The 56447-nt window shown below is 64.5% G+C and carries 52 protein-coding genes and 1 tRNA gene (2 of these 53 only partly in view); 19 read left to right on the top strand and 34 right to left on the bottom strand.

The genetic code is table 11. The annotated features are described in order from the left end of the window. Nucleotides 1–988, bottom strand: the beginning of a protein-coding gene (locus ASG57_RS31860; protein ID WP_156402878.1) for an autotransporter outer membrane beta-barrel domain-containing protein. It extends 1598 nt beyond the left edge of the window; the window shows 988 of its 2586 coding nt (coding positions 1–988); the start codon lies at nt 986–988; its stop codon lies off the left edge, out of view. 209 nt (nt 989–1197) lie between these two features. On the opposite strand from ASG57_RS31860, the gene ASG57_RS31855 reads away from it, so the two are divergent. After that, on the top strand, nt 1198–2208 hold the full coding sequence (locus tag ASG57_RS31855) for a helix-turn-helix domain-containing protein (RefSeq protein ID WP_024341147.1): 1011 nt from the start codon (nt 1198–1200) through the stop codon (nt 2206–2208). 171 nt (nt 2209–2379) lie between these two features. Here the strand turns inward: ASG57_RS31855 and ldtR are convergent, their stop codons facing one another. Both ldtR and ASG57_RS31845 read right to left on the bottom strand, forming a co-directional pair. Further along, entirely contained in the window at nt 2380–2898 is a 519-nt protein-coding gene (gene ldtR, locus ASG57_RS31850) for a transcriptional regulator LdtR (RefSeq protein WP_024341146.1), read from the bottom strand. A 391-nt stretch (nt 2899–3289) separates the two neighbouring features. Beyond that, nucleotides 3290–3790 (bottom strand): DUF6163 family protein, encoded by a 501-nt coding sequence (locus ASG57_RS31845; protein ID WP_024341145.1) that lies wholly within the window; start codon nt 3788–3790, stop codon nt 3290–3292. Between the two features lie 122 nt (nt 3791–3912). On the opposite strand from ASG57_RS31845, the gene hemB reads away from it, so the two are divergent. The 3 genes from hemB to ASG57_RS31830 all read left to right on the top strand — a co-directional run bounded on the left by hemB (nt 3913) and on the right by ASG57_RS31830 (nt 6624). Then, a complete protein-coding gene (gene hemB, locus ASG57_RS31840) occupies nt 3913–4974 on the top strand; it encodes a porphobilinogen synthase (RefSeq protein WP_024341144.1) in 1062 nt (353 codons plus the stop codon). Nucleotides 4975–5236: 262 nt separating this feature from the next. Then, nucleotides 5237–5779: an RDD family protein gene (locus tag ASG57_RS31835; protein ID WP_057198864.1), complete on the top strand. Its 543-nt coding sequence runs from the start codon at nt 5237–5239 to the stop codon at nt 5777–5779. A 68-nt stretch (nt 5780–5847) separates the two neighbouring features. Beyond that, nucleotides 5848–6624 carry an arginyltransferase gene (locus ASG57_RS31830; RefSeq protein ID WP_024341142.1) on the top strand — a complete coding sequence of 259 codons (777 nt, stop codon included), beginning with the start codon at nt 5848–5850 and terminating at the stop codon, nt 6622–6624. 222 nt (nt 6625–6846) lie between these two features. On the opposite strand, the gene ASG57_RS31825 is transcribed toward ASG57_RS31830, so the two are convergent. Beyond that, nucleotides 6847–8211, bottom strand: a complete 1365-nt coding sequence (locus ASG57_RS31825) for an Nramp family divalent metal transporter (RefSeq protein WP_024341141.1) — start codon at nt 8209–8211, stop codon at nt 6847–6849. 162 nt (nt 8212–8373) lie between these two features. On the opposite strand from ASG57_RS31825, the gene ASG57_RS31820 reads away from it, so the two are divergent. Next, nucleotides 8374–9618 (top strand): MFS transporter, encoded by a 1245-nt coding sequence (locus ASG57_RS31820; RefSeq protein WP_057198863.1) that lies wholly within the window; start codon nt 8374–8376, stop codon nt 9616–9618. A 112-nt stretch (nt 9619–9730) separates the two neighbouring features. Here ASG57_RS31820 and ASG57_RS31815 read toward each other — a convergent pair whose 3' ends face one another. Then, a complete protein-coding gene (locus ASG57_RS31815; protein ID WP_057198862.1) occupies nt 9731–10990 on the bottom strand; it encodes an adenylate/guanylate cyclase domain-containing protein in 1260 nt (419 codons plus the stop codon). Nucleotides 10991–11149: 159 nt separating this feature from the next. Between ASG57_RS31815 and ASG57_RS31810 the strand changes: the two genes are divergently transcribed. Then, a complete protein-coding gene (locus ASG57_RS31810) occupies nt 11150–12307 on the top strand; it encodes an MFS transporter (RefSeq protein ID WP_057198953.1) in 1158 nt (385 codons plus the stop codon). A 42-nt stretch (nt 12308–12349) separates the two neighbouring features. Here ASG57_RS31810 and dmeF read toward each other — a convergent pair whose 3' ends face one another. Further along, a complete protein-coding gene (gene dmeF / locus ASG57_RS31805) occupies nt 12350–13315 on the bottom strand; it encodes a CDF family Co(II)/Ni(II) efflux transporter DmeF (RefSeq protein ID WP_057198861.1) in 966 nt (321 codons plus the stop codon). Between the two features lie 196 nt (nt 13316–13511). Here dmeF and ASG57_RS31800 point away from each other — a divergent pair, with 196 nt between their 5' ends. Both ASG57_RS31800 and chrA read left to right on the top strand, forming a co-directional pair. Continuing rightward, nucleotides 13512–14330 carry a chromate resistance protein ChrB domain-containing protein gene (locus tag ASG57_RS31800; RefSeq protein ID WP_057198860.1) on the top strand — a complete coding sequence of 273 codons (819 nt, stop codon included), beginning with the start codon at nt 13512–13514 and terminating at the stop codon, nt 14328–14330. Continuing rightward, complete coding sequence (gene chrA, locus ASG57_RS31795; protein ID WP_057198859.1) at nt 14330–15715, top strand: chromate efflux transporter; 1386 nt, start codon at nt 14330–14332, stop codon at nt 15713–15715. Before ASG57_RS31800 ends, chrA begins: the two co-directional genes overlap by 1 nt. Here the strand turns inward: chrA and ASG57_RS31790 are convergent. Continuing rightward, nucleotides 15712–16665: an AraC family transcriptional regulator gene (locus tag ASG57_RS31790; protein ID WP_063997033.1), complete on the bottom strand. Its 954-nt coding sequence runs from the start codon at nt 16663–16665 to the stop codon at nt 15712–15714. The genes chrA and ASG57_RS31790 overlap by 4 nt on opposite strands. A gap of 213 nt (nt 16666–16878) precedes the next feature. Here ASG57_RS31790 and ASG57_RS31785 point away from each other — a divergent pair, with 213 nt between their 5' ends. Beyond that, nucleotides 16879–17634 (top strand): SDR family NAD(P)-dependent oxidoreductase, encoded by a 756-nt coding sequence (locus ASG57_RS31785; protein ID WP_057198858.1) that lies wholly within the window; start codon nt 16879–16881, stop codon nt 17632–17634. A 183-nt stretch (nt 17635–17817) separates the two neighbouring features. Beyond that, a complete protein-coding gene (locus tag ASG57_RS31780; protein WP_057198857.1) occupies nt 17818–19032 on the top strand; it encodes a YeeE/YedE family protein in 1215 nt (404 codons plus the stop codon). 41 nt (nt 19033–19073) lie between these two features. On the opposite strand, the gene ASG57_RS31775 is transcribed toward ASG57_RS31780, so the two are convergent. From ASG57_RS31775 to rpoZ, 12 genes are all read right to left on the bottom strand, one after another. Continuing rightward, nucleotides 19074–20618 carry a GMC family oxidoreductase gene (locus tag ASG57_RS31775; RefSeq protein WP_057198856.1) on the bottom strand — a complete coding sequence of 515 codons (1545 nt, stop codon included), beginning with the start codon at nt 20616–20618 and terminating at the stop codon, nt 19074–19076. A 4-nt stretch (nt 20619–20622) separates the two neighbouring features. Next, on the bottom strand, nt 20623–22170 hold the full coding sequence (locus ASG57_RS31770) for an ABC transporter substrate-binding protein (protein WP_057198952.1): 1548 nt from the start codon (nt 22168–22170) through the stop codon (nt 20623–20625). Between the two features lie 277 nt (nt 22171–22447). Beyond that, entirely contained in the window at nt 22448–24706 is a 2259-nt protein-coding gene (parC, locus tag ASG57_RS31765) for a DNA topoisomerase IV subunit A (protein ID WP_057198855.1), read from the bottom strand. 111 nt (nt 24707–24817) lie between these two features. Continuing rightward, nucleotides 24818–25570 carry a DNA repair protein RecO gene (recO, locus tag ASG57_RS31760; RefSeq protein WP_057198854.1) on the bottom strand — a complete coding sequence of 251 codons (753 nt, stop codon included), beginning with the start codon at nt 25568–25570 and terminating at the stop codon, nt 24818–24820. Nucleotides 25571–25649: 79 nt separating this feature from the next. Continuing rightward, nucleotides 25650–26030, bottom strand: coding sequence for a hypothetical protein (locus ASG57_RS31755; protein WP_024341128.1), 381 nt, complete (start codon nt 26028–26030; stop codon nt 25650–25652). Between the two features lie 21 nt (nt 26031–26051). Then, nucleotides 26052–26978, bottom strand: a complete 927-nt coding sequence (gene era, locus ASG57_RS31750) for a GTPase Era (protein ID WP_057198853.1) — start codon at nt 26976–26978, stop codon at nt 26052–26054. Next, a complete protein-coding gene (rnc, locus tag ASG57_RS31745) occupies nt 26968–27804 on the bottom strand; it encodes a ribonuclease III (RefSeq protein ID WP_024341126.1) in 837 nt (278 codons plus the stop codon). The genes era and rnc overlap by 11 nt, the downstream gene beginning before the upstream one ends. Next, nucleotides 27801–28565: a signal peptidase I gene (gene lepB / locus ASG57_RS31740; protein ID WP_024341125.1), complete on the bottom strand. Its 765-nt coding sequence runs from the start codon at nt 28563–28565 to the stop codon at nt 27801–27803. Before lepB ends, rnc begins: the two co-directional genes overlap by 4 nt. Before the next feature lie 249 nt (nt 28566–28814). Beyond that, nucleotides 28815–29234 (bottom strand): holo-ACP synthase, encoded by a 420-nt coding sequence (gene acpS / locus ASG57_RS31735; protein ID WP_024341124.1) that lies wholly within the window; start codon nt 29232–29234, stop codon nt 28815–28817. After that, the gene (locus ASG57_RS31730) at nt 29231–29983 is read right to left on the bottom strand and encodes a pyridoxine 5'-phosphate synthase (RefSeq protein WP_057198852.1); all 753 of its coding nucleotides are present in this window, start codon (nt 29981–29983) and stop codon (nt 29231–29233) included. The genes acpS and ASG57_RS31730 overlap by 4 nt, the downstream gene beginning before the upstream one ends. Nucleotides 29984–30067: 84 nt before the next feature. Continuing rightward, complete coding sequence (locus ASG57_RS31725; protein ID WP_057198851.1) at nt 30068–32350, bottom strand: RelA/SpoT family protein; 2283 nt, start codon at nt 32348–32350, stop codon at nt 30068–30070. Nucleotides 32351–32556: 206 nt separating this feature from the next. Further along, nucleotides 32557–32949, bottom strand: coding sequence for a DNA-directed RNA polymerase subunit omega (gene rpoZ, locus ASG57_RS31720; protein WP_024341121.1), 393 nt, complete (start codon nt 32947–32949; stop codon nt 32557–32559). A 329-nt stretch (nt 32950–33278) separates the two neighbouring features. Between rpoZ and ASG57_RS31715 the strand changes: the two genes are divergently transcribed. Together ASG57_RS31715 and ASG57_RS31710 are read left to right on the top strand one after the other, a co-directional pair. Beyond that, the gene (locus ASG57_RS31715; RefSeq protein ID WP_024341120.1) at nt 33279–33923 is read left to right on the top strand and encodes a LabA-like NYN domain-containing protein; all 645 of its coding nucleotides are present in this window, start codon (nt 33279–33281) and stop codon (nt 33921–33923) included. Then, entirely contained in the window at nt 33904–34578 is a 675-nt protein-coding gene (locus ASG57_RS31710; RefSeq protein ID WP_024341119.1) for a uracil-DNA glycosylase, read from the top strand. Before ASG57_RS31715 ends, ASG57_RS31710 begins: the two co-directional genes overlap by 20 nt. Here the strand turns inward: ASG57_RS31710 and ASG57_RS31705 are convergent. From ASG57_RS31705 to dapA, 4 genes are read right to left on the bottom strand one after another with little or no spacing between them, the layout of a single operon-like run. Then, entirely contained in the window at nt 34575–35165 is a 591-nt protein-coding gene (locus ASG57_RS31705; protein WP_057198850.1) for a peroxiredoxin, read from the bottom strand. The genes ASG57_RS31710 and ASG57_RS31705 overlap by 4 nt on opposite strands. 4 nt (nt 35166–35169) lie before the next feature. Then, complete coding sequence (gene smpB / locus ASG57_RS31700; protein WP_024341117.1) at nt 35170–35643, bottom strand: SsrA-binding protein SmpB; 474 nt, start codon at nt 35641–35643, stop codon at nt 35170–35172. Nucleotides 35644–35702: 59 nt separating this feature from the next. Further along, nucleotides 35703–36116 carry a large conductance mechanosensitive channel protein MscL gene (gene mscL, locus ASG57_RS31695; protein WP_057198951.1) on the bottom strand — a complete coding sequence of 138 codons (414 nt, stop codon included), beginning with the start codon at nt 36114–36116 and terminating at the stop codon, nt 35703–35705. Nucleotides 36117–36173: 57 nt separating this feature from the next. Next, nucleotides 36174–37064: a 4-hydroxy-tetrahydrodipicolinate synthase gene (gene dapA, locus ASG57_RS31690; protein WP_057198849.1), complete on the bottom strand. Its 891-nt coding sequence runs from the start codon at nt 37062–37064 to the stop codon at nt 36174–36176. A gap of 232 nt (nt 37065–37296) precedes the next feature. Here dapA and ASG57_RS31685 point away from each other — a divergent pair, with 232 nt between their 5' ends. Next, complete coding sequence (locus tag ASG57_RS31685) at nt 37297–39759, top strand: transglycosylase SLT domain-containing protein (protein ID WP_156402875.1); 2463 nt, start codon at nt 37297–37299, stop codon at nt 39757–39759. Between the two features lie 450 nt (nt 39760–40209). On the opposite strand, the gene ASG57_RS31680 is transcribed toward ASG57_RS31685, so the two are convergent. Next, a complete protein-coding gene (locus ASG57_RS31680; RefSeq protein WP_024341113.1) occupies nt 40210–41727 on the bottom strand; it encodes a porin in 1518 nt (505 codons plus the stop codon). An 820-nt stretch (nt 41728–42547) separates the two neighbouring features. Here ASG57_RS31680 and ASG57_RS31675 point away from each other — a divergent pair. After that, a tRNA-Ser gene (locus ASG57_RS31675) sits at nt 42548–42640 on the top strand. Nucleotides 42641–43026: 386 nt separating this feature from the next. On the opposite strand, the gene ASG57_RS31665 is transcribed toward ASG57_RS31675, so the two are convergent. After that, nucleotides 43027–43293, bottom strand: coding sequence for a hypothetical protein (locus ASG57_RS31665; protein ID WP_024341111.1), 267 nt, complete (start codon nt 43291–43293; stop codon nt 43027–43029). A gap of 1149 nt (nt 43294–44442) precedes the next feature. Between ASG57_RS31665 and ASG57_RS38245 the strand changes: the two genes are divergently transcribed. Then, entirely contained in the window at nt 44443–44640 is a 198-nt protein-coding gene (locus ASG57_RS38245) for a hypothetical protein (RefSeq protein WP_155248605.1), read from the top strand. A 128-nt stretch (nt 44641–44768) separates the two neighbouring features. Here the strand turns inward: ASG57_RS38245 and gatB are convergent, their stop codons facing one another. From gatB to ASG57_RS31630, 7 genes are all read right to left on the bottom strand, one after another. Next, a complete protein-coding gene (gatB, locus tag ASG57_RS31660) occupies nt 44769–46247 on the bottom strand; it encodes an Asp-tRNA(Asn)/Glu-tRNA(Gln) amidotransferase subunit GatB (RefSeq protein WP_024341110.1) in 1479 nt (492 codons plus the stop codon). Continuing rightward, a complete protein-coding gene (locus ASG57_RS31655; RefSeq protein WP_024341109.1) occupies nt 46244–46546 on the bottom strand; it encodes a hypothetical protein in 303 nt (100 codons plus the stop codon). The genes gatB and ASG57_RS31655 overlap by 4 nt, the downstream gene beginning before the upstream one ends. Next, nucleotides 46537–48012 (bottom strand): Asp-tRNA(Asn)/Glu-tRNA(Gln) amidotransferase subunit GatA, encoded by a 1476-nt coding sequence (gene gatA / locus ASG57_RS31650; RefSeq protein WP_024341108.1) that lies wholly within the window; start codon nt 48010–48012, stop codon nt 46537–46539. Before gatA ends, ASG57_RS31655 begins: the two co-directional genes overlap by 10 nt. After that, nucleotides 48009–48221: a hypothetical protein gene (locus ASG57_RS31645; RefSeq protein WP_008548392.1), complete on the bottom strand. Its 213-nt coding sequence runs from the start codon at nt 48219–48221 to the stop codon at nt 48009–48011. Before ASG57_RS31645 ends, gatA begins: the two co-directional genes overlap by 4 nt. A 78-nt stretch (nt 48222–48299) precedes the next feature. Continuing rightward, complete coding sequence (gatC, locus tag ASG57_RS31640; protein WP_024341107.1) at nt 48300–48587, bottom strand: Asp-tRNA(Asn)/Glu-tRNA(Gln) amidotransferase subunit GatC; 288 nt, start codon at nt 48585–48587, stop codon at nt 48300–48302. 139 nt (nt 48588–48726) lie between these two features. Then, a complete protein-coding gene (locus ASG57_RS31635; protein WP_024341106.1) occupies nt 48727–49803 on the bottom strand; it encodes an NAD(P)H-dependent flavin oxidoreductase in 1077 nt (358 codons plus the stop codon). A 135-nt stretch (nt 49804–49938) separates the two neighbouring features. Continuing rightward, a complete protein-coding gene (locus tag ASG57_RS31630; protein WP_024341105.1) occupies nt 49939–50964 on the bottom strand; it encodes an NAD(P)H-dependent flavin oxidoreductase in 1026 nt (341 codons plus the stop codon). A gap of 97 nt (nt 50965–51061) precedes the next feature. On the opposite strand from ASG57_RS31630, the gene ASG57_RS31625 reads away from it, so the two are divergent. Further along, the gene (locus ASG57_RS31625) at nt 51062–51952 is read left to right on the top strand and encodes a LysR family transcriptional regulator (RefSeq protein ID WP_024341104.1); all 891 of its coding nucleotides are present in this window, start codon (nt 51062–51064) and stop codon (nt 51950–51952) included. 189 nt (nt 51953–52141) lie between these two features. Next, nucleotides 52142–53077 (top strand): cyclase family protein, encoded by a 936-nt coding sequence (locus ASG57_RS31620; protein ID WP_024341103.1) that lies wholly within the window; start codon nt 52142–52144, stop codon nt 53075–53077. A gap of 85 nt (nt 53078–53162) precedes the next feature. Here ASG57_RS31620 and ASG57_RS31615 read toward each other — a convergent pair whose 3' ends face one another. After that, nucleotides 53163–55379 carry a DNA/RNA non-specific endonuclease gene (locus ASG57_RS31615; protein ID WP_024341102.1) on the bottom strand — a complete coding sequence of 739 codons (2217 nt, stop codon included), beginning with the start codon at nt 55377–55379 and terminating at the stop codon, nt 53163–53165. Between the two features lie 298 nt (nt 55380–55677). Further along, nucleotides 55678–55812, bottom strand: a complete 135-nt coding sequence (locus ASG57_RS39765; RefSeq protein WP_283805281.1) for a hypothetical protein — start codon at nt 55810–55812, stop codon at nt 55678–55680. Between the two features lie 53 nt (nt 55813–55865). Here ASG57_RS39765 and ruvX point away from each other — a divergent pair, with 53 nt between their 5' ends. Together ruvX and ASG57_RS31605 are read left to right on the top strand one after the other, a co-directional pair. Further along, nucleotides 55866–56351 (top strand): Holliday junction resolvase RuvX, encoded by a 486-nt coding sequence (ruvX, locus tag ASG57_RS31610; protein ID WP_024341101.1) that lies wholly within the window; start codon nt 55866–55868, stop codon nt 56349–56351. A 3-nt stretch (nt 56352–56354) separates the two neighbouring features. Next, a protein-coding gene (locus tag ASG57_RS31605) for an AEC family transporter (RefSeq protein WP_024341100.1) crosses the window boundary here: on the top strand, nt 56355–56447 show its 5' portion. Its footprint extends 831 nt past the window's final position; the window shows 93 of its 924 coding nt (coding positions 1–93); the start codon lies at nt 56355–56357; its stop codon lies off the right edge, out of view.

The following is a 56447-nucleotide window of genomic DNA, read 5'->3' as shown; positions in this document are numbered from 1 at the left end:
TCGAGGCGCTGACCGCCGCGCCATCAACGGCGATGATGATGCCGGAATTCGTCACCTTCGCAACCGTGCCGGAAATGGCCGGGCCGAATCCATTGTTGAGAATGGACCCTGAATTCGTCACGTCGATCGTGCCGCTGGAAGAAGGTCCCACCGACGTCGAAGTGACGATCCCCGAATTGATCAGCGTCAGGTTCGTCAGCGCATACATGACGCTGCCGAATGTATCGGTCATCGCGATGGTGCCTGAATTGACCACGGTTGCGCTGCCGTTCGGCGCATAGATGGCGCCGCCCACCGAGGCAATCGAGCCGGAATTGTCGACGCTGATATCGGCAAGGGCATAGACGCCGTGCGAGTTTCCGGTGATGCTGCCCGAATTGACGACCGTGCTCGTGCCGATGGCAAAGACGCCGTCATAGGCCGCCGTGATCGTCCCGGAATTCACGACGGTGATGGTAGTGCCGCGGACGCCATCGCTCGTGGTGCCGGAGATGGCTCCAAAATTCGTCACGACGCCGTTTCCACCCGTATCCACCCCGAGATAGCCGCTGATCGTCCCGAAATTGGTCACGTTCGCGCTGGTCGCGCCGAAGATACCGCGGTCGTTGATCCCAGTGATCGTGCCCGAGTTCACGACCGTTCCGGTGTTGAACCTGATGCCGTAGCTCGTCCCGGTCACGGACGCCCCCTGGACGACGGTGACGCTGAGATTGTCGATCGCGCCGGAGCCGTAACCGTTCGTTCCATTCTGATCCGTGGTGACCCCGGTGCAGGTCGCCGAGGCATCGTTGGCAGCAACGGGCGTGCAGGTCGCCTGAGCCGGCGCCGAGAGCAGCGTCATGGCGGCAGAAGCTGCGGCGACCATGGCGAGGCAGCGAACCGGAGATATCCAGCCGCGCGATCCGAAGCCGGCCGGCAGCGCGCTACGGATCCCGAACGCACGCGACGACAGACGGGAAGCTACGCGCGACAAGTCGGAAGTGGGCATTGCATGGGCCTTGAGCGTCAAATCACTTGCGATCAATAAATTGCCGGCACCTCATCGTACAATGGATTCGGGGTCTACGAAGCGCGCCAGATTGATTTTGAGTTCAACGGTCAACTCTCTTGGTCCGGGAAGTCAAAATAGTCTTCGGCACAGGCGAGGCGCCGTTTTATAACCAGCTTCGAAAGCGTTTGGGACTTCGCAGAAAGATCATGTCCACCCCCATTCCGGTGCTGCATTTCGACACCAGCAATTTCCCCGAGACCGAGAGATTCGACATTTGGCGCTCGGGCATCGCCACGCACCAGATCACCCGAGCCGGCCCGGCCGACGGCCCCTTCGAGGCCGTCGTGGATGCCTGGACTCTCGGCGACATGGTCGTGACGCATTCCCGTTTCGGCCCGGTCAGGATGGTGCGAACCGCGGAGATGGCGCGGGCCGATGGCATCGACATGATCCAGGTCGTTTTCGTCAAGGCCGGAGCGGTGACCTTCACCACCGAGGACGAGCCCTCCCCGCGCACGATGCGACAAGGCGAGCTGGCCGCCTTCGATACGCGCCGGACCCTGGTGACCGAGGGGACGGCGCTGGATTGCATCACCTGCACCATAGCGCGACGCGCCTTCGAGCGAGCGGGATATGATCCCTCCACCCACGGCGTCATCATCGACGGTGCATGGGGCCGCCTCGTCGCCGACTTCCTGTTGTCGTTCGTGCAACAACTCGAGGAGATGACCGTCCAGGACGCCGCCAGCCTGTCGGCGGCCTTTGTCGGGCTGCTGGCGACGGTGCTGGGCGCACGGCCGCCAGGCAGCGAGCCCGCGTCCCGCAGCCCGGTGGCCACGCTGCGCGAGCGCGCGGAAGCCTATATCGACCAGAACCTTTCGTCCGACCGGCTCGACATCGCGGCCATGAGCCGGGCTCTGGCAACCTCGAAATCCAATCTCTATCGTGCCTTCGCCAATGCAGGCGGCGTCACGGCCTATGTTCGAAAGCGGCGGCTGGAGACGATCCACGCCCGCCTCAATGCCGGCGAAGGCCTCGCAATCGGCGACGTTGCGCGCGAATACGGTTTTCCGAGCGCTGCGCATTTCAGCCGGGCCTTTCGCAAGCAATTCGGATTCAGTCCGCGGCGTGCGCGCCTCGGCGGCCTGTCAGACCCGGTCGTTGTGGCCGACGATGAGGTCGCCCTGTTTCGCCACTGGGAGGAGCGCTTGCGCTGAGACCCGAGCCGGGCGGAGGAAAACGACCGCGCTGCGCGGCGCTTCTGCAAACGCGCGAACGGCGCACCGGTCCGGAGCAACTCCGGGCCGGCGCGCTTGGGGAAGTCAGGCACGTTCGGGAGGGCTGCCGGTCTTGTCAGGGGCCGGCTTGGCCCTGATCCATTTAGAAACTCAGAGGCGATAGAGGATCTGGTCGGTCCAGAACCGCTCGAGGCGGTGCAGCGACTTGTTGAGGGTCGCAAACTCGTCGCCGGAGATGCCACCGACCTGCTCCACCGTCTTGACGTGCTTCTGGTAGAGCGCATCGACGATGCGGCGGACTTCCTGACCTTGCGGAGTCAGGCGGATGCGCACCGAACGGCGATCAACGCGCGAACGCTGATGATCGAGGAAGCCGAGTTCGACGAGCTTCTTCAGGTTGTAGGAGACGTTGGACCCGAGATAGTAACCGCGCGTGCGCAGCTCGCCCGCAGTCAGCTCCTTGTCGCCGATGTTGTAGAGCAGGAGAGCCTGCACCGAATTGATGTCCGCACGGCCGCGGCGATCGAACTCATCCTTGATCACGTCGAGGAGCCGGCGATGCAGCCGCTCCACCAGAGTCAAAGCTTCCAGATAGAGCGCCTGCACCGAACCCTGCTGGCCGGAGACGCGCTCTGCGGTATCTGCCGCAGTTGCGACGGCTTTCATCATGACACTTCCCCTGTTGTCGTTTTTATCGACACTTATTCGACGAAACTTGTGTCCCGCCTGATAGGTGCAACTTAAGGGGCGCGTTTGAAGATCGGCTTAAATAAGAGAATAAAGAGATCATGAATTTAAGACAGTGAATTGCGGATTAAGCCTGTGCCACAAGCACTTTTTGAAAGCCTCTGTTGACCTTCGCAAGGTCCTGTTCACCCTCCGTCCGCGGCGATTGTCGCATTCCAGAACAGCCCCGCCCCGTTTCGAAACGGGCGCGTAACGGCTGTGGCGGAACGGCTGGTCAACGAAAACTTATCGCGAATTTTAGGCAACCAACGGTCAACCAAGAGCGAACAACTGCGCGCTCGCGTCCGGGATGGGCGTGCGCCGTTGTGACCGGCTACGGCGGCCGTTCGCGCGCGGCCATCCAGGCGAGCGCGAGATAGGCGGCAAGCATGAAGACCTCGACGCCGACCACGACGAGGCTGCCGCCGTAGATGCCGGGGAACATCAACTCGATCACCGCCATCGACACGACGGTCGTCAGCCACACGACCGCGCCCCAAGGCGTTGCCAGCCAGAGGCCGACGGCCGCGACGAGCTCGATCACGGCGAAGTAGACGGTGGCGGCCTGCCAGGCCATCGACTGGTTCTCGAACGCTTCGTCCTCACCGCCGACGAAACCCGTCACTTGCGCCCAGTGATAGAGACCTTTCAGGATCGACAGCAGCGCCATCACCCGCAGGAACAGCACCAGCCGGCGCGTCCAGACACTGTCGTCGGACTCGGCGCGCTCCGACGAGATCGCCGCCACCGAGAGTGCGCTCTCTCTGGCATTGTCTCGGGCGTCCCTGGCATGGGCGCTGTCGCGGGCCGCGTCGCGGGTGGAGATCTCGGACATGGCCCCTTCTGGCTGCTTCGCCCGGCAAAATCAATCGGCTGCCATCCTTTGCGGCAGGTCAAGCCGCGGTGACGGGAACCGTGCGAGCTGGTATAAGAATAATTCCAGCCGGAGGAAGAATGATGGCGATCAAATACGGACGTCCGATCGAACTGCGGGAAGTGTCGCGCCGGGACAGCACGGCAGTTCCTCATGCCCTCGATCTGACGGTCCGTCCGCGCCGCAACCGCAAGGCCGAGTGGGCCAGACGCATGGTGCGCGAGAACGTCCTCACCACCGACGATCTGATCTGGCCGCTGTTCCTGATCGACGGTCACAACAAGCGCGAGCAGGTCGCCTCCATGCCGGGCGTCGACCGGCTCAGCGTCGACCAGGCCGTGCGCGAGGCCGAGCGCGCCATGAAGCTGACCATTCCCTGCCTCGCGCTGTTTCCGTACACTGACCCTTCCCTGCGCGACGAGGCAGGCTCGGAAGCCACCAACCCGGATAACCTGGTCTGCCAGGCGGTGCGGGCGATCAAGAAGGAGTTTCCGGAGATCGGCATTCTCTGCGACGTCGCGCTCGATCCCTTCACCAGCCATGGCCATGACGGGCTGATTTCCGACGGCAAGATCCTGAACGACGAGACCGTCGCCGTGCTGGTACGTCAGGCGCTGGTGCAGGCTGAAGCCGGCTGCGACATCATTGCGCCCTCCGATATGATGGACGGCCGCGTCGCCGCGATCCGCCAGGGACTGGATCGCGCCGGTCTGCTCGACGTGCAGATCATGGCCTATGCCGCGAAATACGCCTCCGCCTTCTACGGCCCGTTCCGTGACGCCATCGGCTCCGCCAAGACCCTCACCGGCGACAAGCGCACCTACCAGATGGACAGCGCCAACACGGACGAAGCGCTGCGCGAGGTCGAGCTCGACATCGCCGAGGGCGCCGACATGGTGATGGTGAAGCCCGGCATGCCCTATCTCGACGTGGTCCGCCGCGTGAAGGACACCTTCACGATGCCGACCTTCGCCTATCAGGTCTCCGGCGAATACGCGATGATCGCAGCCGCCGCCAACAACGGCTGGCTCGACGGCGAACGGGCGATGATGGAAAGCCTGCTCGCCTTCAAGCGCGCTGGCGCCGACGGCGTGCTGAGCTATTTTGCGCCGAAAGCGGCGGAGAAGCTGCGGGCGCAAACGTAGGCTGCCGCAGCGCGAACCGCGCCGGGCAACGCCGATCATTCTGGGGCGATGCGATAGGATCGAACGATGGTGCGCAATTGCGCACCCGAAAATCTCTAGATTTCCGAGTTCGGTCCTGCGGACCGCCCCGGAATGACGGTGGCGAGAGAACCGCCCCCGAATCGCCGGAATATTTCGGCTTGTTAATGCCAGGGCGCCCTTGGCATCGGGATGGCTTGTGCCCATGTCCTGCCTCGGGGGCTTTCCCGTTGGAGGACGGACGATGTCGTATGATCCGGGCAATTCAGGCGCTTGGCGCAATGACGGCGGGGTGCAGCCGCATGCCTACGACCCTGACCTGCATCCGGAACTGTTTCGTGGCGTCGCGACACGGCGGGTCTTCGCCTTTTTGATCGACATGGTCGTGATCTCCGTGCCGGTGATCCTCGGCTACATCTTCATCGCATTGTTCGGCGTGGTCACGCTCGGGATCGGCTGGGCCCTGTTCTGGATCGCGTGGCCGGCCTCCGTTGTCTGGGCGATCGTCTACTACGGCGCCAGCATCGGCGGACCCTCGTCCGCGACGGTCGGAATGCGCCTGATGGACCTGGAATTGCGCACCTGGTACGGCGCACCCGGCTATTTCGTGCTCGGCGCCACCCACGCCGTGCTGTTCTGGGTGACGGTCTCGTTCCTGACGCCCTTCGTGGTGCTGGTCGGCCTGTTCAACGGCCGCCGTCGCCTGCTGCACGACTTCTTGCTGGGAACGGTGGTGATCAACAATTCCGTTCGCGTGCCCGCGCCTCAGACGGCGCGGACCTGGTGAGCTAATCGATTGACCGGGGGCCTCTGGAGCGCGATGCTGATGCCCGTTTCGGAGGCCCACGACGTCCCTTGACCCAGCACTCGCGCGACACGCCCCAGTTTTACCTCACGGCGCCCTCCCCCTGCCCGTATTTGCCGGGCCGGCATGAGCGCAAGGTGTTTACGCACCTGGTAGGGGACCGCGCCGGCGACCTCAACGACCTCCTCACCCATGGCGGCTTCCGCCGCAGCCAGTCGATCGCCTACCGGCCGGCCTGCGACCAGTGCCGCGCCTGCGTCTCGGTCCGCGTCATCGCCAATGAGTTCCGGCCTTCGCGCAACTTCCGCAAGGTCATGACGCGCAATGCCGACATCATCGGCGAGCAGCGCAGCGCGGTTCCCACGTCCGAGCAATATTCGGTGTTCCGCGCCTATCTGGACGCGCGCCATCGACATGGCGGCATGGCGGACATGACCGTGCTCGACTACGCCATGATGGTCGAGGACAGCCACGTTGAGACCCGCATCATCGAATATCGCAAGCGCGGCCCCGATAGTGGCCTGACCGGCCGCGGTGAAGAGCTGATCGCGGTGGCGCTCACCGACGTGCTCAGCGACGGCCTGTCGATGGTCTATTCCTTCTTCGAGCCGAGCCAGGTCAGCCGCTCGATGGGCACCTTCATGATCCTCGACCACATCGCGCGCGCCCGCCGCCAAGGCCTGCCTTACGTCTATCTCGGCTACTGGATCGAGGGCTCCAAGAAGATGGACTACAAGGCCCGCTTCCTGCCGCAGCAACGCCTCGCGCCTTCGGGCTGGCTGCGTATCGATGCACAGGGAGATGTTGCGTCCGAGCCGCAGGACTGACGATCATACGCCGTATGCGCCAGTGGATGCGGAGGTATCCTTGTCGAGTCAAACCTACGATTGATCGCCTGCGCGATCATCGAACGACGGCAGGTTTACTGCTTGTATCAGGGCTACCCGCGCGCAATCTGCCCCGCGCAGCAATGTGTGAAAGACGTCGATCTCGACGTCAATCCGCTCGGCCCCTAGGCGCCGCGTCGCCGCCATCGCCACTGATCCCGCTCACCCGAACAGCGTATCTGCCAGCAGCTTGACGTTCAAAATCACGATGACGCTCGCGACGATCCACGCGACCGCGGCGACTGACATCGGGATCGCGAACTTGCCCATCTTGCGGCGATCGGAGACGAAACGGACCAGCGGGATGACGGCGAAGGGCAGCTGCATCGAGAGCACGACCTGGCTGAACACAAGCAGATCAGCCGTGCCGCGCTCGCCATAGATCGCCGTGACCACGATCACCGGGATGATGGCGATGCCGCGCGTGAGCAGGCGGCGCGCCCAGCTCGGAAGGCGCAGGTCGAGGAAGCCTTCCATCACGATCTGGCCGGCGAGCGTCGCCGTCACCGTCGAATTCAGGCCGGAAGCAAGCAGCGCCACCGCAAACAGCGTCGAGGCAATGCCGAGACCAAGCAACGGCGAGAGCAGCTCGAATGCCTGGCCGATCTCGGCCACGTCGGAATGGCCGCTCTTGTGGAAGGTCGCGGCAGCGACCACGAGGATCGCGGCGTTGATGAACAGCGCAAGCATCAGGGCGATCGTGGAGTCCGTCGTAGCCCATTTGATCGCTTCGCGCCGGCCGGTATCGTTGCGCTCATAGGCCCGCGTCTGCACAATCGAGGAGTGCAGGTACAGGTTGTGCGGCATCACGGTCGCGCCGATGATGCCGATCGCGATGTAGAGCATGTCGGAGTTGGTGAAGATCTCGCTCGTCGGCACAAAGCCGCGCAGAACCTCCGCGACAGGCGGGGCCGCAGCTGCGATCTGGACCGCGAAGCAGACCGCGATCACCACGAGCAGCGCGATGACGAAAGCCTCGAGAAAACGGAAGCCGCGGTTCATCAGGAGCAGCAGCAGGAAGGCGTCGAGCGCGGCGAGCAGCGCGCCGCCGATCAGGGGGATGCCGAACAGCAGTTTGAGCGCGATCGCGGTGCCGATCACCTCGGCGAGATCGCAGGCGATGATCGCCGCCTCGCAGGCGAGCCAGAGCAGGAAGTTCACCGCCGGCGGATAGGAGGCGCGGCAGGCCTGAGCAAGGTCGCGGTCGGTGACGATGCCGAGCCGCGCTGCCAGCGACTGCAGCAGAATCGCCATCAGGTTCGAGAGCAGGATGACGGAGAGCAGCGTGTAGCCGAACTTCGAGCCTCCGGCGAGGTCCGTCGCCCAGTTGCCGGGGTCCATGTAGCCGACGGAGACGAGATAGCCGGGACCGACAAAGGCCAGCAGCCGCCGCGACCAGTGGCCGGCAACCGGGATCGAGACCGTGGAATTGACCTCGGCAAGGCTCTTCGTGGTGGGCGCATCAGAACGCCAGCCGCTGGCGGGCTGGCTCAAGGCTTCGGTCAGGTCGGGTGATCGGGCATCCATGCGGCCAGAATACCCAACTTTGTTCTTATTGCAACTCATTTGCAACTGCATCTAGCCGCTGCAATTTCTCAGGCGGCCCGTAGCGGCTTGTCGGGAAGCGGGTGGGTCTGCTGGTCCTCAGGAGCGCACATTGAACAAATTCGACTTTGCAGGATATGCGCCATGTCAATGCCAGCTCGCCTCCCGGACACGTTCAACCGCCTCGCCTGGTCCAACCTCGCGGCGCAGTCGGCCGAGCAGATCGCATTGGCTGCGGCCCCCATCGTCGCGGTGCTCACGCTCGGTGTGGCGGAAGGCCGGACCGGCCTGTTGCAGACCGCACTGACCCTGCCCTTCGTTATCTTCGCCATTCCGGCCGGCCTGCTCGCCGACCGTATCTCCCGCCGCGCGCTGATGGCGGCAGCCGAGGCGCTGCGGGCGGCGGCCCTTGCGGCCATAGTGCTGCTGCTCGCGCTCGGCGCGCTCAATCTCCCGCTGCTCGCGCTGCTCGGCTTCGCTGCCGTGTGCGGCACCGTTGTCTACAGCGTAGCCGCGCCGGCGCTGGTGCCTTCGCTGGTGAGCTCGGACCTCCTGCCGGCGGCCAATGCTCGCATCGAGCTCGCGCGCACCATCGCCTTCGCCAGCGGCCCCGCACTCGGCGGCGCACTGGTGGGATGGTGGGGCGCGAGCCCGGCCTTCGGTTTCGCTGCGGCGCTGTCGGCGATTGCCGTCGTGCTCCTCTCCGGCATCTACGAGCCGGCCCGCGCGCCTGCGCCGCGGCGCCATCCCTTACAGGACATCCGCGAGGGCGCGGCGTTCGTGTTTCGCCACCCGCTGCTGCGGCCGGTGTTCATCACCCAGTTCATCTTCAACACCGGCTGGTTCCTGCAGATCGCCGTATTCGTGCCCTACGCTGTACGCCATCTCGGCCTCACGGCTTTGGGCGTCGGCACCGTGCTGACCATGTACGGCGTCGGCATGGTGATCGGCGCGCTGGTTGCCACGCGTGTGATGCGGCGCCTCTCCTTCGGCACCGTCGTCGGCCTCGGACCGGTAACCGGCTTCGTCGCGGCGTTGGTGATGGCGCTGACGGTGCCGCTCCCCTCGCCCTGGCTCGCGGCCTTCAGCTTCTTCCTGCTCGGCGTCGGTCCGATCCTGTGGGTGATCTCGACCACCACGCTGCGCCAGTCCGTGACGCCGTCGCGCCTGCTCGGCCGCGTCTCCGCCATCAACATCATGAGCTACGGCGCCCGTCCGCTCGGCTCGGCGCTGGGCGCCGGCGTCGGCGGGCTCTGGAGCGCGGAAGCCTGCCTCTATCTCGCCGCCGCCGTGTTCGGCGTGCAGGCGCTGGTGATCCTGCTGTCGCCGGCAGTGTCGCTCGATCGGCAGCCGGACATGGTCGGGGACGAAGCGGCGGTGCGGTGCTAGTTTGACCGTCAGTGCGAGCGAAGCGATCAATCCGGGCTTCCCGCGGAGGAGGTCTGGATTGCTTCGCCGCAAGAGCTCCTCGCCATGACGGAGTATGTGTGGGCAGCCTGTCCTAACCCGCCAGGTAACGCTCGTAGCTCCCCATCACCGGCTCGTTCGCATCGACCTCCGGATCCAGCGTATAGAGATCCTGCGCGCGGCCGATGCCGCGCAGCGCGTAGCGGCCGGTCGAGACGAGATAGCGGCGGCCGGCTGCATCGAGACCCTTGTAGAACTCGGATGAGGCCAGCAGCTCCCGGTCCACCGAGCGGCTCATCGAGGCGATGCGGCTGACCTCGTTCACGGTCGGGCCGACCACGGTGAAATCAAGCCGGTCCTCGCTTCCGATGTTGCCGTAAAAGACCTCGCCGACATGAAGGCCGATATAGGCCGACGTGATCGGACGGCCCTCCGCCGCGCGCCGCTCATTCAGTGCGGCGAGGTTCTTGCGGAACAGGTGCTCGGCCCGCAGTGCTGCTCGCCGCGCATCCGCCATATCCTCGCCCCAGAACATCGCGAGCACGCCGTCGCCGATCAGCTTCAGCACGTCCCCACCCGCGTCGTGGATCGCGTCGATCACCGCCTGCGCGTAGTCGTTGAGGAACGGAATGATCTCGTCTGGGCCGATGCTCTCGCTGATCCCGGTCGAGCCGCGCAAGTCCGAATACCAGAGCACGGCGTTGATGCGCTCGGTGACGCCGCGCGAGATGCGCCCGCGCAAGACCTGCTCGGAGGCATCGCGCCCGAGATAGACCCTGCCGAGGGTACGCACGATATCGACTTGCTGCGCCGACTTGATGGCGAGGCCGAGCACCGGCACGAGATCGCGCAGCGCCTCCAGTTCCAATCCGGAGAAGCCGCCCTCGCGGCGGGTGGTCCAGCAGGAATAGAGGCAATCCATCAGGCCGAGCGCACCATTCTCGCCGAAGCGATGCACGAAGGCGAGATAGTGCTTGTGGCCCTTGTCGGCGAGTTCGCCGATCTGCGAAAAATCGAGCGACGGCGCCTCCGCGAGATCGATCACCATCTCGTCGTGGCCGTTCTCGAGCATGTGGAAGAACACGGAGCGGCGCCAGTTCTTGGCCGCGTCCCCGTCGGCGGTCGAGCCGTATTCGAACGCATCGCTCTCGTTGCTGGACCGGTCGCTCCAGCGGAAGCCGCGGCCCTCATAGATTGGATGCAGCGTGTCGATGACGACGAGCCCACGCGACAGTTCCAGCCCCTCGGCGCAGCAACGCTCGCAGAAGCCGCGGAGCAGCTCGCTTTCAGGCAGGCCCGTGAGCCCCTGGCCGGCCAGCCAGTTCATCAGCGCAAGGCGCGAAGTCAGTTGCATGCGCCATTATGGCGTGCATTCGTGACGAGCGGAAGGCGGATGTCCGCACGCTCGCAAGTCTCCCGCCCGCAGCAGGGCGAATATGCCGCAGACGCTGTTGACGCACTCTCGCGGCAAGCCGCAAATGCACGAGATGACAAAGACCAAAAGCACAAGGACATGAGCCAGCGTCGGCTTCCGATCATCCTGGCGCTCGGCACCACGCAGACCCTGGCCTGGGCTTCCAGCTATTATCTGCCGGCGCTTCTCGCCGATCCAATGGCGCACGAACTCGGCATCTCCTCCAACTGGATTTTCGGCGCATTCTCGACCGCGCTGGTGCTCTCGGCGATGCTCGGCCCGCGCATCGGACGGCAGATCGATCTCTTCGGTGGCAGGCAGGTGCTCTCGGCCTCGAACCTGATCATGGCCGCCGGACTTGTCCTGCTCGGTCTGTCACAGTCGGTGGCGGTGATGGCGATCGCCTGGCTCGTGCTCGGCATCGGCATGGCGATGGGTCTCTACGACGCCGCCTTCGCCGCTCTGGGGCGCATCTACGGCACCGAGGCGCGCGGGCCCATCACCGGCATCACGCTGATGGCGGGCTTTGCCTCCACGGTCGGCTGGCCGCTCACCGCCTGGGGCCTGTCCCATATCGGCTGGCGCGAAACCTGCTTTGCCTGGGCCGCCGCCAACGTCCTGATCGGACTGCCGCTCAACTTCTTCATGTTGCCGGTGATCAAGGGCGCGAAACAGGCGGCGGCCACGGCCGAGAAGCCGCATGTGCCGCTCGACCGCACCATGCTCCTGCTGGCTTTCGTCTTTGCGGCGGTCTGGACCGTGACCGGCGCGATGGCCGCGCACTTCCCGCGCATCCTGGAGACGACGGGAGCCACGCCGGCAGAGGCGATCGCGGCCGGCGCACTGATCGGCCCTGCGCAGGTCGGTGCGCGCATGCTGGAGGCCGGCTTTCTCAGCCGCTTCCACCCGCTTTGGTCGACGCGGCTCGCCAGCCTCACCCACCCGATCGGAGCCGTGATCGTGGCAATCTTCGGCGGCGCTGCGGCAAGCGCCTTTGCGCTGTTCCACGGCTCGGGCAACGGCATTCTGACGATCGCGCGCGGCACGCTGCCGCTGTCGATCTTCGGCCCGAAGGATTTCGGCTATCGCCTCGGCATCATCGGTGCCCCGGCGCGAATGGCGCAGGCGGTAGCGCCGCTCGCCTTCGGCCTGCTGATCGATCTCATGGGCGCCAAGGTGCTGATCGTGTCCTCCGCGCTCAGCCTCTCGGCGCTTGCAGCGCTGTTCCTGATCCGCACGGGCCCGCGCCCGGATTGACCTTGGGGCGTCTCGCACACGCCAGCGATCTGTGACGGCCCGTTAATGCGGGCAGGTCTCGACCTCGACCGTGACATGGCTGAGGCCCTTCAACCCCGCGAGCCGGCGCTTGTAGACGGACGGCTCGTTCGGCTTGTCAGACACCACCGAGAGCAGCACGGCACAATGGCCGGGGCCGACCTGCCACAGATGGAGGTCTGTCACCCGATCGTCGCCGACTTCCATGCGGGCCCGGATCACCCGCTCCAGCTTCTCGTCGGCGCGCGCGTCGAGCAGCACCGCACCCGACGACTTGATCAGGCCGAACGCCCAGCTCGCGATTACGGCGCTTCCGATCAGGCCGACCGCCGGATCGGCCCAGACCCAGCCCGAATACATGGCGACGGCGAGCGCGGCGATCGCCAGCACAGAAGTTGCGGCATCCGTCATGACATGGACATAGGCCGCGCGAAGGTTGTTGTCGTGGTGATGATGGCCCCGATGATCGCGGTCACGATCGTCGTGGTCATCATGCGCATGGCCATGGTCGTGACCGTGATGGTGATGATCATGGCCGTCGCGCAGCAACCAGGCGCTGACGAGATTGACGCACAAGCCGAGGGCAGCCACGGCCATGGCCTCGCCGTAGACGATCGGCACCGGCGTGATCAGCCGCAGCACGCTCTCATAGGCGATCTCCACCGCAACAAGGCCGAGGATGACGGCACTGGCAAAGGCGGCAAGATCCCCGAACTTCCCGGTCCCGAAGGTGAAATGCGCATTCCCCAGGTGCCGCCGCGCGAAGCGATAGGCGAAGGCCGCAATGCCCAGCGCCGCCGCGTGCGTCCCCATGTGCCAGCCGTCGGCGAGAAGCGCCATCGAGCCGAACACCGAGCCGGCAACGATCTCGCCGACCATCATGACCAGCGTCAGGACGACCACCAGCCAGGTGCGGCGCTCGTTGTCTTCGTGCTTCTCGCCGAGGAAGGCGTGGTCGTGGGTCCATTGTTCGATGGAGTGGGAATGCATCGAATTCTCCCGAAGATTCAGCTCTGTCGGCGTGCAATATAGACGGCGGGCCGCAATTTTCTAAGGTCCAATCGTCCCGCGGATTGACAGTGCTTCTTAGTTTCGCTGTAATCGGCGTCATGGGGATTTGAGCGATCTCCCCACGAGGCGACAGGCCCAAGCATCGCGTCCCGTTCGTTTCTTGCGAGGACGCATCATGTCTACATTCACCACCATCTCATCCGACAAACTGGCACGGCTGATCGGCACGGCGAACGCGCCTGCGCTGATCGATGTGCGCACCGAGGAGGATTTTGCTGCCGACCGGAGGCTGATCCCCGGCTCCATCAAGTTCGGCCACGACAATGTGACGGACTGGGGCGGCGCGTTCGCCGGGCGCCGTGCCGTCGTATCCTGCCTGCGCGGAGAGAAGCTCGCGCAGGGCACCGCAGCCTGGCTGCGCCAGCTCGGCGTGCAAGCCGAAACGCTGGAGGGCGGCTTCGAGGGCTGGAAGGCGGCCAGGCTGCCGCTGGTCGATGTCCGCAAGCTGCCGCCACGCGATGCCAGGGGGCGCACCGTCTGGGTGACGCGGGCGCGGCCTAAGGTCGATCGCATCGCCTGCCCCTGGCTGATCCGCCGCTTCGTCGATCCCGACGCGGTGTTCCTGTATGTGGCACCGTCGGAGGTCGTCGGCGTCGGCGAGCGGTTCAATGCAGCACCCTTCGACATCGAGAACGTGTTCTGGAGCCACCGTGGCGAGCTCTGCACCTTCGACGTCATGATCGAGGAGTTCGGGATCGCCTTCCCGCCCCTGCTCCGGCTCGCAACGCTGGTGCGCGGCGCCGACACCGCGCGGCCGGATCTCGCGCCGGAGGCGCCCGGCCTGCTGGCGGCCTCGCTCGGGCTGTCGCGCATGTATGACGACGACCTCGATCAGCTCGAGGCCGGCATGCTGCTCTACGATGCCTTCTTCCGCTGGTGCCGCGACGCCACCGCCGAGACCCACAACTGGCCCACCAACAAGGTGAAGGCGTAATGGATATCCGCAACGTTCAAGCGGAGGCTGACGCCGGTCACGGCGTCAGCTTCGGGGAGGCCTTTCGAGTCTGGCTGCGTGTCGCGTCCTTGAGCTTCGGCGGGCCCGCGGGCCAGATCGCGGTGATGCATCGCATCCTGGTCGAGGAGAAGAGGTGGATCTCCGAGGGCCGTTTCCTGCATGCGCTGAACTACTGCATGCTGCTGCCGGGGCCCGAGGCGCAGCAGCTTGCGACCTATGTCGGCTGGCTGATGCATCGCACCGCCGGCGGGCTGATGGCGGGCGGGCTGTTCATCCTGCCCGGCGTCGTCGCCATCATGGGCCTCAGCTACATCTATGCGGCATTCGGCAATGTCAGCTTCGTCGAGGCACTGTTCTTCGGGCTCAAGGCTGCCGTGCTCGCCATCGTCGTCGAGGCCGTCGTGCGTGTCGGCAAGCGCGCGCTGAAGAACCGTATCATGGTCGCGCTCGCGGCCGCGGCCTTCATCGCGATCTTCTTCTTCGCAGTCCCCTTCCCGATCATCATCATCGCGGCAGGTATCATCGGCTATGTCGGCGCGCGCAGCGGCCGCTCTGAATTCGCCCCGGCCGGTCACGGCCATGGCGACAGCAGCGCCGCGGTCGACAGCATGCTCGGCGAGGCCATGCCCGACCACGTCAAGCCCGACACAGCGCGCGCGATCCGGCTCAGCGCGTTGTGGCTGGCGCTCTGGCTGGTGCCGGTGATCGGACTGCTCCTGGCCTTCGGTCAAGGCAACGTCTTCAGCCAGATCGCGCTGTTCTTCTCGAAGATGGCGCTCGTCACTTTCGGCGGGGCCTATGCCGTGCTGGCCTATGTCGCCCAGCAGGCGGTCGAGCATTATCACTGGCTGAAGCCGCACGAGATGCTCGATGGCCTCGGCATGGCCGAGACCACGCCGGGGCCGCTGATCATGGTGTTGCAGTTCGTCGGCTTCATGGCTGCCTATCGCGATCCGAGCGGCTTGTCACCAATGCTGGCGGCCACGCTCGGCGGCCTGCTCGCGACCTGGGTCACCTTCACGCCCTGCTTTCTGTGGATCTTCCTCGGCGCGCCCTATATCGAGCGCCTGCGCGGCAACACCGGGCTCGCCGGCGCGCTCAGTGCGATCACTGCGGCCGTGGTCGGCGTGATCCTCAACCTCTCGATCTGGTTCGCACTGCACACGCTGTTCCGCGAAACCGTGCCGGTGCATGCGTGTCCGCTCGACTTCGACATGCCGGTGCCGAGGAGCGTCGACCTGCCGGCGCTGTTGCTCGCGGTCGCGGCGGCGACTGCGATCTTCCGGTTCAAGCTCGGCATGCTGACCGTGCTGGCGGGAAGCTGCGCGGCGGGCCTGGCACTGAGGCTGGCGGCGGTGATCTAGGGAAGAGCGGCGCACTGCGCTGTCCGGGCTCGTACGTTCCGAGCGCAGACTGGCATGGCCTCAGGCGCAGTGTCCATTTGACCGAGGGCGGCCTTGATATCCCTGGCCGGCGGCAGGCCGAACATGCGTCCATATTCTCTGGTGAATTGCGGGACGCTCTCGTAGCCTACTGCAAAGGCGGCGCTGCTCACCTCGGAGCCCTCCTCGAGCATCATCCTGCGCGCCTCGATGAGCCGCAGCTGCTTCTGAAATTGCAGGGGACTGAGCGATGTGATCGCGCGGAAGTGCTGGTGAAACGAGGAAGGACTCATGGCAGCCGCGTCCGCCAGGCGCTCGATGCGCAACGGCCTTGCGTATTCGGATCGAATGATTGCGACAGCGCGCGCGATGCGTTGCGCGTGGCTGTCGGCCACCCCCAGAGCTCGTATCGACGCGCCGTGCCGCCCCGCCAGCAGCCAGTAATGGATTTCGCGGACGAACTGGGATTGCAGAACCGGCAGAGAAGACGGGCGATCGAGCAGCCGCATCAGTCGCAGCGCGGCATCGGCAACCTCCGACTCAGTCGGATCGACGCTCACAGGGGCGCCTCGCTGCTCGGGAGCCAGATTCATCTCCACGATCAGATTCGCGATCACCGCCGGCTCGAGCTCGACGATCAGGGAAAAATAGGGAGCCTTTGCGCTGGCGCGGGTTATCTGGCTTACCGTCGGCACATCGGCCGAGATCAAGAGCGACTCCCCCGCCCCGAAATCGAAGGTATGCGATCCCATCGTCACGCGTTTGCGACCCTGCAGGACGAGCGCAACGAGCGGCCTGTTGATTGCGTGCTGGAGCTGACCCTGCGTCGTAGCTCGAATGGCCGTGAGGCCCGGGATCGGGGTCTTGGCGGCACCGTTTTGATCGGAATGCAAATGCGCGTAGCGGCGAACAACGTCGAGCAAGGTCGTCATTCCGCGAATTTATACCAACCGAGAGCTCCAGCAACCGGCCATTGCTGGGCTGCTACAACTTTGGGCGTTTGTGGAATCGACCGCCCCCTTGTGCCGGCCGGATGTGAGGCCCGCGGACTGCCATTTGGAGGAATAGGCAAGAAGACTCAAGGATCCGGCAACCGAGGTGCAACGGTCTGTGCCACCTTCGCGGTGTCAGGAAGGAGACATCACATGGCTAAAATCGCAATCGTCACCGGCGCGAGCCGCGGACTTGGTCGCAACATGGCGGTCAACATCGCGCGCAAGGGGAGCGATGTCATCATCACATACCGGAGCCGCGCAGATCTCGCGGAGAGCGCCGTTTCCGAGATCAAAGCGCTGGGACGCCGGGCCGTGGCCTTCCAGTTGGACAGTGCCAATGTCGCCAAATTTCCCGATTTCGCGCGAGCACTGAGCCAGACGCTGAAGGAGACATTCGGGCGCGAGACCTTCGACTACCTCGTGCACAATGCCGGCGACGGCCTTTTCGCTACGCTCGGCGAGACAACCGTGGCTCAGTTCGATCAGCAGATGAACCTGCACGTCAAAGGCGTATTCTTCCTGACGCAGGCTCTCTTGCCATTGATGGCCGACGGTGGCTCGATCGTGACCATCGGCAGTGGCCTGACGCGTGTCACCTACCCGGGCTTCGCCGTCTATACCATCGCGAAAGCCGCCGCCGACATGATGGCGGTCTGCATGGCCAAGGAACTCGGACCGCGCGGCATCCGCGTCAACAGCGTTGCGCCGGGTGCGATCGAAACCGACTTTGGTGGCGGTCTGGTGCGTGACAATCCGGACGTGAACAAGCAGTTTGCAGGCATGACGGCGCTGGGCCGCGTCGGCGTCCCCGACGATATCGGTCCGATGGTCGCGAGCCTGTTGAGCGAAGACAATCGGTGGGTTACGGGGCAACGGATCGAAGTATCGGGCGGTCAGATGATCTGAACGCCGGATATCTCTCGACGACCTGAAAGGCCGCTGCGCCAGCTTGCAGCCGCCTTTTGGGGCAGGATCAATGTGGCCTTCGTCCGTCTCGGGTGCAGATATCTCATCGTGAGCAGATTGGAACGGCGCCTGTCTGCCAAGGTTAGCTCTCCTTTGCCAGCAAGACAGGCCTGGGAATAGAGCATGACCGATCTTTCCATCGATGCCCGGCTCCTCGCTCCCGACAATGATCGGCACCGCGCCAATCTCCCGATCGCCGCCATTGCAGCGGCAATTCTCTTCGGGGGAGCGATGGCGCTGTCGGGCACGATCTCCTGGCAGCAGGGATTGTTGTTTCTCCTCGGCGGCGGCCTTGGCCTGACGCTCTATCATGCGCTGTTCGGGTTCACCTCGGCCTGGCGCGTCTTCATCGTCTCACGCAGAGGAGCGGGACTGCGCGCACAAATGGTCATGCTTGCGCTGGCGACAGCCCTGTTCTTTCCAGCGCTGGCGCACGGCTCGCTGTTCGGCAACGCCGTCCGTGGCGAGCTCGGCGCGGTCGGGGTGGGCATGTTGAGCGGAGCGTTCCTGTTCGGCCTTGGAATGCAGCTCGGCGGCGGCTGCGCCTCCGGAACGCTGTACACGGCCGGTGGCGGCAACACGCGCATGCTGGTGACGTTGGCGGCCTTCATCGCCGGTTCGACGATCGGTGCAATGCATTTGCCGTGGTGGAGCGAGCTGCCGAACGTCGGCTCGGTATCGCTGATCGACCAGCTCGGGTGGCTCCCGGCACTGCTGCTCTGCTGGGCCGCAATGGCCGCAATCCATCTGTTCACCGTCAGGGCCGAGCTCCGGCGGCATGGAGAGCTGGAGCCGGGAGCGCGGACGAAACTGCGCGGAGCACGCCGCTTTCTCCAAGGGCCGTGGCCCCTCCTGTGGGGCGCGGTCCTGCTCGCGATCGGCAATTTCGCCACGTTGTACCTCGCCGGGCGGCCATGGGGCATCACCTCAGCTTTCGCCCTTTGGGGATCGAAGATCCTGATGGGCCTTGGCATCGACGCCGCGTCATGGCCGTACTGGCAAGGCGCGCGCGCCGCCTCGCTCAACCAAAGCATCTTCGCCGACATCACCTCCGTCATGGATTTCGGTATCATCCTGGGAGCGTTGCTGGCCGCGGGTCTCGCCGGCAAGTTCAGCCCCACCTGGCGTATCTCGCCCCGCTCGCTGCTCGCTGCCGTCGTCGGCGGCCTGCTGCTCGGATACGGCGCGCGCCTCGCCTATGGCTGCAACATCGGCGCCTATTTCAGCGGAATCGCTTCCGGCAGTCTGCACGGCTGGTGCTGGCTGGTCGCGGCTTTCGTCGGCAACATCCTGGGAACGCAGCTTCGGCCGCTGTTCGGCCTCGCTGTCGAACGCTAGGCCTCCTGGGCCGCGCAGAACGCTGGCGTTTGGGATGCGAGCTATCGCATCATCATCCGAGCGATCGCTTCCCCAATCACCACCGTCGTGAAGTGCGTGTTGGCACGGCAGTCCGACGGCATGATCGAGGCGTCGGCGACACGCAGGCCGCTGAGGCCTTTCACCGTCCCATCAGGATTGACCACGCCGTCGGCATCACCAACGCCGCTCATGCGGCAGCTGCCTGCGGCATGCTGTATGTCGCCGGTCTCACGTCTCAGCACCGCATCGAGCTCGTGATCCGGCAGTGCCGCGGCCTGCGGCAGCGTGAGGTCCGTGTCGGCGAGCCGGATCCATTCGGCGATGCCTGACAGCGCCGGTTGCGAGGTGATCACAGCGAGGCGTCTCACCGCATCGATCATGCGGAGCATGTCGCGGGGGTCGGCCAGCATGTTCTCCTCGACGACAGGATCGATCGAAGGATCGGTCGAGGCCAGCTTGAGCGTGCCGCGCGAATAAGCGTTGAACAGGCCCGCGCCGATCGCGCCGGCGTTGCCAATGCCGCGATGGTTGAACGCGATCAGGATCATGTCGCGCTTGCCGCCATCGGCGAGGCCCGACGAATAGGTCACACAGCAATTGGTGTGGCGCGTGTCGGGATCGGTGGGACGAAGCTCCTCCCGGAGCTGGATCGTGGCGCGAAACAGCGGATGGTCGAAGAAATGCTTGCCGACCGGCAGATCGCGCGCGACCGCGATCCCCATCGCCTTCAATTCCCCGGCGGGTCCGATGCCGGAGCGCAGCAGGATCGCCGGGCTGTGGATGGCGCCGGCGCACAGCACGATCTGGCGCGCGCTGATGTCGCTGGTACCCTGCCCCTCGATGCGGACGCGGACGCCGGTCGCCCTTCCGTCGCTGATCAGCACGCGCTCGACCAGCGCATGCCCGCGGATCTCCAGATTGGCGCGGCCGCGCGCGGGCTCGAGATAGCCCTCATTGGTGGTGATGCGGCGGCCGTCGCGGCTGTTGATGGGATAGCAGGCCACGCCCTCGCCGTCCGGGCCGTTGACGTCGGCACACCAGGGATAGCCGCTCGCCAGCGCCGCGTCGCGCAAGCCGCGGTCGATCGGGCCCCATTTCTCGGTGGGCGCGCGATACACTGGCAACGGCCCGCCGCGGCCGTGGCCCGCGGCGTCACCGAACTCCAGATCGTCCTCGATCACCGAGAACAGCGGCATCACCTCCTTGGCCGACCAGCCGGTGCAGCCATTGGCGGCCCATTCGTCGAAGGCATCGGCAACGCCGCGGATGGCGATCTGGCCGTTCATCATCGACGAGCCGCCGAGGCCCTTGCCGCGCCAGTAGAAGCGCGGCTCCTGCCCGGCCACGCGGCGCGTCAGCAGATCGGGCCACTGCCATTTCTCTTGATACTCGCGCTTGTGGATGATCGGGATGGGATTTGGCGTCCTCACCTCCCAGGGCGCTTCGTCGGCGCGCCAGTCGAGGCCGGCTTCGAGCAGCAGCACGCGGCGTGCGGGATCTTCGGAGAGCCTTGCGGCCACGGCGGCGCCGGCGGAACCGCCGCCGACAACAATGACATCGTACATCGCGTTACTTCTCAACGTTCCAGAACACCGGGATGGCGGACGGTATCAGACCGCGCAAGGTCGCGCGATAGGCGGCGGGCTGCGCGAACTGGCCCCACGGGATTCCGGGAGCCTGTTCGTACATGACGGCCTGGATCTCGGCCGCGATCTTCTTGCGGTCCTCCTCGGCGGGCGCCTTGGCGAAGGCTTCCAGCAATGGCGTGATGCGCGCATCGCATTGCCAGCCGGTGAAGTCTGCGCAGTTGAAGGCGACCATGACGTTCGTCAACGGGGAGCCGAGATCAAAACCGCCGGCGTGAACGCCATAGACGCTCCAGCCCTCCTTCTTGGCACGCCGCGCCAGCACGCTCGCCCAGTCCATTACCTGCAGATCGACATTGAAGCCGGCGGCCTTCAAGCGCTCGGCCAGCACCTGTGCCGAGACGCGCGGGGCTTCGAGATCATTGGCCTGCATGACGACGACGGGCTCGCCGGCATATTTGGTGGCCTTCAGCGCAGCCTTCGCCGCATCGATCGACGGCTTCGCCGCGGCCTCGGTGCCCGCTTTGCTCTCATAGGTCGTGCCGCAGGTGAAGAATGTCGCGCATGGCGTGGCATATTTGGCATCGAGCCCGAGCGCATCAAGCACTTCGCGCTGGTCGACCAGCTTCCACAGCACGCGCCGGATCTCGGGGTCGTCGAACGGTTTCGACGCGGCGTTGAGGCGGTAGGCGCCCGCAAACATGTTGCCGCCGGTGAAATTGAGCAGCTTCACGCGCGAGTTCTTCTCCAATTGCGGCAACAGATCGAACGGCGCGTATTGCATGAAATCGACTTCGCCGGCCTGGAGCGCAGAGGCTGCGGTTGCACCATCGGGAATGACGCGGATCTCCAGGCTATCGACGTTCACGCGCTTGCCGCCGGCGAGGAAGTCGGCCGGCTCTGGACGCGGCACATAGTCGGCGAATTTCTTCAGGATCATGCGGTCGCCGGTGCGGTGATCGGCCTTGCTGTAGACGAACGGGCCGGAGCCGATGATCTCGGTGATGCGTTGGTCGCCCGGTGTCTTGGCGATGCGCTCGGGCATCATGAACGCGACGGGGCTGACGGGATTGCCGAGCGCGTCGATGACGAGCCCGGATGGCTCCTTCAGCGTCAGCACGAAGGTCTTGGCATCGATCGGCTCCAGCGACACGGTGATCGCAAAGATGCGGCGACCGAGCGCGCTGCGGGTGCCCCACCGACGCAGCGAGGCCACGCAATCGGCTGATGTGACCGGCTGGCCATCATGCCACTTCAGGCCGTCGCGCAGCGTGAAACTGTAGGTCAGTCCATCGGGCGAGACCTTCCAGTCCTGCACCATTTGCGGCCTGACGTCGCCCTTGGAGTCCTTCGCAAACAGCGTGTCGAACACCATGTAGCCAAACGTGCGCGAAATATAGGCCGTGGAGAAATGCGGATCGAGCGTCACGATCTCCGCTTCCAGCACGGCGACGAGATTGCCCGCCGCATGCGCAGGCGCCGCCAGCGCCAAAGCGAGCAGCGCCGGGATGAGGGACTTGAGTCTGAACATCGGTTTCTTCTTGCCTTCTCGCGACACGGTTACGGTCGCCAGCAAAAAGCAATGTTCGTGCCCATACGGCCGCAGCACGTATGCGCTCAAGACTATCAGCCACGCGTTTGCACGATGCGGATGGAAGCGCGCGGCTGCCACTTCTCGTCATTGCGAGCGCAACGCGGAAAGTTGCCCTGCTGGGCCGGGCTCCATTCTCCTGGCAGTCCGCATGGCGTGGGTCCCGGCTCTGCACGGCAGCGTTGCAAGCTGCAGCGCGTCCGGGACACGCGACCACCTACCCGATCCCCCGACCGAACTTGTTCGACTTCGGAAAACCCTTCGGCGGCAGGCGGCCGGCATCGGCGCGGGTGCCCTGCCACTCGGCGAGTTCCTTCATGGTCGCCGAGAATTCACGGCCCGCCGAATCCTTCCAGGTCAGGCCCGTCTTGGAATCGAATACCGCAACATCCGAAAGGCCGCCGTCCTTGTACTTCTGCAGGCGCACGCCGCGGCCGCGGGCCATCTCCGGCACCTGGTCGAGCGGGAAGACCAGCATCTTGCGATTCTCGCCGATCACCGCGACGGTGTCGCCGGTCACCTCGGTGATCGCACGCGCCTCGTTCGGCATGTCGACGTTGAGGACCTGCTTGCCCTTCTTGGTGGTGCCGACGCAATCGTCCTCGTTGACGACGAAGCCCTGGCCCTCATGGCTCGCGACCAGGAACTTGCGTCCGCCCTTGTGGACGAACAGCGCGACGGGCGCGGCCTCCTGCTCGAGGTCGATGAACAGGCGGATCGGCTCGCCATGGCCACGGCCGCCCGGGAGCTTTGCGACGTCGAGCGAGTAGAACTTGCCGTTGGTGGCAAACAGCAGCAGCTTCGAAGTGGTCTCGGCAAAGAAGGCAAAGCCGAGCCTGTCGTCCTGCTTGAAGGCAAGGCCCGAGAGATCCTCGACATGCCCCTTCATGGTGCGGATCCAGCCCTTGTCGGAGACGACGACCGTCACCGGCTCGCGTTCGACGAAGGCCTCCTCGATCGCGGCGAGATCGTGCTCGGGCGCATCTGCAAATGTGGTGCGGCGCTTGCCGAGCGGCGTCTTCGGTCCGAACATCTCTCGGACCTTGCCGACCTGCTCGCTGACCTTCTTCCACTGCTCGGGCTCGGAGGCCAGCAGGGCCTGGATGCCCTTCAGCTCCTTCCGCAGATCCTTGTCCTCGGTGCGGATCTCCATTTCCTCGAGCTTGCGCAGATTGCGCAGCCGCATGTTAAGGATGGAGTCGGCCTGCAACTCGGTGAGCTTGAACGCCTTGATCAAGGCCGGCTTCGGCTCGTCCTCGTTGCGGATGATCCGGATCACCTCGTCGATGTTGAGATAGGCGATCAGCAGACCACCGAGGATTTCGAGCCGGTGCTCGATCTCGCCCTTGCGGTAGTTGGTGCGGCGGATCAGGACGTCGCGCAGATGATCCAGCCATTCGCGCAAGGCTTCCGCGAGGCCGACCACCTTGGGGATGCGCCCCTTGATCAGGACGTTGAGATTCAGCGGGATCTTGTTCTCGAGCTCGGTCAGCCGGAACAGCGATTCCATCATCAGCGCGGGATCGACGTTCTTGGACTTGGGCTCGATGACGAGGCGGACGTCCTCGGCGGATTCGTCGCGGACTTCACCAACCAGCGGCAGCTTCTTCTGGTCGAGCAGTTCGGCGATCTTCTCGACCATCCGCGACTTCTGCACCAGGAATGGGATCTCGGTGACGACGACCACCCAGGTGCCGCGCGCACCCTCTTCCTGCTGCCATCGCGCGCGGACGCGGAACGAGCCGCGCCCCGTCGTATAGGCCTCCGCGATCGCCTGCTTGGAATCGACGATGATGCCGCCGGTCGGGAAGTCCGGTCCCTTGACCCATTTCAGCAACGCCTTGGATTTCGCGTCGGGCTTCTCGATCAGATGCAGCGCGGCATCGCAAAGCTCTGCGGCGTTGTGCGGCGGGATCGAGGTGGCCATGCCGACCGCGATGCCCTGTGCGCCGTTGGCGAGCAGGTTCGGGAAGCCGCCGGGCAGCACGACGGGTTCTTTCGACTGGCCGTCATAATTGGCGCGGAACTCGACACCGTCCTCATCGATGCCGTCGAGCAGAAGCCGCGCGACGTCGGTCATGCGCGCTTCGGTGTAACGGTAGGCGGCGGGATTGTCGCCGTCGATGTTGCCGAAATTGCCCTGGCCGTCCACCAGGGGGTAGCGCGAGGAGAAATCCTGCGCGAGGCGCACCATGGCGTCGTAGATCGCCTGGTCGCCGTGCGGATGGAACGAGCCCATCACGTCGCCGACGATCTTGGCTGACTTTTTGAACGCCGTGCCCGGGTCGAGCCTCAGCAGGCGCATGCCGTAGAGGATGCGCCGGTGCACCGGCTTCAGGCCATCGCGCGCATCCGGCAGCGCGCGATGCATGATGGTGGAGAGCGCATAGGCGAGATAGCGCTCTTCCAGCGCTTCACGCAGCGGCACCTCGTGAATTTCGGCCGGTTCCTCCGGCGGAACGATTCGTTTTCCCATGCCGTCCGGTTAAACCCTCGGCGCAAATCGGGCAAGACGCGAATCAGCCCTGCAAGCGAGCTTCCCGCGGCTGGACGCTGGAATTCGCCGGGAAGAGCCCAGACGGACAGTCTAGGGTGCCGGCAGCGATGCCCTTGCCTGCTGCCGGATCAGGGCATTGATGAAGCCGGCGCGCGCATCGGAATGGCCCTGTCCCCGCGGCTCCAGCACGTGGCGCAGCAGGAACAGGCCGGTGAGCCGAAAGCCGTCCTGGAGATCCTGCTCGGTGAGATCGCTCGCAGCTTCGCCCTGACGCAGGAATGGGGGCAGGCGCAACAGCCGGTCGCGCCACGGCTCGCCCGCGCCGCGCGACACCGCACCGCCGGATTTCGGCGAGACATAGATCAGGTCCGTGGTTTCGCCGGTCACCGCACAATTCTCCAGCGCCAGGCCGAAGCCGAGCTCGGCAAGCATCGCCAGCTCGAAATGGATGACGTGCACGGCGGCGCCGCCGATGTCGTCGAAATCGTCGAGCGAATGTTCGAGCAGCGCGAAGATCTCCTCGTGTGGATCGCGCTCCGGAAGGAGGCGCGCAATCGAGGCGAGATGGGTGATGCCGTAGACACCGTGCGAGGTTGTCAGCAGGTTCGCCGCGCGCAGCTTCAGCCCTTCAATGGTGTAGGTGCCGAGGTGCTCGTCGAGCCGCGCCCGCCACACCGCGCTGACGCTGTTCCCGGGTTGCAGCAGCGGCCGCATCCGCGAACTGGCGCCGCCGCGGACCAGGCCGAGATGCCGGCCGTGCCCGCGCGTCAAGAGCTCGACGATGGCGCTGCTCTCGCCATGCCGCCGCACGCCCAGCACGATCCCTTCGTCGGTCCATTCCATGAGGGAAGCTTAGCGGATTTCTATGAGGGGTGCAGTGCCCTCCCCGTCATTCCAGGGCGAAACATCCCCGGGGTGAACGCTAGGCGTTGAACCAGCCCTGCGCGTCGCCGGTGAAGGAGAAATAGAGGCCCATCGTCGTCAGCGCGCAGGAGACGATCTCGATCGCGCTGTCCAGTGCCAGGCCCTTTTCGCCGATGATCTGACCGAGCGAGATCACCGACAGCACAAGCGCTGCCGTGAGCACCCAGCGTGGCCAGTTCTTGCGCCCATGCGCAGCCAGACGGACGAAATAGACCAGCAGCAGGATCATGCCACCGGCAAGCAGAGTCTCGGTCATGATCATCTGCTCGGTCATTCCGGCGTTGGGCGTGCGGTCATGCACCGCGACCGACAGGGCATCCAGCATCAAAGATGCATAGAGCAGCGCTTCGAAGCGCCGGACATTGCTGGGCACGCTCATCGGTGATCTGTCTTTTCTCGGTTATTCCCTCGGGAAGTCCAGGCCCATCTCGCGATAGCGATCGGGGTCGTCGCCCCAGTTCTCGCGCACCTTGACGAACAGGAACAGATGCACCGGGACGTCCAGGATCTGCATCAATTCCTTCCGAGAATCCGCGCCGATCGACTTGATGGTGGCGCCACCCTTGCCGAGCACGATCTTGCGCTGGCTCTCGCGCTCGACGAAGATCGTCTGCTCGATGCGCACCGACTTGTCCTTGCGCTCCTCCCACTTGTCGGTCTCGACCGTGGACTGGTAGGGCAACTCCTGGTGCAGCTTCTGATAGATCTTCTCGCGCGTGATTTCGGCCGCCAGCTGCCGCATCGGCGCGTCCGACATCTGGTCCTCGGGGTAGAGGAACGGGCCCGGCGGCACCATTTCCGCGAGCGTCTTGCGGATGTCGTCGACGCCGTCGCCCGAGATCGCCGAGATCATGAAGGTCCGCACGAACTTCATGCGCTCATTGGCGGCTTGCGCCAGGGCCAGCAGCTTCTCGCGCTGGACCAGGTCCACCTTGTTGATGACGAGGATCTTCTCGTGATTGACGCTGGACGCCTTGGCGAGGATCGCCTCGGCCTCCTCGTCGATCCCGGTCTTGGCGTCGAGCAGCACGCAGACGAGATCGGCGTCGTGCGCCCCGCTCCAGGCGGTGGAGACCATGGCGCGGTCGAGCCGGCGCTTGGGCAGGAAGATGCCAGGCGTGTCGACCAGGATGATCTGTGCATTGTTCTCGATGACGATGCCGCGGATCAGCGCGCGCGTGGTCTGCACCTTGCGCGAGACGATCGTGACCTTGGCTCCGACCAGCGCATTGACGAGCGTGGACTTGCCGACGTTCGGCGCGCCGATCAGCGCAACGAAGCCGCAGCGCGTCGCGGTGGGGGCCTCGCCGCTTGCTTCAGCCGTCATTGCTGCCGCCAACGCCTTCGCGTTCGATCATGACTGAAGCCGCCACCTTCTCTGCCGCCCGCTTGCTGCCGCCGATGCCTTCGGCCGGGGCCAGTCCCGGCAGATCGACAGCGACGCGGAACTGCGGATCGTGATGCGGGCCGGTGCGCTCGACCTCGCGATAGACCGGCGTCGGCAGCCCTTTGCCTTGCGCCCATTCCTGGAGGACGGTCTTGGGGTCTCGCAAGGGACGACGCGGCTTGTGCATGCGCTCGGTCCAGTTGCGCCTGACGAATTCGGCTGCCGCCGCATGACCGCCGTCGAGGAAGATGGCGCCGATCACGGCCTCGCAGATGTCGCCGAGGATGGACTTGCGCAGGCGCGCGTCGGCGCTGGAGCCGACCGAGCCGAGCTTGATGTCGTCGAGCAGACCGAGCGACTTGGCGACTTCGGCGCAGCTTTCCTTGCGCACGAGCTCGGCAAGGCGCTTGGACAGCTCGCCCTCGTCGGCGTTCGGGAATGCATGATAGAGCATGTCGGAGACGACAAGCCCCAGCACGTGGTCGCCGAGGAATTCCAGCCGCTGATAGCTGTCGCCGCGCTTGCGTCCGGACTTCAGCGCCGAGACATGCGTGATCGCCTGCATCAACAGGTTCGGGTCAGTGAAGCTGTGGCCGATGCGCGCCTCGAGCAATGCGCTCGCATCCGTGCTCTTGGCCTTGCTGCTCCGCGCCCGCTTCTTCTTCGCGGGCGTCTTGTTTGCAGCCGTCCTGGTCGCAGCTTCCCCCTCGGGGCCAGCTTGCGCCTCGACCGGTTGGCTCACGATGTCCTTGGCTTCATCTTTCATCGGACGATTTTGAAGAAGCGATTCCAGCGCACGGCCCAGGGCCAGCGCCAGAACATCCAGGCATGCTCGCCTTCGGCGATGGAGAAGAAGATCATCTGGGCGCGGCCGATCAGATTCTCCTGCGGCACGTAGCCGACCTGGCCGAGGAAGCGGCTGTCGGTGGAGTTGTCGCGGTTGTCGCCCATCATGAAGAAGTGGCCCGGCGGCACGTTATAGACGTTGGTGTTGTCCATGTAGCCGTTGTCGGCACAGTCCAGCGTCTCGTAGGACACCCCGTTCGGCAGCGTCTCCTTCCAGCGCTTCACCCGGGAGATGCCGCCGCCTTCCGAACCGCAAGGGTCTTCCCCGACATATTCGCTCATTCGCTGCCGCTCGACGGGCGCGTCGTTGATGTAGAGCAGACCGTCCCGCATCTGGATGCGGTCGCCGGGAAGACCGATCACGCGCTTGATGTAATCGGTGGAATCGTCCTTGGGCAGGCGAAACACCACGATGTCGCCGCGGTTGGGATCCGAGCCCCAGATCCGGCCCGAGAACAGGTTCGGCGAGAACGGGATCGAATAGTGGCTGTAGCCGTAGGAATATTTCGAGACGAACAGATAGTCGCCGACCAGCAATGTCGCCTTCATCGAGCCGGATGGGATGTTGAAAGGCTGAAACAGGAAGGTGCGGATCACCAGCGCGATCAGGAGAGCGTGAATCACGACCCGGATTGTTTCACCGACGCCGCTCTCAGTTTTCGTTCCTGAAGTCACGCTCATTGCTCTCTCAATTCCGGCCGGCGGTCACAGAGCGCCCTCCTGGCGCGAACAGCCCTTTGCTTCGCGGCCCATGGAGATTGTCCTGATTCTGATAGTGAGGGCCAATTCCGGCGTAAAGCCGAATTCGCCCAGGCTGATTTGCGTCCGCGGACTTTTAGACGGTTGTCGCAGGCCACGCAATCAAGGATCGCATCAAAACTGAATAAGGCGTTGATTTTACATATGAATTATAAAATCGAACGGATGACGTCAGGGCTTTGCCAGCGGCACGGCGGAAATGATGACGAAGGCCTGCGCCAGCGGCCAGTCGTCGGTGATCGAAAGGTCGATCCGCGCCTCGAACCCCTCCGGCGTCAGGGCCTGAAGCCGGGCCAGAGCGCCGCCGGTCAGTTGCATGGTCGGCCGCCCGCCGGGCAGGTTGACCACCCCCATGTCGCGCCACCAGACACCGCGCCTGATGCCGGTACCGAGCGCCTTGGAGCAGGCCTCCTTGGCGGCGAAGCGCTTGGCGTAGGTCGCCACCACCATCTTCTCGTTCTTGGCGCGCCGCTCCGCCTTGGCCCGCTCGGCCGCGGTGAAGATGCGGTCGAGGAAGCGCTCGCCGTGGCGCTCGATCACCCCGGCCACGCGGGTGATGTCGATCAGATCGGAGCCGATGCCGATGATCATGCCCGGCTCCGGCCGCGGTCCATCGCCGCCCGCATGCTGCGCACGGTCTCTGCCAGACCCACGAAGAGCGCCTCGCCCATCATGTAGTGGCCGATATTGAGCTCCATGATCTCAGGCAGCGCCGCGATCGTCTCCGCCGTGGCATAGTCCAGCCCGTGCCCGGCATGGACCTCGAGCCCGGCGGACTTCGCCAGTCTCGCACCGGCGACGATCCGCCGCCATTCGGCCTCGGCCTTGTCCGTGCGGCTCTCGGCGACGGCGTCGCACCAGGCGCCGGTATGGATCTCGATCACGGGCGCGCGCAGCCGTGCCGCCATCTCGATCTGGGCGGGATCGGCCGCGATGAACAGCGAGACCCGGATGCCCGCATCGGTCAGCCGCGCGATATAGGGTGCGAGCGCGTTGTGCTGGCCGACCACATCCAGCCCGCCCTCGGTCGTCACCTCCTGGCGTCGCTCCGGCACCAGGCACACCGCGTGCGGCTTGGTGGCGAGTGATATGCGCAACATGTCCTCGGTCGCAGCCATCTCGAAATTGAGTGGCCCCGAGATCTCGGCCTTCAGCCGGGCCATGTCCTCGTCGCGGATGTGCCGGCGATCTTCGCGCAGGTGCGCGGTGATGCCGTCGGCGCCGGCCTCGATCGCCAGCAACGCGGCGCGCACCGGATCCGGATTGCGGCCGCCGCGCGCGTTACGGAGGGTCGCGACATGGTCGACATTGACACCGAGGCGGAGCGGAGCTGCGGGCATTTCAGGACTCACGAAGTGACATTTCCCAACTCGTCATGCGCGGGATCGACCTGCGCATCAGGTCAAGCCCGGCAACGACGAGCATCATCCATTAACACGTTCGACGCGGGCAACGACAGCCTTTGCGCGCAGCTGGGCCAGGATCGCGCTCAGATGCTTCAGATCGTAGACTTCGAGATCGATCGTCGTCTCCGTAAAGTCAGGCGAGCGGCGCTGCATGCTGATGTTGTCGATGTTGCCGTCGTGCTCGGCGATCACGGTCGCGATCTGCGCCAGCGCGCCGGGCTCATTGACGTTCTCCACCCTGATGCGGGCCGGAAAGCGCTGCGGCGCGGAGTCTTCGATGTCCCAGCGGACGTCGAGCCAGCGCTCCGGCTCCTCCTCGAAATCCTTCAGCGCGGGCGCCTGGATCGGATAGATCGTGATGCCCTCGCCCGGCGTGACGATGCCGACGATGCGATCCCCTGGCACGGCGCCGCCGTTCGGCGCGAACTTCACCGGAAGGTCGGAATTGATACCGCGGATCGGGATCGCAACCGGGCTGCGCGGCTCCGAGGATTTCTCCTTGAGCTTGGCCGCAAGGCCCTTCTTGACCCCGTAGCGCGCGATGCGCTCCTCCTTGTAGTCCGGGTACATCGCACGTGCGACGTGCGACGCCTTGATCTCACCGCGGCCCACCGCCGCCATGACGTCCTCGATCGAGGTGCGCGCGAGCCGCGGCAGCGCGCCTTTGAGCTTATCGTCGGCATATTCGATCTTGGCGCGTTCGAACAGGCGCTCGACGATGCGCCGGCCGAGGCCGACATATTGATCGCGCACTGCGGTGCGCGTGGCGCGGCGGATCGCGGCGCGGGCCTTGCCGGTGACCGCGAGCGTCTCCCAGGCCGACGGCGGCGCGGATTGCGCCTCCGAGGTCAGCACCTCGACTTCGTCGCCGTTCTGGAGCTCGGAGGACAGCGGTGCGAACTTGCCGTTGATCTTGCAGCCCACGGCGCTGTTGCCGACGTCGGTATGCACCGCATAGGCGAAGTCGATCACGTTGGCGTGGCGCGGCAGCGCGATCAGCTTGCCCTTGGGGGTGAAGCAGAACACCTGGTCGTGGAACAGCTCGAGCTTGGTGTGTTCGAGGAATTCCTCCGGATTGGCGCTCTCGGAGAGGATGCCGATTGTGTGGCGCAGCCAGGCGAACGCGTTCGACTCGCGCTTGAGGTATTCGGTCGGCGAGCCCACGCCTTCCTTGTAGAACACGTGCGCGGCGATGCCGCGCTCGGCGATCTGGTCCATCGCCTCGGTGCGGATCTGGAGCTCGACGCGCTGGTTGCCGGGGCCGATCACGGTGGTGTGGATCGAGCGATAGTCGTTCTGCTTCGGCGTCGAGATGTAGTCCTTGAAGCGCCCCGGCACGACCGGCCAGGTGGTGTGGACGATCCCGAGCGCGCGATAGCAGGCCTCGACGTCGTTGACGACGAGGCGGAAGCCGAAGATGTCCGACAATTGCTCGAAGCCGACCGACTTGCGCTCCATCTTGGTCCAGATCGAGAACGGCTTCTTGCGGCGGCCATAGACCCGCGCCCCCAAGCCCCTGTGGCGCAGATTGTTGGAGAGTTGATCCTCGATCTCGCCGATCAGGTTGCGGTTGCGCTCGGCGAGCGCGTCGAGCCGCTGCATCACGACCGAATAGGCTTCGGGATCGAGAGTGCGGAAGGACAGATCCTCCAGCTCCTCGCGCATTTCCTGCATGCCCATGCGCCCGGCCAGCGGCGCGTAGATGTCGAGCGTCTCCTCGGCGATGCGCCGGCGCGATTCCGTCGGCACGAAATCCAGCGTGCGCATGTTGTGCAGGCGGTCGGCAAGCTTCACCAGGAGGACACGGACATCGTCGGCAATGGCCAGCAACAATTTCCGCAGGTTCTCGGCCTGCTTGGCCTCGCGCGAGACCAGCTCGAGGCGCTTCAGCTTGGTCAGTCCCTCCACGAGTGCGCCGATCTCCGGCCCGAAAATCTGATCGATCTCGGCCCTCGTCGCCTCGGTGTCCTCGATCGTGTCGTGAAGCAGCGCGGCCACGATGGTGGCGTCGTCGAGCTTCATGTCGGTGAGAATCGCCGCCACTTCGAGCGGGTGCGAGAAATAAGGATCGCCCGAGGCCCGGGTCTGCGAGCCGTGCGCCTTCATGGCGTAGACATAGGCCCGATTCAGCAGGTCTTCGTCGGTGTTGGGATTGTAGGATCTGACGCGCTCGACGAGGTCATATTGACGCATCATGCGCGCGCGGGGCCTGGCCGGGCGCGCGACCGGCGCAGTCGGGGCCACTGCAACCGATTCGGTTGCGGCCTGCATCTGCGTGGATCTGCGGCGCCGATATACCATCCCATCCTGCCTTCAACGGACCGTGCCCCGACCCGTTGCACACATCCTAGCTCCGATCGCCCGCGTGTCCGATCAATTCAGTGACAGGAACGGAGCGCCAACCGACAAGCTATGGTAACCACGAAAACGTCAACAAAAGCAAAGGCCCGAACGAGGGTTCGGGCCTTTGATCAGATCACAACAAATCGATGGACGCGACGGAGGAATTACTCGTCTTCCTCGGGCTGCTCCTCGGGAGGCGCAAGGCCTTCCAGACCCTTCAGGAGCTCCTCTTCGGTCATGCGCTCCACGGCGACTTCGGTATCGTCCGCATCGACGCTGGCACCCGCGGAACCGATCAGCGGCACCGCATCCGGCTCCGGCTCATCCACCTCGACGAACTTCTGCAGCGAGTGCACCAGCTCCTCGCGGAGGTCCTCCGGCGAGATCGTCGTCTCGGCAATTTCGCGCAAAGACACAACAGGGTTCTTGTCGTTATCGCGGTCAACCGTTAGTTGTGAACCGGATGAGATCATGCGGGCGCGGTGGGCGGCCAGCAGGACCAAGTCAAACCGGTTGTCGACCTTGTCGATACAATCTTCTACGGTGACGCGAGCCATGGACTGTCGCTCCGTTGTGGGTGGGACGAAATATGTGGATGATTGGGGCTAGTTATAGGGGCCGGGAGGGTTTCGCAAGGCCAATTTGTGATTTGGCCTCGCCAAACGGCTCTGCTAACCCCACATTGGGGCTGGGACGGGTGATATTCGGGGCTGCCATTGAGGGCGGCCCCAAGTCTATGCAGGTCCGCCATAACTATACCTTGATTGCCCCGACTTCTCCGGACGTGCGGTTTCGACGGATTTTTGCAGCACTCTAGAACTGCGCGGCTTGCTGTTGCCGCGCCAACAAAAAACGATCAATCACGGCTACTACGCGAGCAAACTGAATGTCACCTTCTTCGACCAACAAGATCGCGCTCTTCATCGATGGGGCCAATCTCTACGCAACCGCGAAAACTCTGGGCTTCGACATCGATTACAAGCGCCTGTTGAAGGAGTTTCAGAGTCGCGGGACGTTGTTGCGGGCGTTCTACTACACCGCGATCATCGAGGACCAGGAATACTCCTCCATCCGCCCCTTGATCGACTGGCTGGACTACAACGGCTACACCGTCGTTACCAAGGCGACCAAGGAATTCATCGACGCTTCCGGCCGGCGCAAGGTCAAAGGCAACATGGACATCGAACTCGCTGTGGATGCCATGGAGCTCGCCGAGCATATCGACCAGATGGTGCTGTTCTCCGGTGACGGCGACTTCCGCTCCCTTGTCGAGGCCGTGCAGCGCCGCGGCGTGCGCGTCACCGTGGTCTCAACCATCGCCAGCCAGCCTCCGATGATCGCCGACGAGCTGCGGCGTCAGGCCGACGTCTTCACCGACCTTGTCGAGCTGCAATCCAAGCTCGGCCGCGACCCGTCCGAGCGCCCCGCCCCGCGTGACCGCGGCGAGCGTGGCGAACGCCACCATGCCCCGCAATTCCTCCAGCGCGCGACCACGATGGCGCCGAGGGGCGATGACGACTTCGAGGAGTGAGGCGGCACGGTCAGCCCCCCAGCCTCTCGAGGTCGTTCCCGACCGTGACTGCCCGCTCTGTCCGCGCCTGCTCGCCTTTCGCGAGGCGAACCGCGCGCGCGAGCCATCCTGGCACAATGCACCGGTTGCCCCCTTCGGCGACATCAAGGCGCGTCTTTTGATCGTCGGCCTCGCGCCGGGGATGCAGGGCGCCAATCGCACCGGACGGCCGTTCACCGGCGACTATGCCGGCGACCTGCTCTACGCGACGCTGCTCGAATACGGCTTTGCAAGGGGTACCTATCGGGCGCGTCCAGATGACGGCCTGAAGCTGGTCGATTGCCGGATCGCCAATGCGGTGCATTGCGTGCCGCCGCAGAACAAGCCGCTGCCGATCGAGATCAACACCTGCCGCCGGTTTCTTGTGGCGAATCTCGCGTCGATGCCGAACCTTCGCGCGATCATCGCGCTCGGGCGGATCGCGCACGACAGCGTGCTCAAGCCGCTGAACCTGAAGGGCTCGCAGGCCCCGTTCGGCCACGGCGCGGTGCATCAGGCCGGCGGGCTCAGGCTCTATGACAGCTATCATTGCTCGCGCTACAACACGAACACCGGCGTGCTGACGCCGGACATGTTCCGGCGCGTGTTCGCGAAGGTGAAGGCGGACCTCGATTAGGCTTTGATGCCGTCGGCTGGATTGGCCCTCAGCCAGTCCAGCACGTCCGCGGCGTTCCGGTCGGGCGGAAACACCGGATAGAAGACATGCGTGATCCTGGCGTCGTCGATGATCAGCGCCAGGCGCTTGATCAGCGTCAGGCCTGCAACCTCCATGGTCGGCAGGTTCAAGGCGCGCGTGAGCGCCAGCTTCTCGTCCGACAGCACCGGAAAGGGCAGATGCAGGCGCGAGGCCATCTCGGTCTGATATTGGTTGCTCTGGGTCGAGAGGCCGAACACGTGTGCGGCACCGGCGGCTTTCAGCTCGGCGTAGAGATCGCGAAATGCGCACGTCTGCGGCGTGCAACCGCGCGCCCCTGGGATCATGTCCCAATCGTCGACCAGCGCGATCTTGCCCGGCTCGCCGGTGCGGGGATAGGCGAACACGACGGTGCGGCCGCGCAGCGCCGATAGGCTGACCGATGTGTCGTCGGTCGCGAGCAGGTCGATCGGCGGCAGCGGCATACCCTTCAGATGCGCGGCGCCGCCGTCGTCGGAGGGCGCGGGAATCTGGCTCCAATCAACTTCGAGCAGGTTCCGTTGATTCATCGGCTCATCCCCTCGCCCGCATCAGCCGTCCCTTCTCCCGGCTCCAGTCGCGCTTCTTCTCGGACTCGCGCTTGTCGTGCAGCTTCTTGCCTTTTGCAACCGCCAGCTGCAGCTTGGCACGCCCGCGCTCGTTGAAATAAAGCTTGAGCGGGATCAGCGTCATGCCCTCGCGGTCGACCGCGCCCATCAACTTGTTGATCTGTCGGCGGTGGAGCAGCAGTTTGCGCGGCCGCTTGGGCTCGTGGTTGAACCGGTTCCCCTGAAGATATTCGGGAATGGTCGCATTGATCAGCCAGATCTCGCCGTTCTTGGAATCGGCATAGGACTCCGCGATCGTGCTCTTGCCGTTGCGGATCGACTTCACCTCGGTGCCGGTCAGCGCAATGCCCGCCTCGATCGTGTCCTCGATGGCATAGTTGAAGCGGGCCTTGCGATTTTCCGCCATGACCTTGATTGGACGTTCGTTCTTATCGGCCATCACGGACAAACCTGATTGAGATGCGCGCGGATCCTAACAGTCAGGATGAAGCGCGCGCGTCACTTCTTGAGGAGATCGCGGATCTCGGTCAGAAGCTCGACCTCGGCGGTCGGCTTCGGGGGAGCGGCGGGTGCCGCCTCTTCGTTGCGCTTCAGCGTGTTCACGGCACGGATCACCAGGAACAGCACGAAGGCGACAATGACGAAGTTGAGCGTCAGCGTGAGGAAGCTCCCCCAAGCCAGCACGGCGCCTTGCTTTTTGGCATCAGCTAAGTTGGTGGCGGTGACCGCCTTCGACAAGGGGGTGAAATAGTTCGAGAAGTCGAGGCCGCCGGTCACGGCGCCGATGATCGGCATGATGACGTCGCCGACCAGCGAGTTGACGATGGCACCGAAGGCCGCGCCGATGATGACGCCGACCGCCAGGTCGACGACGTTGCCCTTCATGGCGAACTCTCGGAACTCCTTGAGCATCCGCCTACCCTTTTCCTCGACCGCGCTCATGAGACGCCCCCCGGAAAAGCCAGCCTCTCAGTTGATCAGCCCCGCGTGCACCATCGCGCTGCGCACGGCAACGCGGGTCGGCTCGGACACCGGTACCATCGGCAGCCGCAGCGTCTCCTCCAGCTTGCCGAGCAGCGACATCGCGTACTTGACCGGCGCCGGATTGCTCTCGATGAAGAGGTTGTTGTGCAGCGGCATCAGCTTGTCGTGGATCGCAAGCGCAGCCTTGGTGTCGCCCTTCTGCCAGGCTGCGTGGAATTCGGAGCACAGGCGCGGCGCGACGTTCGAGGTCACCGAGATGCAGCCATGGCCGCCATGGGCCATGTAGCCGATGATGGTGGCGTCCTCGCCCGAGAGCTGGTTGAAGTCCTCGCCCATGGCCGCACGCTGCTGCGACACGCGGACCATGCTGGCGGTGGCGTCCTTGACGCCGGCGATGTTCTTCAATTCCCAAAGCCGCTTCATGGTATCGACCGACATGTCGATCACCGAGCGCGGGGGGATGTTGTAGATGATGATCGGAATGCCGATCGCGTCGTTGATCGCCTTGAAGTGCTGGTACATCCCTTCCTGGGTCGGCTTGTTGTAGTAGGGCGTGACGATCAACACGGCATCCGCGCCCGCCTTCTCGGCGTGCTGCGACAGTTCGATCGCCTCCTGGGTCGAGTTGGAGCCGGCGCCCGCGATCACGGGCACGCGGCCCTTGGCTTCAGCGATGCACCATTCCACGACCTTCTTGTGCTCGTCATGGCTGAGCGTCGGGCTCTCGCCGGTGGTACCGACCGGGACGAGGCCATTGGTCCCCTCCGAAATCTGCCAGTTGACCAGAGAGCGGAACGCCGCCTCGTCCAGTGAGCCGTTCTTGAACGGCGTAACCAAGGCGGTGAACGACCCCCGGAACTTCGTCTTGGCTGCCATGGACTTCCTCCGTACGCGGCGATCTCTTGAGCAAGCCCCATTCATATCGGGTCTGTCCCGCCGGTAAAAGGGCCGCTGCCCTGTGACGCACCGTTTAGGCCGCGATTTTGCCGCGGTGATGGTGCAAATCGGCCCGAGGTAAGCGGCTGTTGGTATTTTGTCCGCATATTCAATCAAATACAGCTAGATCTTGGTCTTGGGCCACTTGACTGATTCGGGGCGACGAAACGCCGTGATCTCCCTCCCTCGCGCCGCATGGCGATACCTCGGCCTGATCGTCTCCCTGATGGCAGGGCTGTCGGTCGGTTGCGCTGCCTTGGCCAAGTCCAATGACACGACCGCGGAGGCCAGCAAGAACTCCGTGAAGCCGGCTGGGAAGGACTCGTCCAAGGGAACCGGCAAGGAAACGCCGAAGGATACGGCCAAGGGCGCGAGTAAAGGGGCGGCCAAGGACGCCACCAAGAACGCAGGCAGGGAAGCGGCGAAGGGCAAGTCCAAGCCCGCGGCAGCGCTTACGCCCGCGGCAGCCACCAAACCCGCGGCCGCTGCCAATCCCGCGGCGGCATCGAAACCAGCAGCGCCCAAGCCTGCGGCCGCGCCAAAGACGCATCCAGCTGCCAGCAGTTCAGCCCCCAAAGCCGCGGCCGCTCCGGCTTCGACGGCGACCATCAGACCGACCGCCCCGGCGGCGGTTGCCAAACCGCTCGCGGCTCCCGTGCTGGCCCCTGCGACCCGCCAGCACGCAGCACCGCGCAAGCCGGCCATGCCGGCCGCGGTCGCAGCGACCTCGTCGACGTCGCAAGCCGACAAGGACACGCTGGAGAACGTCATCGAGCTCGTGCGCAAGCGCAAGGCCGCCGACGCCACCAACCATGCCGCCTCGATCGCGGATCCGGTTGCGCGGAAGCTCGCGGAATGGATCATCCTGCGCAGCGACGACAATGGCGCGACGGTGGAACGCTATCGGGCCTTCCTCTCCGCCAATCCGAGCTGGCCGTCGCAAACCTTCCTGCGCCGGCGCCTCGAGGCTGCGATGTGGGACGACAGGCGCGACGCTTCGGTCGCATGGTCGTGGTTCGAGAACGAGTCCCCGATCTCCGCCAAGGGCCGCTTCATGCTCGCCAAGGCGATGCTGTTACGTGGCGACCGCGCCAATGCCGAGCGGCTGGTGCGCGATGCCTGGCGCAGCGATCCGATGTCGGAGGACACCGAGAACAATGCGCTCGACCAGTTCGGCGCCCTGCTCACGCCGGGCGATCAGAAAGCGCGGATGGACACCCTGCTCTACGGCAGCGAGACCGAGGCGGCGCTCCGCGCCGCAAAGCGCCTCGGGGCAGGCTATGTGGCGCTTGCAAGGGCCCGCATCGCCGCCGTCAAGAAAGCGCCGAACGCGCGGGCGCTGCTCGACGCGGTGCCGCGTGAGCTGCACAATGACACCGGCTACATCTTCAGCAAGATCCAGCTCCTGCGCCGCGAAGAGAAGTTCACTGAAGCCGCCCAGCTGATGCTGTCCGCGCCGAAGGATCCGGGCCGCCTCCGCAATCTCGACGAATGGTGGATCGAGCGGCGCCTTCTGGCGCGCAAGATGATCGACACCGAGGAATTCCGCAGCGCGTACCTGATCGCGCGCGATGCGGCACTGCCCTCGCGCGACATCTACAAGACGGAGCAGGAGTTCACCGCGGGCTGGATCGCGCTGCGCTTCCTCAACGATCCCGCGACCGCCGCCCAGCACTTTGCGCGGATCGGGGTCGGCAGCGTCAATCCGACCGCGCTGGCGCGCGCCGGCTATTGGCAGGGCCGCGCCGCGGAAGCAATGGGCCGTCATCAAGAGGCGCGCAACGCCTATGCGAGAGCCGCCGAGCAGTCGACCAGCTATTACGGCCAGCTCGCCCGCGCCAAGCTCGGCCTGCCGCAGATCGAGCTCAACAGCCAGCCGCGCGGGCGCGGCGCCGAGCGGCTGGAGATCGTGCGCGCTGCGCAGTTGCTCTATGAGCTCGACGAGCGCGAGCTGGCGGTGCCCATGCTCGCCGACATGGGGGAGAATGGCGACCCGGAGGCGCTCGCCGGCCTCGGCGAGCTCGCCCAGCGCTACAGCGACGCGCGCGGCATGCTGCTGCTCGGCAAGGCTGCGCTCAATCGCGGCCTGCCATTCGACTTCTACGCCTATCCCGTCAACGGCATTCCGCAGTTCACGCCGATCGGCCCCGAGGTCGAGCGCAGCATCATCTACGCGATCGCGCGGCAGGAGAGCGCGTTCAATCCGCGTGTGGTTTCGCCGGCGCAGGCCTATGGACTGATGCAGGTGACCCCGGACGCCGCCCGCTACGTGTGCAAACGCCACGGCGCGACATACGACCTGGGGCGGCTGAAGAACGATTCGGTCTACAACGCCACGCTCGGCTCGGCCGAGCTCGGCGGGCTGCTCGAGGACTATCGCGGCTCCTATATCATGACCTTCGCCGCCTATAATGCCGGCCGCGGCAGCGTGAAGAAGTGGGTCGAGCGTTACGGCGATCCGCGCAACCCGAAGGTGGACGCGGTCGACTGGGTCGAGCTGATTCCGTTCTCCGAGACGCGCAACTACGTGCAGCGGATCATGGAAAACCTTCAGGTCTACCGCGCCCGCTTCGGCGGGGGCACGCGCCTGCAGATCGAGGCCGATCTGCGCCGCGGCGCGGTCAGCCTGGAATAGTAGCGGTTCCCTCTTTCACTTCGCAGCCCCGGAGCAAGGGCGGCAAGCGCCCGACTGGTCGTGAGCTGAACCGGCGAAACCTGTCCAGCGGTCGGCGACCTTCTGCTTACGCCTGCTCGACGGGTCTCTCGAGCGGCGCGGCGGCCACGGTTCAATCAGCATTTCGGCCGAGACCCGCCGCGCGACAATGAAGGCGGCGGCTGCAGCTCGCGATCCATGAGGCGCTGGCATGGCCGGGCCGGCAACGCTGCATCCCTGCTCGATGCATCTCGGTCGACAGGACTTGCACGGATCCCCTCTCCACGACAGCCTGCATCGGGCCACACCGAACCATCGAGAAGGGGTGCGCGGTCGCGCTCTCGGCCCGACGAGAACACAGGCGCCCAGGGCCAAAAGGAAAAGCCCCGGCGGTTTCCCGCCGGGGCTCTCTGTCAGGTCGTTAGACCAAACTTACCAGTTGCGCTGAGCGCGGAGGAGCAGGGTGAACGAGTCCTGATCCTTGAGCTCGTAAGCCGCGACGGGCTTAGCCAACGCCGCACTGGCGCCAGCAGCGGTGACCGTTCCGGCTGCGTACTTCTGGTCCAGATGGGTCCAGTTGAAGTCGGCCGAGAAGGTCAGGTTCTTGACCGGCGTCCAGCGGGTGATGAGACCCAGCTGAGCGATGTTGTAGTCGGGGTTACAGGCAGCCGAAGCAATGCCGAGTGCAACCGACACGGTGCCGCCCACGCCGCACATCGCGGTCTTCGCTGCGCCAGTGTAGCGAACTCCAGCGTACGCACCGTAGAGAGCCGTGTTCCAGTACGGATCCCAGTTGTGGGTGTACGCACCGCGCATACCCCAGGTCTGGACCAGCTCCAGGCCGCCACCGGTCACGTGCACCGCGTCAGGTGCGAAACCGATGCCGATGCTCTGATATGCGCCGGCCAGGCCGGTGCTGCCATAGCTCGTCCAGGCACCGGTGCCACCGGCGAGGTCCTGGATGTTGTAGCGGGTCGCACCGTCGGTATAGACGCCCTGGATGTTGATCGTGTCACCCGCACCCGTCGGGATGTTCTTGATCGACAAAGCCAGCTGAGCCGCCCAACCCCACTTGTCGCCGGGGTGACCGGTGGGTTCGGTCGCTCCGTAGTAGCCCGCATGGTTCTCATGCGCCGCAACCGACGCCTGGAACAGACCCCAAGCCTGGTCCACGCGAACCATGGCGACGAGGTCCGGCGAGCGCGAGCCGGCGGTGTTGTTGGTGCCGTAGCCGAAGGTGCCCGGAACAGCGAGGTTGTTGATACCAGCCTGATAGTACTGGACCTGATCCTGCGCCGAGAACGATGCCGTGATGCCCTGACCGAAGTCAGCGGTGTAGGTGAACTGGTTGACGCCGGTAACCGTGCCGCCGCCGCCGACGAGACCGTCGAAGTTGTTACCGGGATAGTTGGTCCAGGGAGCTGAGAACTGGGAGACCGCCTTACCCATCGTGAAGCCAGCGAACTGGATGAAGGCGTAGTACACGCCGAGCGAACCACCGGCCACCGAGCCGTTGCCCGAGGTACCCGCCGGAGCCGAGTCGTATGCGGTCGTACCGCCACCGGTGTATCCGCCGGTCGTCCACGAGAAGGTCGCATCGAAGAACGTGCGAACCACGCCGTATTCGGTCGCGGTGCGGGTATCGATGTTGAGATCCTGACGAGCCCGCATCGTGTAGTAGTTGCTGAGGCGGTTGTGAGCGCCAGCAGCGCCGTTGAACGCGCCATTGTAGACGCTGTTGGTGCCCAGCGCGACTTCAGCGCGGAGATAACCACCCAGCTTGATGCAGGTGTCAGTGCCCGGGATGTAGTAGAAGCCCGCACCGTACAGCGAGCAGATCTTCACGTATTCGACCGCCTTGGCCTTCACGGGGAGATCGGCTGCCTGCGCTCCGCCCACGGCGATCAGACCCGCCGCTGAGCCGAGCAAAAGGCTCTTAACCAACTTCATGTTAAACCTCCAAGTTGCTCTTTCAGGGAAGGTCACTGACCGGATGGTCAATTCCCCAGCCCCCTCTAAATCACCGCTTTGGGCCCCTTCGCGCCTTCGGACACACCCGCATGAACGCGAGGGACTTAAGCGAAAGACCTAAACGGGACGACCTCGGGATGCCCCCCTCCGTCGCTCAGTCACAATTACAGAACGGCCTTGCACACACAACAAGAGAACGCTCCCAAACGGGCCGAGGAAGCGTGTTTTCCGGTGGGTGTTGCACAAATAACACGCAGATGTGATCAGATCGCGCTTGCAACCTACTGTTTTCACTAACGTTTTTGAAGCGGTTCCATTTGCCATCAAAGTTCCCCACATGGGGCGCCGCTTCTGAAGACATCGGCCTGGAGTGGCTTTGACGCGCTCGAATCGTGGAATCACGAAGAGACTCAATGGACAGACATCAGCGCCTTCGCCCCGGTAAGCGCAGTCGCCGCAATGCCTTTGGCGCGCCGGCAATGACTCTTTATAGAGATGGCGAAGATCGGGATCGCGCCGGCAGCTCGCAAGACAAGACGCAGGGAGGTCAATCTTCCCTAGCCTTCTCGCAGACCATTGAACTTCAAGGGAAATCGGACATCGAGGGGAGCAAGGAAGTCTCCCTCCACAGAGCATCCTGTATCCATGCTCACATGGACAGGCCTCGGATCTGCCTTGGCGGCGCCACGCTCTTGGCCGCTCAGAGCACCCCTATGTTTCGAAATTCACTGGGAATTCGAGCGAAACACGCGCTTCCAATTTGACCCGCGCGAGCAATTAGATGCATAAGGCTCGCACCGGAGAGGTGGCCGAGTGGCTGAAGGCAACGCTTTGCTAAAGCGTCATACGGTCTCAAGCTGTATCGAGGGTTCGAATCCCTCCCTCTCCGCCATCGGCAGCAGAATCAATCAAGTTCCAGGCGTTCTTTCACCTGAGAACGATGGTGACCACACTGAGCTCACCGCGAGTCGCGCGTGCCTGCCCGCACCCAGATACCAGATCGCCAGATCCGCCAATGCGAAGGCGATATCAGCACGGCCTCGCCGGCCCAGACATTGAACCACACGCCGTCCGTCCGCCGGCAGGGAAAGGACCAGGGCAAGATTCCGGTCTTGTCGAGACGTCCGAGCTCCAGATCGCACTCATCGGGAGCGATCTGAATCGGCAGCCATCGTTCATTCGTGTCCATACCACCCAGTTTATGCGCGGCAAGACGAAGACACTTGCTTCAGCGCAACTGGCCGCCCCGTGCGACTACGGGGGCAGGTGCGATTCTCATCAGTGCGCGGAGACCCAGGCCCTCGCCTCGCGCTGTGCGGCCGAGATCTCGGCTTCCGACATCTGCCCGGCGACTTCCTGGCGCAGCGCTACGGCGTCCTTGCGGCCCTTCAACGCGGCAAGGTTGAACCATTTGTGCGCGGCGACGAGATCGACGATCCCGGAGCGGCCGCTCGCCCAGTAGATTCCGCGCTCGAACAGCACGTCCGACAGCGCGCTCGCATCGATCGGCGTTGCCGTCTCCAGATCGAAAGTACCCTGAAACATCACGCATCCCCTTTGTTCTTATGCCGCCTCGTCCCCCGAGCGCGGCTCCCGTCCAAAAAGCTGTTCGACTCATCCCATGCCGTTTGCCGGCTTGTTGGAGACGATGATGGCGGGCAAATTTGAATGGCAGTTTAAGTATCGCGATGAAGCAGACGTAAACGCGGGTGTGCGACGCCGAGCTGCGGAATCCAAAAAGCTCCTGAGTTGCAGGCACTTCTGCGATTCGTCAGATTCGGTTTACCGTTGGAATTCAGGACATCGATAACCATCACGCGCAGTCGGATGCGCGCTGTGGCCTATCGCGCGCCGCGCATCGCATCTTCCCAGAGCGGTGATGCAGCTTCCAGAGACAACGGCGATCCACCGAGAAGCCACGGTGTGCTGGATTGTCCCGTCGGAGCCAGGCGAAGGCACCGCAACTCCAGACGCGGCGCGCGAGCGGCGCAAGTCAAGCCGCAACCCTCGCCTGCCCACGGTCGGAGGCAGAGACGTCAGCTGGGCGCCGTCCCGGTCAGATCAGCAATGTGGGGAAAGGAATGCCGGCAATACCCCGGCCTCAGGAGAACGAGGGCGTCGGCGAACACGTCAGGACCAGATTTCACATGAGCCCGAAGGCTGCTTGCGAAATTGCGGGGCTCTCAAAAAGGATACCCGCACCGAACGAAGAAAACTCGTTTCTTCTGCCGGACCGTGAAGGAGAACGATCCGACCGTTGACCTGATGTCTCGCCGACACCCTCTATCGTCGACCAGAACCTCGAAGGCGCTGATGACGTGCCGGCTATCTGAAGCCGGCAACTTCAGAAGCGAAGTTACTTCTTCTTTGCGACCTTGCGGGTCTTCTTCGCAGTCTTCTTCACTGCGCTCTTCGCCTTCTTCGCCTTCTTCGCCTTCTTCGCTTTCTTGGCCATGTTGCCCTCCGATGTGTGAGATGGCTTTAATCGCTGCGTGCATTCGGGGATCGAATGCACTTCATCCCGAATACACCAACACGAAGAAAAAAACAGCGTCTCGCTTAAAGAAGTGTTGACGACGCAACGCGCGTGCGCTTGCGAGCGCGACGCAAGCACACTGCGCGACGCGCGCGAGCGATCGCAAGGAGCACTCGCAGCATCGGCGTTCGAGAGAGACGCGATTGCATGAAAACACTATGCAGCAAGTATTTTTCTGCACGCGCGCATCACGCGCGATCGATGCGATGATGTGCATCGACACCTCGGCGATCACGTTGCCGGGGCGCTTCGCGGACTCTGAGTCGCGAATTTTGGCAACGAAAATATTTTCGTGCTTAACGGCGCAATCGCTCGTCGGAGCCTGTGCAAGCCGCCGTTTTGCGCGAATCGCGTGACGGCGATTCGGTCGCGGCAGCAGCGTGGATCGGGATGAAGTTTTCTTCCGAGCATGCGCGCGAGCGTCGCACCGAAGCGGAAAGCGAGGTGACGAAGCGTGTCCGTCACCTCGTACGCACGTGCGAGGCTAGACGCCCAGCTTGGACTTGAGCAGGTCGTTGACGCTCTGCGGGTTGGCCTTGCCGCCCGACGCCTTCATCACCTGGCCGACGAACCAACCGAGCGACTGCGGCTTGTCCTTGACCTGCGCGGCCTTGTCGGGGTTCGCCGCGATGATGTCGTCGACAACCTTTTCGATCGCCGAAAGATCCGTGACCTGCTTCATGCCGCGGCTTTCCACCAGCGCGCGGGGATCGCCGCCCTCCTGCCAGACGATCTCGAACAGATCCTTGGCGATCTTCCCCGATATCGTGCCCTCGCCGATCAGGTCGATGATGGCTGCAAGCTGTTGGGCATCGACCGGAGAGTCCGTGATGCCCCGGCCTTCCTTGTTGAGACGGCCGAACAGCTCGTTGATCACCCAGTTCGCCGCCATCTTGCCGTCGCGGGCGCGGTTGGCGAGCCTGTCGAGCACCGTCTCGTAGAAGACCGCGCTCTCGCGCTCGGCGACCAGCACGCTCGCGTCATAGGCCGAGAGCCCGAAATCGGCGACGAAGCGCGTCTTCTTCTGGTCAGGCAGCTCCGGCAGCTGGGCCTTCAGCTCGTCGACGAACGCCTGGCTGAACTCCAGCGGCAACAGGTCGGGGTCGGGGAAGTAACGATAATCGTGCGCCTCTTCCTTCGAGCGCATCGAGCGCGTCTCGCCCTTGTTGGGATCGTAGAGCCGCGTCTCCTGGTCGATCTGGCCGCCATCCTCGAGGATCTCGATCTGGCGCCGCGCCTCGTACTCGATCGCCTGGCCGATGAAATTGATCGAGTTCATGTTCTTGATCTCGCACCGGGTGCCGAGCGGCCCGCCGGGCTTGCGCACCGAGACGTTGACGTCGGCGCGCAGAGATCCCTTCTCCATGTCGCCGTCGCAGGTGCCGAGATAGCGCAGGATGGAGCGCAGCTTCGCTACGTAGGCCTTGGCCTGCTCGGCATCGCGGATGTCGGGCTTGGAGACGATCTCCATCAGCGCCACGCCGCAGCGATTGAGATCGACATTGGACATGGTCGGCGACCGGTCGTGCAGCAACTTGCCGGCATCCTGCTCCAGATGCAGCCGCTCGATGCCGATGGTGACGCTGCGGCCGCCGTCGAGCTCGACCAGCACCTCGCCCTCGCCTACCACCGGCGACTTGTACTGGCTGATCTGATAGCCCTGCGGCGAGTCCGGATAGAAATAGTTCTTGCGATCGAACACCGAGCGCAGGTTGATCTTCGCGTTGAGGCCAAGTCCGGTCCGGACAGCCTGCCTGACGCATTCCTCGTTGATCACGGGCAGCATGCCCGGCATCGCGGCGTCGACCAGCGAGACTTGGCTGTTCGGCTCCCCGCCGAACGCGGTCGAGGCACCCGAGAACAGCTTGGCGTTCGACGTCACCTGGGCATGGATCTCCATGCCGATGACCATCTCCCAATCCCCGGTGGCGCCCTTGAGAAGCTTGTGCGTTGCCGTGCTCATGTCCTGCTCCCAAGCAGCGTGGCAGCGATCCGCTCCCACTCCGCTTCCAATGAATCCTTTGCTGCGACCTGGCCGGCCTGGCGGTACCAATAGCCGGCATTGCCCAGATCGCCTTCGACGCGGTGCAAGTATGCATGCACCCAGGCGGCTTCACGGCCGTTGTCGTCCTGGACGATCTTGTGCGCGCGGTCCCAGTCACCCTTCGCTGCCCACCAGAGGCCTACGAGCGGCGCACTCAGCTCCTGCGCCGGCGCCGCGCCGTCGAGGCTCGCGATGAAGTCAGCGACATTCACCACCACCTCGCGGGCGTGAACCGGCCGGCGGCCTGCTCGATCACTTCGCCGAGCGAGAACAGCGTCTCCTCGTCAAACGGACGGCCGATCAGTTGCAGGCCGAGCGGCAGGCCCTGCGCGTCCTTGCCCGCGGGCACGGCGATACCTGGCAGGCCCGCCATGTTCACCGTCACCGTGAAGATGTCGTTGAGGTACATCTCGACCGGATCGGCGCCGCCTTTCTCGCCGATGCCGAAGGCCGCCGACGGCGTCGCCGGCGTCAGGATGGCATCCACACCCTGGGCGAAGCAGTCCTCAAAGTCCTTCTTGATCAGCGTGCGCACCTTCTGGGCGCGCAAATAGTACGCGTCGTAATAGCCGGCCGAGAGCACATAGGTGCCGATCATGACGCGGCGCTTCACTTCGGCGCCAAAGCCTTCGGCGCGGGTGTTCTCGTAGAGCTCGATGATGTTCTTGGCCGGCTCGCGCAGACCGTAGCGGACGCCGTCATAGCGGGCGAGGTTGGAGGAGGCCTCCGCCGGCGCCACGATGTAATAAGCCGGCAGAGCATATTTGGTGTGCGGCAGCGAGACCTCGACGAGCTCGGCGCCGGCGCTCCTGAGCCAATCCGCGCCCGCTTGCCACAGCTTCTCGATTTCGGCCGGCATGCCGTCGAGCCGATACTCCCTGGGGATGCCGATCTTCATGCCCTTCACGGACCTGCCGATCGCGGTCTCGTAGTCCGGCACGGGAATGTCGACCGAGGTCGTGTCCTTGGGGTCATGACCCGCCATCGAGCGCAGCAGCATCGCGGCATCGCGGACGCTGCGTGCGATCGGACCAGCCTGGTCGAGCGAGGAGGCAAAGGCGACGATGCCCCAGCGCGAGCAGCGGCCATAGGTCGGCTTGATGCCGACGGTCGCGGTGAACGCCGCCGGCTGGCGGATCGAGCCGCCGGTGTCGGTCGCGGTCGCGCCCATGCACAGCAGCGCCGCCACGGCCGAGGCCGAACCGCCGGACGAGCCGCCCGGCACCAACGTGGTGTTGCTGCCGTCGCGCCGCCAGGGATTGCCGACGGGCCCGAAGCAGGAGGTCTCGTTCGACGAGCCCATCGCGAACTCGTCGTTGTTGAGCTTGCCGAGCATCACCGCGCCGTCGCGCCAGAGCTGCGAGGTGACGGTGGACTCGTAGGTCGGCACGAAATTGCCGAGGATCTTCGAGCACGCCGTGGTGCGCACGCCCCTGGTCGCGAACAGATCCTTGATGCCGAGCGGGATGCCGGCGAGCGGCCCCGCATCGCCCTTGGCGATCTTGCTGTCCGCCTCGCGCGCCATGGCCCGTGCCTTGTCGGGCGTCTCCATCACGAAGGCGTTGAGCACGCGCGCAGCCTCGATCGCGGACAAGTGCGCGTCGGTCAGCTCGAGTGACGTGAAAGTCTTGGCCGCGAGGCCCTTGCGGGCCTCTGCGAGCGTCAGCGATGTCAAATCGGTCATTTATTGATCGGGCTGCAGAAGAACGGAGACAAGGTCTTGTCGTTGGCCGGGTCGTCTTTCTTGGCAGCGGCATTCGCAGCAGCCTCGAGCTCATCGAGCACGGCATTGACGGCGACATTGGGATCGGCAGCCTTGCCCTGCCGCTCCATCTTGTCGAGATAGTTCATATAGGCCTGATAGGCCTTCTCATCGTCGCAAAGCAGGCACATCGGACCACGTCCTAAGACTCTTTGTTTGACGCGTTTTCTTCACGCGAACCGGCTTCCACTTCGCTCGAAAACGCAATGTTACTCGACGACCTTCGGCACCAGGAAGAAGTGGCCCTCGGTCGCGGGAGCATTGGCAACGATATCGTCGGCGATCTCGCCGTCATTGACCACGTCCTGCCGCTTCTTCATCTGCATCGGGGTGACCGAGGTCATCGGCTCCACGCCCACGACATTGACCTCCGAGAGCTGCTCGACAAAGGCGAGCATGGCATTGAGCTCGCCCTGCAGATGCGGAACGTCGTCCTCGGAAACCGCAATCCGCGCCAGATGCGCGATGCGGCGGACGGTAGCGGCGTCGACGGACATTATATATGGCCTCTCACGGCAAAACCCATGTGCCGTATAGCAGAGGCCGGTTTTGCGCCGCAACCGGCGCTAGCGCATGATCCGGAAAAGTGTGAAGCGGTTTTCCGAAAAGATCATGCGGAAACAATAACCTGGAGGCCTATCCGGCGAGCGCTTTCAGGCGAGCCAGCGCCGATCTGGCGAGATCGCGGGTCAATTCTGCCGCGGGGACCTCGCGACCGAGGGCCACGGCCTGTCCGGCCCAGAGATTGGTAAAATCCACCCTGCCCTGCTTCTCGGCGGCGGCCTTCAGCGGCCCCAGGGCGGTCGCGGCATGGGGAAAGGGCGGCGCATCCGGCGAGACCGGGCCGGCCTCGCGCATGAGCCGGTTCTGGACCCCGCGCGCCGGACGGCCGGTCATGACATTGGTGATAACCGTGGAATCGTCTCGTGCCTCGGCGAGCGCCTTGCGGCCGCCCGCGCTGACCTTGGACTCCGGACAGCGCAAGTAAGCGCTGCCGATCTGCACGCCGGAGGCACCGAGCGCAAAGGCTGCGGCAATGCCGCGACCGTCCGCAATGCCGCCGGCAGCGATCACCGGCACCTTCACGGCATCGACGACCTGCGGCACCAGCGCGAAGGTGCCGGGCTGTTCTGCAATCTTGTCAGTGAGGAACATGCCGCGATGGCCGCCCGCCTCGGCACCTTGTGCGATCACGGCGTCGACGCCGCGCTCTTCCAGCCAGACCGCTTCTTTCACCGTCGTGGCAGACGAGACGACGCGGCATCCGGCCGCCTTGACCCGCTTGAGCAGCGACGGCTCCGGCAAACCGAAATGGAAGCTGACGACCTCCGGCTTCAGCTCTTCGACGACCTCGCAGAAGGCGGCGTCGAAGGGCGCGCGGTCGGCCGCGGCGATCGGCGCCGCCGGATCGAGACCGTGCTCGGCGTAGTACCCTGCCAGCCGCTGCTTCCACCGCGCCTCGGCCTCCGCCGTCAGCTCGACCGGTGTGTGGCAGAAGAAGTTCATGTTCACCGGCGCCTTTACGCGCTGGCGGATGAGCCCGACCTGCTCGCGCGCCTTCTCCGCCGAGATCATCGCACACGGCAGCGAGCCCAGCGCCCCGCCTTGCGCCGCCGCAATCACCAGCTCCGCATCCATCACGCCAGCCATCGGCGCCAGCACGATGGGGAATTCGGTCTTGAAGAGATCGATCAGTCGACGGTCAGGCCACATGGTTCTTGCCTCGCTCTTGCCCTCTCCCCTTGAGGGAGAGGGTGGATCGCCGCGTAGCGGCGAGACGGGTGAGGGGTTTGCATCCGCAGAGACAGACCTCTCAAATTTGACTTTACGCTCCGCGGATAGAACCTCTCATCCGGCGCGGATTGCATCCGCGCCACCTTCTCCCACAAGGGGAGAAGGAAAAGAAGCACCGGAATTCCGCCGCCCCTCCAGCAACTGCTCGACCTCAACCGCAATCCGATCGACGATCTCGGCCGCCGGCGGAATATCATGAATCAAGCCGACCGCCTCTCCCGCGATCACGGCGGCCACGTCGAAATTGCCGGCCGCCTTTGCCGCCGCATACTCCGCCGCGACTGCGGCGACATTCTGCATCAGTTCGACTTCGCGTCCCATCCAGCGCCTGGCATGGTCGTTGATCAGGCACCGGCCGGTGAATGGCGCCGGCCAGACGTTGTTGCGGGAGAGATCGAAGATGATGCCGCGGAGCGTCGAGCCGCTGCTCGCCGCACAGATGCGCCGCTTGGCTTCCTCCGCGCCATCGGCCTCCTGACTCGCATAGAAGCGCGTGCCCAGCAGCACGCCGCTCGCGCCCAGCATCATCATGGCGGCGAGCCCGCGCCCGTCGGCGATGCCGCCGGCCGCCACCACGGGAACACGACCCGCGGCAAGATCGACGATGGCCGGCAGCAGATCGATGCTGGTCCGCGAAGCGCCGTGACCGCCCGCCTCGGTCCCCTGCGCGATCAGGATGTCCGCGCCGGCCTCGAGCGCCTGCCGTGCCATCGCTTCATCCTGCACCTGACAGATCAGGCGCGCGCCGGCCGACTTGATGCGCGGCGCGAACGGCGCGGGATCGCCGAATGACAACATGATCGCGGAAGGCTTTGCGCCGAGTGCGATGTCGAGAAGCTCGGGCTGCCTGGCAAGGCTCCATGTGATGAAGCCGATCCCGAACGGCGCACGCAGATCCGCGAGTTTCGCCGTCTCCCGCTTCAGCCAAGTCCGCTCGCCATAGCCGCCGCCGAGAATGCCGAACCCACCGGCGCGACTCACAGCCGAGACGAGACGGCTGCCGGCGACAATATCCATCGGCGCCAGCAGGATGGGGTGCCTGATCTCCAGCAGCCTGGTCAGCGATGTCGCAATGGGCATGGTCCCTCCCCCGATCTGGACAGAGAGACTAAGCCTGACTTACATTCTCGAAAATTGAATTCTTACGAACGTTGCCATCTCAAAAGAGAAACGAGATATGGAACTCAGCGATCTCCAGACCTTTGCGGCAGTGGCTCGCGTCGGCGGCATTACCCGCGCTGCGGAAGCGCTGAATACAGTGCAGTCCAACGTAACCCAGCGCGTGAAGGCGCTGGAGGCGGAGATCGGCACGGCGCTGTTCGAACGGCATTCGCGCGGTATGACGCTGACGGGCGCCGGCAGGCGCCTCCTCCCCTACGCGCTGAAGATGGCGGCACTGGCGCGTGAGGCCGTGCTTGCTGCGCGCGATGATGGCGAGCCGAGTGGACCGCTCTCGATCGGATCGATGGAGACGACGGCGGCCGTGCGCCTGCCACCCTTGCTGGCGGATTTCCATCGCCGTTGTCCCGCCGTGCGTCTTTCCTTGCGCACCGCGCCGACCGCCGACCTCGTCGCCGACGTGCTCGACGGCACGCTTAACGGCGCCTTCGTCGCGGGGCCCATCACGCACGCCGATCTCACGGCTACGATTGCATTCCGCGAGGAGCTGGTGCTGGTCAGCGCGCGGCGCTGGGCTTCGCTGGCCGAGCTGCGCGCTGGCACGCCGGAGTCCGGCCCGACCGCACTGGTGTTCCGCACCGGTTGTACCTACCGTCAGCGGCTCGAGCAAATATTCGTCGAGTTCGGCTGGCCGTCGGCGGCACGCTTCGAGCTCGGCACGCTCGACGGCATGATCGGATGTGTCGCCGCCGACATGGGAGTGACGCTGCTGCCGCGCGCGGTGATTGAATGCAGCGCGATGAGCGCCAGCATCTCGATCCACACGCTGAGCCCGTCGCATGCGCGCGTCGAGACATTGTTCATCCACCGCCGCGCCGGACATCAAACGAGCGCGCTGAGCGGTTTTGTCGAGTCCCTTGCCAGGGACGACGAGGTCATCGCGGCCTGACGCGACGCAGCGTTCCACTCCACGAAATTCGTCACAAATCCACCGCGCGTCCGCGCATATTCTGCCGCGGCAACGCAGCACATCGAAAAGCTTTGAAGCCCTCGATCGTTCTACGTTAGGATGACTGGCTGGCCAGCGCAAAACCATAACGAAGCCGGACATCGGCAAGAACATCGGGAGGACTATTCGATGCGCAATACGCTCGTGTTGTGCTGTGTCGTCGCATTGTCGGCGATATCAGGAACAGCAAACGCCCAGGACTGGACCAAGTCGAAATGGGGGCCGAACGACGAGATCGGCTCCGCCAACTACATGACGCCCGAGCTCGTGGTGAAGGCCGCCTCACTGGTGAAGACCGGCAAGACCTACGCCCTCGGCATGCCCGTCACATCCCAAACGCCGGCCTACCCGCCGCGCAGTTACAAGATCACCGTTGTGCAGCCGGGTCAGGCCGGCAGTTCCGGTCTTGGCCCCAACAAGGCCACCTACAACGACGATATCCTCGACAGCTGGGTCGGCGTCGGCAGCCAGCTCGACGGCCTCGGCCATCTCGGCATCGAGCACGTCTATTACAACGGCAACAAGCTCGCCGATTTCGCCGATCCGACGGGGCTGAAGAAGCTCGGCATCGAGAAGGTGCCGCCGATGGTTACCCGCGGCGTCCTGCTCGACATGGCAGCCTATTTCAAGACCGACGTGGTCAAGGAAGGCACCGCGTTCAACGTCAAGGAGATCGAGGAGGCCGCCAAGCAGCAGAACGTCGAGATCCGTCAGGGCGATGTCGTCATCTTCCACACCGGCTGGCTCAGCCTGGTCGGCAAGGACGACAAGCGCTATTCGGCCGGCGAGCCCGGGCTCGGCGTCGAGGGGGCAAAATATCTCACCGGCAAGGGTGTCGTCGCCGTCGGTGCCGATACCTGGGGACTCGAGGTGCTGCCGTTCGAATCCAAGAACGTGTTCGAGGTGCACCAGATTCTGCTCGCGATGAACGGGACCTACATTCTCGAAAACATGGACACGGCCGCGCTCGCACGCGACAAGGGCTATGAGTTCCTTTTCGTGCTGGGACAGCCGCGCTGGACCGGCGGCGTGCAGGCGATGATCAACCCGATCGCGATCCGCTGACGCCCGCGAGGGCCTGGAAAGAAGGCCGGGTGAGGTCTTGCAGTGTCTCTCCGGAGCGCACTGCTGCCCTCACCCGCCCCGCACGTCAGATCCGGATGTCCTCATAGGACTCGATCCGACGCGGACCGACCGAGGTCGCCTCGTGCGAGTCCGCGTCGGCAAGATTGCCGAAGTCGAGCTTGGTCAATTTCGTCAGATCGGCGATCGAGACCTGGAAGACGCTGACGTCCTCCTCGGACATCCGCTCGAGCAGATCCGCCTCCCGGATGCGGTCGATCTCCATGACCTGCTTGCGCTGGCTCATCAGGAATGCCGCCGCCTTGAGGCCGTCTTCGTCGCGCCGGATCATTATCTTCCAGAAGTATTTCGGAATCTGAACGCCGCCGAAGCTCGGGTCCTTGTGCGGCCGGCCGTTCGGATTGGGCAGATCGGATCCGTCGGCGTCCGGTCCATCGAACACCGGACCGTTCATCACGATGCCCTTCTCCTCGCCTTCGAGCAGGACATCGCGGGTGTAGTCCTCCAATCCGGCCCAGAGCTGCTTGCCCTGATTGAACGAGAAGAACTGCGGCGAGCAGTTGGTGAAATGGAAGGAATCGTCGCCATGCTGCTTGGCCGCGGCGACGGTGTCGCCCCAGGTCGCATCGAGGCGGCGCACGAGATGACCCCGATCGAACGGATTCCTGGTGCGATCCGCCTCGAAGGTCGCCTGCTTGCGGTAGAACTCGTCGCCGATCTGGGCATCGTCGTCGATGCGTGGATCGCGCAGCCAGGAATCGCCTTCACGCTTGCCGACGTCCTGCTGCTTGGCGCCGTCGATATTGACGCAGCTGAAGAAGGCGAGTCTGCGCTGCTTGTTCATGACCACACTGTAGTTGAAATATCTCAGCTCGAACTGCCTGGAGCTGCCCTTGAGCATCGCGATCCTGGACTTGAGGGCGGCCGGAATCTTCGGCAACGGGACCGAGAATTTTCCGGTGCCGAGGAAGTTCGCCTTGTACCCCGGACGCGATTTCAGCGTGCTCTGATCGATATGCACGGCCTCCATGGGCAGGCCGTTTCTCGGACTGATGTGAGGCAGGAGGCCAGCCGGCGGGGCGATCAGCGGCTTGCCGCCGTTGTGTATGCTGCCGTTCGCTGTACCTCCGTCAGCTCCCGCCGGGCCCGGCACGGGGGCGAGCGGAGCGAACGGAATTTCCTTCCTGAGTATCGGCAATGGCACGCGCACTGGAACCACGAGAGAGGTGCCGTCGACGGACTGCTCGACCCAGAAATTGGCGCCGAACGCAGGCACGGCCTCCGGCGCCCGGACTTTCGCGCTCTCTTGCCGGATTGGCGGCTCTTCCTCATCCAACACCGGCTTGATCAACGGGTGGGAGCCGACGGCCACCTTGAGATCGGCCACGATCGCGCTGACTCGGATGCCTTCGTTGGCGATCCAGTCGATCGAGGATTCGTCCATCGAGGGCTTCCATACCTTGCCGTCCTTGGTCAGGGTGCGGCCCTGCCCATCCTTCCGCGGAACGCCGCTGTGGTGCAGCGCGACCACCTGCCAGAAGCGGTTGAACGCCGGGGAGCCCGACGATCCAGCCGTCGTGTCGGTGTTGTACCAGAGGAAGTCGCCGGCATATTTGAGCAGCTTGTTCTCGCGGACGCAGACCTGCTTCATCTGGCCGCTGGGATGCTGGATGATGGTGAGATATTCGCCCGGGTCTGCCTTACCGGGTGCACCGCTCAGCGGCAGCCATCCCCAGTCGTCAAGATGCTCGTGGCCCGACAGCGAAGTCTGGGCCACCGCGACGACCGAGAAATCCAGCCTGTCATTGGTGTAGAAGAATCTGCCGGGCTCGAATCCGAACCTCTCCGGCAGGCGCTCTTGTCCCGAGATATCCAGTTCATAGTTGAAATCGGCAATCGAATTCGCGGCGTCCGCCGGCTTGCCGAAGACATGATGGTTGGTCAGCAGCAGGCCGGGCCCGATCAGAAAGCCCGAGCCATAGCCGAGCAGGTTCGACTTCAGATCCCTCAGCTGAATACGGCAAACAGAGCGTGCGGCGGCCGTCCCCTTTGCGAGATAATTGATGCTGTCGAGATCATTGCCCTGGATGATCCGCTCCAGCCCTTTCTCCGCTGCCTGCATGTCGTGCGTCTCGGCCAGTAGCTGGCGCTGGCGCAGGCGCATCTTTTCGACGGACATCTCGATCGGGCCGTCGCCCAGTTTCCGGTTCAAGGCATCGGGTGAGAACTCGGCTTGCTTGAATCGCCTTTCGGAGCCCGCGATGAGGCTTGGCTTGATGAGCATCAGAACCTCTCAAAATGACTGAGCGAATGTCGGAGGTGGCCGGCGCCTCAAAAATCTGCGCCAAGGTTGCCTGGCGGACCCGACTGCGGGTCGCTGGCGATCGTTCTGAAAATTGGGGTACGCGCCTCACTCTACTTATACATACATCACTGCCGAACCGCAACCAGAACGTCAATCAAGGTGCACCGCTGAGGACGCGAGATCATGCCATGGTCCGCAACATCGCCCGTGTGAGATTCACCACAAATGGCCGCTGCATTTGTGCGTGGTCATCTTCACGCGCTTCTTCCTATCGCCTTCAGGTGCCACCGCCGCGGTGCGACGATGGAGGCGCATGAGGCGCGAACAGCAGCACGAATCGGTGGCCGCACTCCGCCAGGGCGTAAGTGATCGGCATCGCCGCGACCGCGAACAGGTCGAATAATGTCAGCACATCCATTGTTCCGGGTTCACGCCACAGCACGACGCGTGATATGCGCTAACGCCATGTCGGCCCTTATCCTGCCCCTCGTCGATGCTGTAACCCACTGGCCCGCGCGCGGCGCGCTGGTCGGGCTTGATCTCGGCACCAAGACCATCGGCGTTGCCGTGTCCGACCCCGATCGTCGGCTTGCGACCGGCGTCGAGACGATCCAGCGCAAGCAATTCAAGCAGGATGCCGCGCGCCTGCTCGCGATTGCGGCCGAGCGCAAGGCGGCCGGGTTCGTGCTGGGCCTGCCCATCAACATGGACGGCAGCGAGGGCCCGCGCGCGCAGTCGACCCGCGCCTTCGCCCGCAACCTCGCCGGTCTGACCGCGCTCCCCATCGGACTGTGGGACGAGCGCCTGTCGACAGCGGCGGTCGAGCGCGAGCTGATCGGCATGGATGTCAGCCGCGCCAAGCGCGCCGAGGTGATCGACGAACACGCTGCGATGTTCATCCTGCAAGGCGCGCTCGACCGTCTCGCCAATCTCCGTCCCGGGGCCGCCTGACCGATGGCCGTCGTGATCGCGGCCTTGCTGCCGGTCTTCATCCTCATCGTGCTCGGCATCGTGCTGAAGCGCAGCCTGATGCGGCTCGACACGCAA

Origin of the sequence: Bradyrhizobium sp. Leaf396 (genome assembly GCF_001424605.1) — a bacterium.
Taxonomy (GTDB): domain Bacteria; phylum Pseudomonadota; class Alphaproteobacteria; order Rhizobiales; family Xanthobacteraceae; genus Bradyrhizobium; species Bradyrhizobium japonicum_C.
The sequence above is the reverse complement of the archived record's forward strand: the minus strand, read 5'-3'. Positions and strand labels throughout refer to the sequence as shown.

Coding starts and splice junctions, on each gene's coding strand:
- ASG57_RS31710 (WP_024341119.1), top strand. CDS start 33,904: ATGACGACTTCGAGGAGTGAGGCGGCACGGTCAGCCCCCCAGCCTCTC.
- ASG57_RS31855 (WP_024341147.1), top strand. CDS start 1,198: ATGTCCACCCCCATTCCGGTGCTGCATTTCGACACCAGCAATTTCCCC.
- ASG57_RS31770 (WP_057198952.1), bottom strand. CDS start 22,170: ATGTTCAGACTCAAGTCCCTCATCCCGGCGCTGCTCGCTTTGGCGCTG.
- ASG57_RS31755 (WP_024341128.1), bottom strand. CDS start 26,030: ATGAGCGTGCCCAGCAATGTCCGGCGCTTCGAAGCGCTGCTCTATGCA.
- acpS (WP_024341124.1), bottom strand. CDS start 29,234: ATGATCATCGGCATCGGCTCCGATCTGATCGACATCACCCGCGTGGCC.
- ASG57_RS31645 (WP_008548392.1), bottom strand. CDS start 48,221: ATGTGCCTGCTTTGCGACGATGAGAAGGCCTATCAGGCCTATATGAAC.
- ASG57_RS38245 (WP_155248605.1), top strand. CDS start 44,443: ATGCAGCAAGTATTTTTCTGCACGCGCGCATCACGCGCGATCGATGCG.
- ASG57_RS31845 (WP_024341145.1), bottom strand. CDS start 3,790: ATGTCCGAGATCTCCACCCGCGACGCGGCCCGCGACAGCGCCCATGCC.
- gatB (WP_024341110.1), bottom strand. CDS start 46,247: ATGAGCACGGCAACGCACAAGCTTCTCAAGGGCGCCACCGGGGATTGG.
- ASG57_RS31630 (WP_024341105.1), bottom strand. CDS start 50,964: ATGCCCATTGCGACATCGCTGACCAGGCTGCTGGAGATCAGGCACCCC.
- ASG57_RS31790 (WP_063997033.1), bottom strand. CDS start 16,665: ATGACGACCTTGCTCGACGTTGTTCGCCGCTACGCGCATTTGCATTCC.
- ASG57_RS31680 (WP_024341113.1), bottom strand. CDS start 41,727: ATGAAGTTGGTTAAGAGCCTTTTGCTCGGCTCAGCGGCGGGTCTGATC.
- gatC (WP_024341107.1), bottom strand. CDS start 48,587: ATGTCCGTCGACGCCGCTACCGTCCGCCGCATCGCGCATCTGGCGCGG.
- ASG57_RS31835 (WP_057198864.1), top strand. CDS start 5,237: ATGTCGTATGATCCGGGCAATTCAGGCGCTTGGCGCAATGACGGCGGG.
- ASG57_RS31820 (WP_057198863.1), top strand. CDS start 8,374: ATGTCAATGCCAGCTCGCCTCCCGGACACGTTCAACCGCCTCGCCTGG.
- ruvX (WP_024341101.1), top strand. CDS start 55,866: ATGTCGGCCCTTATCCTGCCCCTCGTCGATGCTGTAACCCACTGGCCC.
- era (WP_057198853.1), bottom strand. CDS start 26,978: ATGACGGCTGAAGCAAGCGGCGAGGCCCCCACCGCGACGCGCTGCGGC.
- dmeF (WP_057198861.1), bottom strand. CDS start 13,315: ATGCATTCCCACTCCATCGAACAATGGACCCACGACCACGCCTTCCTC.
- chrA (WP_057198859.1), top strand. CDS start 14,330: ATGGATATCCGCAACGTTCAAGCGGAGGCTGACGCCGGTCACGGCGTC.
- smpB (WP_024341117.1), bottom strand. CDS start 35,643: ATGGCCGATAAGAACGAACGTCCAATCAAGGTCATGGCGGAAAATCGC.
- ASG57_RS31705 (WP_057198850.1), bottom strand. CDS start 35,165: ATGAATCAACGGAACCTGCTCGAAGTTGATTGGAGCCAGATTCCCGCG.
- recO (WP_057198854.1), bottom strand. CDS start 25,570: ATGGAATGGACCGACGAAGGGATCGTGCTGGGCGTGCGGCGGCATGGC.
- ASG57_RS31780 (WP_057198857.1), top strand. CDS start 17,818: ATGACCGATCTTTCCATCGATGCCCGGCTCCTCGCTCCCGACAATGAT.
- dapA (WP_057198849.1), bottom strand. CDS start 37,064: ATGGCAGCCAAGACGAAGTTCCGGGGGTCGTTCACCGCCTTGGTTACG.
- ASG57_RS31810 (WP_057198953.1), top strand. CDS start 11,150: ATGAGCCAGCGTCGGCTTCCGATCATCCTGGCGCTCGGCACCACGCAG.
- ASG57_RS31775 (WP_057198856.1), bottom strand. CDS start 20,618: ATGTACGATGTCATTGTTGTCGGCGGCGGTTCCGCCGGCGCCGCCGTG.
- mscL (WP_057198951.1), bottom strand. CDS start 36,116: ATGCTCAAGGAGTTCCGAGAGTTCGCCATGAAGGGCAACGTCGTCGAC.
- ASG57_RS31785 (WP_057198858.1), top strand. CDS start 16,879: ATGGCTAAAATCGCAATCGTCACCGGCGCGAGCCGCGGACTTGGTCGC.
- ASG57_RS31800 (WP_057198860.1), top strand. CDS start 13,512: ATGTCTACATTCACCACCATCTCATCCGACAAACTGGCACGGCTGATC.
- ASG57_RS31615 (WP_024341102.1), bottom strand. CDS start 55,379: ATGCTCATCAAGCCAAGCCTCATCGCGGGCTCCGAAAGGCGATTCAAG.
- rnc (WP_024341126.1), bottom strand. CDS start 27,804: ATGAAAGATGAAGCCAAGGACATCGTGAGCCAACCGGTCGAGGCGCAA.
- ASG57_RS31620 (WP_024341103.1), top strand. CDS start 52,142: ATGCGCAATACGCTCGTGTTGTGCTGTGTCGTCGCATTGTCGGCGATA.
- ASG57_RS31715 (WP_024341120.1), top strand. CDS start 33,279: ATGTCACCTTCTTCGACCAACAAGATCGCGCTCTTCATCGATGGGGCC.
- lepB (WP_024341125.1), bottom strand. CDS start 28,565: ATGAGCGTGACTTCAGGAACGAAAACTGAGAGCGGCGTCGGTGAAACA.
- parC (WP_057198855.1), bottom strand. CDS start 24,706: ATGGGAAAACGAATCGTTCCGCCGGAGGAACCGGCCGAAATTCACGAG.
- ASG57_RS31625 (WP_024341104.1), top strand. CDS start 51,062: ATGGAACTCAGCGATCTCCAGACCTTTGCGGCAGTGGCTCGCGTCGGC.
- ASG57_RS31825 (WP_024341141.1), bottom strand. CDS start 8,211: ATGGATGCCCGATCACCCGACCTGACCGAAGCCTTGAGCCAGCCCGCC.
- ASG57_RS31635 (WP_024341106.1), bottom strand. CDS start 49,803: ATGTGGCCTGACCGTCGACTGATCGATCTCTTCAAGACCGAATTCCCC.
- ASG57_RS31815 (WP_057198862.1), bottom strand. CDS start 10,990: ATGCAACTGACTTCGCGCCTTGCGCTGATGAACTGGCTGGCCGGCCAG.
- hemB (WP_024341144.1), top strand. CDS start 3,913: ATGGCGATCAAATACGGACGTCCGATCGAACTGCGGGAAGTGTCGCGC.
- ASG57_RS31730 (WP_057198852.1), bottom strand. CDS start 29,983: ATGCCCGCAGCTCCGCTCCGCCTCGGTGTCAATGTCGACCATGTCGCG.
- ASG57_RS31725 (WP_057198851.1), bottom strand. CDS start 32,350: ATGGTATATCGGCGCCGCAGATCCACGCAGATGCAGGCCGCAACCGAA.
- rpoZ (WP_024341121.1), bottom strand. CDS start 32,949: ATGGCTCGCGTCACCGTAGAAGATTGTATCGACAAGGTCGACAACCGG.
- ldtR (WP_024341146.1), bottom strand. CDS start 2,898: ATGATGAAAGCCGTCGCAACTGCGGCAGATACCGCAGAGCGCGTCTCC.
- ASG57_RS31665 (WP_024341111.1), bottom strand. CDS start 43,293: ATGTTTCAGGGTACTTTCGATCTGGAGACGGCAACGCCGATCGATGCG.
- gatA (WP_024341108.1), bottom strand. CDS start 48,012: ATGACCGATTTGACATCGCTGACGCTCGCAGAGGCCCGCAAGGGCCTC.